Annotated in this window: 51 protein-coding genes and 1 pseudogene (1 of these 52 running past the window's edge); 43 read left to right on the top strand and 9 right to left on the bottom strand. The window is 53.5% G+C overall.

Features of this window, described 5'->3' with window-relative positions; translation table 11 throughout:
* The 9 genes from DXT77_RS14820 to DXT77_RS14775 all read left to right on the top strand — a co-directional run.
* Positions 1-342, top strand: the 3' portion of a protein-coding gene (locus DXT77_RS14820; RefSeq protein WP_119428155.1) for a GntR family transcriptional regulator. Its footprint begins 327 nt before the window's first position; 342 of the gene's 669 nt are visible here — the last part of the coding sequence; the start codon falls outside the window, past its left edge; it ends in the stop codon at positions 340-342.
* A gap of 79 nt (positions 343-421) precedes the next feature.
* Entirely contained in the window at positions 422-1,228 is an 807-nt protein-coding gene (locus DXT77_RS14815; RefSeq protein WP_119428154.1) for an ABC transporter substrate-binding protein, read from the top strand.
* Positions 1,229-1,239: 11 nt separating this feature from the next.
* A complete protein-coding gene (locus tag DXT77_RS14810; RefSeq protein WP_119428153.1) occupies positions 1,240-2,016 on the top strand; it encodes an amino acid ABC transporter permease in 777 nt (258 codons plus the stop codon).
* A gap of 2 nt (positions 2,017-2,018) precedes the next feature.
* Positions 2,019-2,798: an amino acid ABC transporter ATP-binding protein gene (locus tag DXT77_RS14805; protein WP_119428152.1), complete on the top strand. Its 780-nt coding sequence runs from the start codon at positions 2,019-2,021 to the stop codon at positions 2,796-2,798.
* 148 nt (positions 2,799-2,946) lie between these two features.
* Positions 2,947-4,557, top strand: coding sequence for a gamma-glutamyltransferase family protein (locus tag DXT77_RS14800; protein WP_119428151.1), 1,611 nt, complete (start codon positions 2,947-2,949; stop codon positions 4,555-4,557).
* A gap of 118 nt (positions 4,558-4,675) precedes the next feature.
* A complete protein-coding gene (locus DXT77_RS14795; RefSeq protein ID WP_119428150.1) occupies positions 4,676-5,191 on the top strand; it encodes a cupin domain-containing protein in 516 nt (171 codons plus the stop codon).
* Positions 5,192-6,869: 1,678 nt separating this feature from the next.
* The gene (locus tag DXT77_RS14785) at positions 6,870-8,237 is read left to right on the top strand and encodes an AAA family ATPase (protein WP_158593094.1); all 1,368 of its coding nucleotides are present in this window, start codon (positions 6,870-6,872) and stop codon (positions 8,235-8,237) included.
* Positions 8,238-8,403: 166 nt separating this feature from the next.
* Positions 8,404-10,509 carry an AAA family ATPase gene (locus tag DXT77_RS14780; RefSeq protein WP_158593093.1) on the top strand — a complete coding sequence of 702 codons (2,106 nt, stop codon included), beginning with the start codon at positions 8,404-8,406 and terminating at the stop codon, positions 10,507-10,509.
* Positions 10,510-10,589: 80 nt separating this feature from the next.
* Positions 10,590-11,411, top strand: a complete 822-nt coding sequence (locus DXT77_RS14775) for a hypothetical protein (protein ID WP_147407003.1) — start codon at positions 10,590-10,592, stop codon at positions 11,409-11,411.
* 985 nt (positions 11,412-12,396) lie between these two features.
* Here DXT77_RS14775 and DXT77_RS14765 read toward each other — a convergent pair.
* The 5 genes from DXT77_RS14765 to DXT77_RS14745 form a co-directional block, all read right to left on the bottom strand.
* Entirely contained in the window at positions 12,397-13,092 is a 696-nt protein-coding gene (locus tag DXT77_RS14765) for a hypothetical protein (RefSeq protein WP_119428145.1), read from the bottom strand.
* A gap of 7 nt (positions 13,093-13,099) precedes the next feature.
* Entirely contained in the window at positions 13,100-19,474 is a 6,375-nt protein-coding gene (locus DXT77_RS14760) for a hypothetical protein (RefSeq protein ID WP_147407002.1), read from the bottom strand.
* Between the two features lie 314 nt (positions 19,475-19,788).
* Complete coding sequence (locus DXT77_RS14755) at positions 19,789-20,757, bottom strand: DUF4365 domain-containing protein (protein WP_119428143.1); 969 nt, start codon at positions 20,755-20,757, stop codon at positions 19,789-19,791.
* Positions 20,758-20,817: 60 nt separating this feature from the next.
* Positions 20,818-22,071, bottom strand: a complete 1,254-nt coding sequence (locus tag DXT77_RS14750; RefSeq protein WP_119428142.1) for a DNA-processing protein DprA — start codon at positions 22,069-22,071, stop codon at positions 20,818-20,820.
* The gene (locus DXT77_RS14745) at positions 22,068-23,324 is read right to left on the bottom strand and encodes an HAD hydrolase-like protein (protein ID WP_119428141.1); all 1,257 of its coding nucleotides are present in this window, start codon (positions 23,322-23,324) and stop codon (positions 22,068-22,070) included. Before DXT77_RS14745 ends, DXT77_RS14750 begins: the two co-directional genes overlap by 4 nt.
* A gap of 189 nt (positions 23,325-23,513) precedes the next feature.
* On the opposite strand from DXT77_RS14745, the pseudogene DXT77_RS14740 reads away from it, so the two are divergent.
* Positions 23,514-23,740, top strand: a pseudogene (locus tag DXT77_RS14740) (transposase); the annotation flags it as partial.
* 208 nt (positions 23,741-23,948) lie between these two features.
* On the opposite strand, the gene DXT77_RS14735 reads toward DXT77_RS14740, so the two are convergent.
* Together DXT77_RS14735 and DXT77_RS14730 are read right to left on the bottom strand one after the other, a co-directional pair.
* Entirely contained in the window at positions 23,949-25,349 is a 1,401-nt protein-coding gene (locus tag DXT77_RS14735) for a hypothetical protein (RefSeq protein WP_119428140.1), read from the bottom strand.
* 288 nt (positions 25,350-25,637) lie between these two features.
* Positions 25,638-26,447: an XRE family transcriptional regulator gene (locus DXT77_RS14730; protein ID WP_119428139.1), complete on the bottom strand. Its 810-nt coding sequence runs from the start codon at positions 26,445-26,447 to the stop codon at positions 25,638-25,640.
* A gap of 291 nt (positions 26,448-26,738) precedes the next feature.
* Between DXT77_RS14730 and DXT77_RS14725 the strand changes: the two genes are divergently transcribed.
* From DXT77_RS14725 to DXT77_RS14625, 21 genes are all read left to right on the top strand, one after another.
* Positions 26,739-26,993 carry a hypothetical protein gene (locus tag DXT77_RS14725; RefSeq protein ID WP_119428138.1) on the top strand — a complete coding sequence of 85 codons (255 nt, stop codon included), beginning with the start codon at positions 26,739-26,741 and terminating at the stop codon, positions 26,991-26,993.
* 87 nt (positions 26,994-27,080) lie between these two features.
* Positions 27,081-27,992: a LysR family transcriptional regulator gene (locus DXT77_RS14720; protein ID WP_119428137.1), complete on the top strand. Its 912-nt coding sequence runs from the start codon at positions 27,081-27,083 to the stop codon at positions 27,990-27,992.
* 229 nt (positions 27,993-28,221) lie between these two features.
* Positions 28,222-28,917, top strand: coding sequence for a hypothetical protein (locus DXT77_RS14715; RefSeq protein ID WP_119428136.1), 696 nt, complete (start codon positions 28,222-28,224; stop codon positions 28,915-28,917).
* A 106-nt stretch (positions 28,918-29,023) separates the two neighbouring features.
* The gene (locus tag DXT77_RS14710; RefSeq protein WP_119428135.1) at positions 29,024-29,242 is read left to right on the top strand and encodes an AlpA family transcriptional regulator; all 219 of its coding nucleotides are present in this window, start codon (positions 29,024-29,026) and stop codon (positions 29,240-29,242) included.
* A gap of 8 nt (positions 29,243-29,250) precedes the next feature.
* A complete protein-coding gene (locus tag DXT77_RS14705) occupies positions 29,251-30,816 on the top strand; it encodes a ParB family protein (RefSeq protein WP_119428134.1) in 1,566 nt (521 codons plus the stop codon).
* On the top strand, positions 30,813-31,373 hold the full coding sequence (locus DXT77_RS14700; RefSeq protein WP_119428133.1) for a DUF2857 domain-containing protein: 561 nt from the start codon (positions 30,813-30,815) through the stop codon (positions 31,371-31,373). The genes DXT77_RS14705 and DXT77_RS14700 overlap by 4 nt, the downstream gene beginning before the upstream one ends.
* 135 nt (positions 31,374-31,508) lie before the next feature.
* Entirely contained in the window at positions 31,509-32,303 is a 795-nt protein-coding gene (locus DXT77_RS14695) for a PFL_4669 family integrating conjugative element protein (protein WP_119428132.1), read from the top strand.
* Positions 32,303-32,815 carry a DUF3158 family protein gene (locus DXT77_RS14690; RefSeq protein WP_119428131.1) on the top strand — a complete coding sequence of 171 codons (513 nt, stop codon included), beginning with the start codon at positions 32,303-32,305 and terminating at the stop codon, positions 32,813-32,815. Before DXT77_RS14695 ends, DXT77_RS14690 begins: the two co-directional genes overlap by 1 nt.
* On the top strand, positions 32,815-33,213 hold the full coding sequence (locus tag DXT77_RS14685; protein WP_119428130.1) for a single-stranded DNA-binding protein: 399 nt from the start codon (positions 32,815-32,817) through the stop codon (positions 33,211-33,213). The genes DXT77_RS14690 and DXT77_RS14685 overlap by 1 nt, the downstream gene beginning before the upstream one ends.
* Before the next feature lie 282 nt (positions 33,214-33,495).
* Positions 33,496-35,508, top strand: a complete 2,013-nt coding sequence (locus DXT77_RS14680; RefSeq protein WP_119428129.1) for a DNA topoisomerase III — start codon at positions 33,496-33,498, stop codon at positions 35,506-35,508.
* Positions 35,509-35,971: 463 nt separating this feature from the next.
* Positions 35,972-37,165 (top strand): DNA cytosine methyltransferase, encoded by a 1,194-nt coding sequence (locus DXT77_RS29990; protein ID WP_119428128.1) that lies wholly within the window; start codon positions 35,972-35,974, stop codon positions 37,163-37,165.
* Positions 37,166-37,415: 250 nt separating this feature from the next.
* Positions 37,416-37,814: a hypothetical protein gene (locus tag DXT77_RS14670; protein WP_119428127.1), complete on the top strand. Its 399-nt coding sequence runs from the start codon at positions 37,416-37,418 to the stop codon at positions 37,812-37,814.
* Positions 37,815-37,918: 104 nt separating this feature from the next.
* Positions 37,919-38,404, top strand: coding sequence for an STY4534 family ICE replication protein (locus DXT77_RS14665; RefSeq protein ID WP_119428126.1), 486 nt, complete (start codon positions 37,919-37,921; stop codon positions 38,402-38,404).
* Positions 38,405-38,533: 129 nt separating this feature from the next.
* On the top strand, positions 38,534-38,836 hold the full coding sequence (locus DXT77_RS14660) for a hypothetical protein (protein ID WP_119428388.1): 303 nt from the start codon (positions 38,534-38,536) through the stop codon (positions 38,834-38,836).
* 140 nt (positions 38,837-38,976) lie between these two features.
* Positions 38,977-39,519 (top strand): PilL N-terminal domain-containing protein, encoded by a 543-nt coding sequence (locus tag DXT77_RS14655; RefSeq protein WP_256662947.1) that lies wholly within the window; start codon positions 38,977-38,979, stop codon positions 39,517-39,519.
* Positions 39,520-39,770: 251 nt separating this feature from the next.
* A complete protein-coding gene (locus DXT77_RS29730; protein WP_147407001.1) occupies positions 39,771-40,160 on the top strand; it encodes a hypothetical protein in 390 nt (129 codons plus the stop codon).
* Positions 40,161-40,168: 8 nt separating this feature from the next.
* Positions 40,169-40,888: a TIGR03759 family integrating conjugative element protein gene (locus DXT77_RS14645; RefSeq protein ID WP_119428123.1), complete on the top strand. Its 720-nt coding sequence runs from the start codon at positions 40,169-40,171 to the stop codon at positions 40,886-40,888.
* A complete protein-coding gene (locus DXT77_RS14640) occupies positions 40,873-41,448 on the top strand; it encodes a transglycosylase SLT domain-containing protein (protein ID WP_119428122.1) in 576 nt (191 codons plus the stop codon). Before DXT77_RS14645 ends, DXT77_RS14640 begins: the two co-directional genes overlap by 16 nt.
* 2 nt (positions 41,449-41,450) lie before the next feature.
* On the top strand, positions 41,451-41,873 hold the full coding sequence (locus tag DXT77_RS14635; RefSeq protein WP_119428121.1) for an integrating conjugative element protein: 423 nt from the start codon (positions 41,451-41,453) through the stop codon (positions 41,871-41,873).
* 2 nt (positions 41,874-41,875) lie between these two features.
* On the top strand, positions 41,876-44,005 hold the full coding sequence (gene traD, locus DXT77_RS14630; protein WP_119428120.1) for a type IV conjugative transfer system coupling protein TraD: 2,130 nt from the start codon (positions 41,876-41,878) through the stop codon (positions 44,003-44,005).
* Positions 44,002-44,751, top strand: coding sequence for a TIGR03747 family integrating conjugative element membrane protein (locus DXT77_RS14625; protein ID WP_119428119.1), 750 nt, complete (start codon positions 44,002-44,004; stop codon positions 44,749-44,751). The genes traD and DXT77_RS14625 overlap by 4 nt, the downstream gene beginning before the upstream one ends.
* A 29-nt stretch (positions 44,752-44,780) precedes the next feature.
* Here the strand turns inward: DXT77_RS14625 and DXT77_RS14620 are convergent, their stop codons facing one another.
* Positions 44,781-45,542 carry a hypothetical protein gene (locus DXT77_RS14620; RefSeq protein ID WP_119428118.1) on the bottom strand — a complete coding sequence of 254 codons (762 nt, stop codon included), beginning with the start codon at positions 45,540-45,542 and terminating at the stop codon, positions 44,781-44,783.
* Positions 45,543-45,709: 167 nt separating this feature from the next.
* Between DXT77_RS14620 and DXT77_RS14615 the strand changes: the two genes are divergently transcribed.
* From DXT77_RS14615 to DXT77_RS14575, 9 genes are read left to right on the top strand one after another with little or no spacing between them, the layout of a single operon-like run.
* The gene (locus DXT77_RS14615; protein WP_119428117.1) at positions 45,710-46,048 is read left to right on the top strand and encodes an RAQPRD family integrative conjugative element protein; all 339 of its coding nucleotides are present in this window, start codon (positions 45,710-45,712) and stop codon (positions 46,046-46,048) included.
* Entirely contained in the window at positions 46,045-46,278 is a 234-nt protein-coding gene (locus tag DXT77_RS14610) for a TIGR03758 family integrating conjugative element protein (protein WP_119428116.1), read from the top strand. Before DXT77_RS14615 ends, DXT77_RS14610 begins: the two co-directional genes overlap by 4 nt.
* A 17-nt stretch (positions 46,279-46,295) precedes the next feature.
* Positions 46,296-46,655: a TIGR03745 family integrating conjugative element membrane protein gene (locus DXT77_RS14605; protein WP_119428115.1), complete on the top strand. Its 360-nt coding sequence runs from the start codon at positions 46,296-46,298 to the stop codon at positions 46,653-46,655.
* 12 nt (positions 46,656-46,667) lie between these two features.
* The gene (locus tag DXT77_RS14600; protein ID WP_119428114.1) at positions 46,668-47,066 is read left to right on the top strand and encodes a TIGR03750 family conjugal transfer protein; all 399 of its coding nucleotides are present in this window, start codon (positions 46,668-46,670) and stop codon (positions 47,064-47,066) included.
* Positions 47,063-47,746 (top strand): PFL_4703 family integrating conjugative element protein, encoded by a 684-nt coding sequence (locus tag DXT77_RS14595; protein ID WP_119428113.1) that lies wholly within the window; start codon positions 47,063-47,065, stop codon positions 47,744-47,746. The genes DXT77_RS14600 and DXT77_RS14595 overlap by 4 nt, the downstream gene beginning before the upstream one ends.
* Positions 47,743-48,630 (top strand): TIGR03749 family integrating conjugative element protein, encoded by an 888-nt coding sequence (locus tag DXT77_RS14590; RefSeq protein WP_119428112.1) that lies wholly within the window; start codon positions 47,743-47,745, stop codon positions 48,628-48,630. Before DXT77_RS14595 ends, DXT77_RS14590 begins: the two co-directional genes overlap by 4 nt.
* The gene (locus DXT77_RS14585) at positions 48,620-50,050 is read left to right on the top strand and encodes a TIGR03752 family integrating conjugative element protein (RefSeq protein WP_119428111.1); all 1,431 of its coding nucleotides are present in this window, start codon (positions 48,620-48,622) and stop codon (positions 50,048-50,050) included. The genes DXT77_RS14590 and DXT77_RS14585 overlap by 11 nt, the downstream gene beginning before the upstream one ends.
* Positions 50,028-50,453, top strand: a complete 426-nt coding sequence (locus tag DXT77_RS14580; protein WP_119428110.1) for a TIGR03751 family conjugal transfer lipoprotein — start codon at positions 50,028-50,030, stop codon at positions 50,451-50,453. Before DXT77_RS14585 ends, DXT77_RS14580 begins: the two co-directional genes overlap by 23 nt.
* Entirely contained in the window at positions 50,453-53,326 is a 2,874-nt protein-coding gene (locus tag DXT77_RS14575) for a conjugative transfer ATPase (protein WP_119428109.1), read from the top strand. Before DXT77_RS14580 ends, DXT77_RS14575 begins: the two co-directional genes overlap by 1 nt.
* 150 nt (positions 53,327-53,476) lie before the next feature.
* On the opposite strand, the gene DXT77_RS29725 is transcribed toward DXT77_RS14575, so the two are convergent.
* On the bottom strand, positions 53,477-54,544 hold the full coding sequence (locus DXT77_RS29725) for a hypothetical protein (RefSeq protein WP_147407000.1): 1,068 nt from the start codon (positions 54,542-54,544) through the stop codon (positions 53,477-53,479).
* A 171-nt stretch (positions 54,545-54,715) separates the two neighbouring features.
* On the opposite strand from DXT77_RS29725, the gene DXT77_RS14565 reads away from it, so the two are divergent.
* From DXT77_RS14565 to DXT77_RS14555, 3 genes are all read left to right on the top strand, one after another.
* Positions 54,716-56,143 carry a tyrosinase family protein gene (locus tag DXT77_RS14565; protein ID WP_119428107.1) on the top strand — a complete coding sequence of 476 codons (1,428 nt, stop codon included), beginning with the start codon at positions 54,716-54,718 and terminating at the stop codon, positions 56,141-56,143.
* Position 56,144: 1 nt separating this feature from the next.
* Positions 56,145-56,609, top strand: coding sequence for a hypothetical protein (locus DXT77_RS14560; RefSeq protein WP_119428106.1), 465 nt, complete (start codon positions 56,145-56,147; stop codon positions 56,607-56,609).
* A gap of 404 nt (positions 56,610-57,013) precedes the next feature.
* The gene (locus DXT77_RS14555) at positions 57,014-57,508 is read left to right on the top strand and encodes a JAB domain-containing protein (protein ID WP_119428105.1); all 495 of its coding nucleotides are present in this window, start codon (positions 57,014-57,016) and stop codon (positions 57,506-57,508) included.
* Positions 57,509-57,671: the final 163 nt, after the last annotated feature.

Raw genomic sequence — 57,671 nt, 5'->3', positions numbered from 1 at the left:
CGTCAGTTGACGGCTCTGGAACGGCTGCTCGATGAAATGGATGACTACCGCGACGAGAGCGCGGCCTGGGTCAGTCGTCATCGCAAGTTCCATGAGTACCTGTGCAGCCTCAGCGGACGACCGCGTCTGGTGAAACAGATCAGTGCGCTGTACGCGCTGATCGAGGCCCCGATGCGTCTTTGGCTGCAGCACGTGGAAAAGCCGTTGAGTGCTCGCCAGGAACACGTGGTGATCCTCGATGCGATTCGTGCCGGTGATTCCGCCATGGCCGAAGCAGTGGTGCGCGAACACATCGAAGGCACGGTCCCCGAGCTGATCAAGTTTCTGCAATCGGAACGATAACCACAGAGCGGGCAACGAACCCGCCGATGTTGTGACTTTGAGAACTGCCCCGTTAGTAACCGAACTGGAGTGTCTGGTCATGCATACGTCTCGCCTGTTGTTGGCTGCAATTTCCCTGGGGCTCTGTACGCAGTGGGCGGTTGCCGCACCCACCGTGCCGGAGCGTTTGCTCAAGGTCGACAAACTCACCTATTGCTCGGGCATGGATTCGCCGCCTCTGGTTTCCTTCGATGAAGCGCAAAAGCCAAAGGGCCTGACCGTGGATCTGGGCCTGGAAGTCGCCAAACGTCTCGGGGACAAGGAGGTCGAGTGGCGGGTGATTCCGTTTTCCGGATTGCTGCCGGCCTTGCTGGCCAAGCAGTGCGACATGATCGTCGACCAGTTGTTCGACAAGCCCGAGCGCCGCGAGGTGATCGACATCGTCAACTACATGTATTCCAGCCAGGCGGTGGTAGTGCCGAAGGGCAATCCGAAAGGGCTCAAGACGCTGCCCGATCTCAGCGGGCACAAGATTGCGGTGCTCAACGGTTCGACCATCAAGACCTTGCTCGACACCGAGAATGAAAGCCTGACCAAGGCCGGCAAGCCACCGATGAAACTGGTGGTCTACAACACCGACACCGATGCATTCCAGGCCCTGCGCATCAGTCAGGTCGACGCTTACGGCACTACAGTGGAAACCGCCGGATATTACGCCGCCATGGCGCCGGATCTGTTTGAGGAAGGCGTTCCGGCCTTCAGCCGGATTCTCACCGGACTGGGCATTCGCAAGGACGATCCGCAATTGAGTGCAGCCGTGCAGCAAGTGGTCTCCGACATGCGCAGCGATGGCAGCTACAACCAGCTCCTGAATAAATGGCACGTCTCCAGCGACACCCTTGATTGAGGTAGGCGTTGATGAATTTCAATTGGGATGTGTTCTGGCAGTACCTGTTGCAGCCCAGCGGGGTCTACCTCACCGGGCTCTGGCTGACGTGCCTGATCAGTGTGCTGGCCATGTTATTGGGTTGCGTTTTGGGATTGGCGGCGGCGTTGCTGCGTTTATCGAAGAACCCGTTGCTGCATCTGCCGGTGCGCTTTTATGTGTGGCTGATGCGCGGGACGCCGTTGCTGGTGCAGATCGTCTTTCTCTACACGGCGCTGGCGGCGGGCGGGATTTTCCGCTTCGAAGACATCGAGCTGTTCGGGTTGGTGGTCCCCGGCAATATCCAGGCTGCGATCATCGCCCTGGGGCTCAACGAAGGCGCGTACATGGCCGAGATCATTCGCGCCGGTATCGGCGCCGTCGACAAGGGGCAATACGAGGCCGGGCGTTCCCTGGGCATGACCTTCGCCAAGCTGATGCGCCGGATTGTCTTGCCACAGGCATTTCGGGTCATCGTTCCGCCGCTGGGCAACGAGTTCAACGTGATGCTTAAAAACACCACCCTGGTCAGTGTGATCGGTGTGCAGGAGCTGCTGCTCAGCACGCAAATGGTCACATCGGCGACCTTCCGCGTGTTCGAGTTGTACCTCGTGGTGGCGATCTATTTCCTGTTGCTCACGACGCTGTGGGGCTTCTTCCAGCGCTGGCTGGAAACACGTTTCGGCCAGTCGGAGCGACCTTCGTCGCCGCCGCCGGCATCCAGCCGGATGTTCGGTCGGAGCACGCTGAAACTGCTGAGGGGACGTTAATCATGGCGCACCAGAGTGACGAACTGATCATCGAAGCGCTGAACATTCACAAGTCGTTTGGCAACCTCGAGATTCTCAAAGGGATTTCCCTGCAAGTGCGACGCGGTGAAGTGGTGGTGCTGATCGGCGCCTCAGGCTCCGGTAAAACCACGTTTATCCGCTGCATCAATTTGCTGGAAGACATTCAGTCCGGGCAGATCCGGGTTAACGGCCAGTCCATGGGCTATCGCACGAAGGCCGATGGCAGCCTGGTGCGGGATTCGGAGCGCAACATCGCCCGTCAGCGGCGGGACATCGGCATGGTGTTCCAGCGCTTCAATCTGTTCCCGCACATGACCGCGCTGGAAAACATCATCGAAGCACCGATTCAGGTGTTGGGTGTGCCGCGCAAAGCGGCGGAGGAACAGGCGCGGGCACTGCTCAAGCGAGTCGGATTGGCGGAGAAGGCCAACCATTACCCGTCGATGCTTTCCGGTGGCCAACAGCAGCGGGTGGCGATTGCCCGGGCTTTGGCCATGAAGCCCCAGGCGATGCTGTTCGACGAACCCACCAGTGCGCTGGACCCGGAAACCGTCGGTGAGGTCCTGCAGGTGATGAAGGAACTGGCGGAGGAGGGCATGACGATGGTGGTGGTCACCCATGAAATGGGTTTTGCCCGAGAGGTCGCCGACCGTGTGGTGGTACTCGATCAAGGTGAACTGATCGAACAGGGCCCACCGGAACAGATTTTCAGCCATCCCTCTCATCCCCGTACCCAAGCTTTTCTCAGCCGCGTGCTGTGAGACCCACAAGGATATTGACGATGCGTTTATCGAGCGTGTTTGCGGCCCTGTGCTGCGATGCCGTACTGCTTTCCGGGCATTCGGGATATGACGTGGCGGTGCCTTCCAGCCAATTTCTGTCGAAACCTTGTTTTGAAGAGTCTTTGCCATGCTGAAATTTTCTGCTCACGAGTATCCGTATCCGTCGCAACGCCAAAGCGTGTTTGCCCGTCGAGGCATGGTGGCGGCGTCCCAGCCGCTGGCCGCTCAGGCCGGTATCGAAATTATGCAAAAGGGTGGCAATGCGATCGACGCCGCCATCGCCACAGCTGCGGCGCTGACCGTGGTCGAGCCTACGGGATGTGGTCTTGGCGGTGATGCTTTTGCTCTGGTCTGGTTCAAGGATCAGTTGCATGGACTCAATGCCAACGGCCATGCGCCTGCAGCTTTGAGCATCGAAGCGGTCAAGGCGGCCGGTCATGAACAAATGCCATTGTATGGCTGGACGCCGGTGACGGTGCCCGGTTGCCCATCGGCGTGGGCCGAGCTTTCTGAACGTTTCGGGGTGCTGCCGTTTGCTGATTTGCTGCAACCGGCGATCAGCCTCGCGCGGGATGGTTTTCCGCTGTCGCCCGTGGTTGCCCATCAATGGCAGATTGCTTTGGACGAGTTCAGTCCCCATCGCGATGAAGTGCTGGATGCCTGGTTCGATACGTTCCTGATTGAGGGGCGGGCGCCGAGGGCAGGGGAGTTGTATCGCAATCCGGCACAAGCGCGGACACTTGAAGAACTGGCGCAGAGCCACTGCGAGAGTTTGTATCGCGGCGCGTTGGCCCAACGGCTGGATGCTCATTCACGGGCGACTGGCGGGTATCTGCGAGCTACGGATCTGGAACATTACCGTGCGCAGTGGGTGGAGCCCATCCACGTCAACTATCGTGGTGTGGATGTCTGGGAAATCCCGCCAAGCGGCCAGGGTCTGGTTGCGTTGATGGCGCTGAAGATTCTCGAGGGTTTCGACTTTGATCATCGTGACAGCCAACAGACCTGGCATCGTCAGCTGGAGGCCATGAAGCTGGCCTACAGCGATGGTTTGCACTACATCACCGATCCACTGCACATGCGCGTCGCGGTGGCCGATCTATTGAGTGATGACTACAGCACACGGCGTCGGGTGCAGATCGGCGATAAAGCTCAGCCACCCAAGCCTGGCGATCCTCATGCCAGCGGTACCGTGTATCTGGCGACCGCCGATGGCCAAGGCAACATGGTGTCGTTCATCCAGAGCAATTATCACGGCTTTGGCTCGGGTGTGGTGCTGCCTGACAGCGGTATTGCACTGCAGAATCGAGGGCAGGAATTCAGTCTTGATCCGGAACATGCCAACTGCCTGGCGCCGGGCAAGAAGACGTTTCATACGATTATTCCTGGCTTCCTGACCAAGAATGGCCAGGCGCTAGGGCCGTTTGGTGTGATGGGCGGGTACATGCAGCCTCAGGGGCATGTGCAGATGGTCATGAATCTGGTGGATTTCGGATTGAATCCGCAGTCAGCGCTGGACGCTCCGCGCTGGCAATGGCTGGGTGGAATGAAGGTGGGGATTGAGCAAGGGGCTTCGAGGGACCTGGCCAATGCGTTGGTGCGTCGGGGGCATGAGGTGCAGATTGCCTGTGATTTGACGGATTATGGCCGGGGGCAGATCATTCTTCGCGATCCGGTCAGTGGCGTGTTGTGTGGCGGGACTGAGCCGAGGGCGGATTCGCATATTGCGGCTTGGTGAGATCAAGAGTAGAAGTGCAGCGAACATCTTCGAACGTGAGGTCATTATAGGTTAACTACACTAAATGACCGTTTAGTCGAGTTATTACAGGCTGTATTGAAAATCGTTGGAGCAGGTCATGAATCCACACTCGATTACCGCGCCAAAGCTGATCGCATCACTGGACCTTGAACCTCACGTCGAAGGCGGATTCTTTCGCAGAACCTATCAGGCCGACCACCGGGACATGCTCGAAACAACGGACGGACCGCGTTATCTGATGACGTCGATTTACTATCTGTTGACCGAAGAATCACCGGTTGGCCAGTTTCATTTCAACCAGTCAGACATCCTGCATTATTTCCATCTGGGCGACGCCATCGAGTACAGCCTGATTCAGGCTGACGGTTCGTTGCAGACGTTGGTGATGGGCAGCGACATTCTGGCAGGACAACATCTGCAATTCCACGTACCGGGCGGAATCTGGAAAGCCTCCAGACTGCTCAATGGCGAGAACGGATTCGGCTTGATCAGCGAAGCGGTTTCGCCAGGGTTTGATTTTGCGGATATGGAAATGGGAAATCGGCGCAAACTCACGGCGCAGTATCCACAGCACAGAGCGCTTATTGAAAAACTGACGCGTGACGAGGGTTGAAAGCAGCGCATTTCAAATAGAGAGATCACCGCGCATCAAAGGCAAGGTGCTTTGGAGAGCCATGGTGGAGATTGAAATCGTGTGCGCAATGGGGCTGTTTCTGTAATATTTTGTTACGTGTAATGTATATTATGTTAAACGATGTGCTATGTTGAAAATGTTCATAAGTCCCGTAAGGCACTAATTCGACATATCTCCTTCTGGCATCCATTCTCTCAACGGGCCATGTCCTTCGTGTTCATGGCGAGTCATTGGATGAGGTGGCCGCCGATGAAACTGATTCAGTGCCGTTTCTCTTCAGGTCAGCGTGTTCCGCTGCTCGTGCACACAGGCCACGCGGAGCCGTTGCCCGTACTCGTTCCGTTCATCTACGTCCAACTCAGATTCAGGCACCGGGCTTACAATACGGCGGCGGCACATCTGCGCGCGATCCGGGCTTTCTATAGCTATGCCAAAAGCCGTGACCTCAATTTGGCTCCAAAGCGGCCGTCAAGCCGACAACCTGGTCGCACGAATCGGCAAAGCTGAAACAGCACCTTTTCCGCAGATCGATCCGCGTACTCGTGACCAGTACCTGCGGTTGCTGAAGCAGTACCTGTCTTGGTGTGTCACCCGATACATCCCGCGCGTAAGCCCATCCCAGACCGCGAAAGACGCCGCACTGTGCACGTGGACAAGGAAAAGCTGGTTGAGACTGAATCTCATTCATCAGCCAACTACGGAGAGATGACAACAGCTCGTTGAGCGTTGTTCGAGCGAGGCTCAAGCCTTACCGAGTCAGCCCTGGCAATACTGAAGGCCAAGACGATGTGTTTGTACAGCTCCAACTCAGAAACTATGGGAAGGACCCTGTGTATCTGACGTCGGCGAAAATCGAAATCGTCAAAAGCGACACCGCTACGCTTGGTCGTCCCGGTGTGTTTGGTCAGTGCGTATTTACGGACGACCCCAACTCGAATACACCCCTCAAAATCGCCCCTGGCGACACGGTTTGGCTGAGCGTTTCAGATAGCGTTCATCTACCTGGCTTGGCTGCGTGGCTCGAAGGCGGGCAGAAGGAAAAGACATTTTTGCCAAAGACGGTAGCCTTCAGCAGGACTGGTTTATCGCCAACTGGATGTACCCACGGTGGGTGCCTGGCAAGATGGACGCGTCCTGCAAGGATGAACCCAGCTAAAGTGGATCTCCCCTAACCTGCCTCGCCTGCAGGCTTATCCCAAACCGTTAAAGGCCCAGGTCGTTAAGGAATGCCTGCAACCTGGAGCGACCATTTCAGTGTCGCCATTAAGCGAAGGCAATCGCTCGGACTGCACACTCATTAGGAATTTCGATCCTAGCGGAGACCACACGAAGGGCGTCGAACGCAATGTGCGCAGGATAGACAACAGGGCTCCTGGCGCTTGGCAGCCAACGTCAGTGAGCAGGGCGATCGCTTCTTTCTCGTTCAACGCTTGCAATTGAGCGATCACGGGCGGCACTTCGCGGGCGTCGAATCCTTCACCCAATGCCCGGTTCAGGTTGCCACCCTAGCTCCAGTCCTACGCGTGAGAACCCTGCTTCTCGACTTTCAAACGAGCACTACCTCCTTGCGCGCTACGTGTGCGGAAATTCGATATGATGTCGAAACAATAGCTTGGGGCGCATAGGCCCGGCTGTGATGACCGTGACGAGGAATGTGATGATTGAAGGTTACTCAGAGGAAGAGTTTGGCGCCACTGTTCATGCGCACGTACGCCCGGCAGAGCCCATCAGTTCTATTGAGCTGCTGAAGGGGCGTCACAAGGAGCTTGGCGAAATCCGTCGCGCCTTGTTTGCCAAAGGACGTCACATGTTCATCTATGGTGATCGCGGAATCGGAAGATCGTCCCTTGCCCAGACCGCCGCATTTCAATATCAATCTTCAGACTCAGGCATTATCCAGATCGGATGCACGCGCGCCAGCACCTTCTACGAGATCATGCATAGCATTGCCGCCCGACTGGTAGAGGACCTAGATGCCAAGGAAATTCAGGCTAAAGGCGGCATCAACCTGAAATTCATTAACTTCGAGTTGCTCGTCAAGTCCGTATCCAAGCCAGAGCTCCAACAGGTGTGCAATATGGAGCAGGCTTTGAACGTCATCTCGGACATCCGTGAAATTCATTCGGACAACCCCATCATTGTCATCGATGAATTTGACTCGATCCAAGATCCAGAGGAGCGCTACAAATTCGCTGAGTTTCTGAAAAAAATGGGTGATTCCGGCGTCTATGTCCCGATCATCTTCAGCGGTATTGCGGGATCGTTGGATGATGTGTTGGGTGGGCATCAATCGAGCATTCGTCAATTGTTCCCCATCCAGCTATCGCCAATCTCGTGGGACTCGCGCTGGGACATTCTTGTGGAGGCTCTAGAAGCATTCGAGATCGAATTTGACGAAGAAATAAAGTATCGAGTCGCTGGCATAAGCGATGGCTTTCCCTACTACGTCCATCTCATCACTGAGCATTTGCTTTGGGCGATCTACGATGACGAAACGACGTGCCGGGTTGCTAATTTTAATCACTACAACGAAGCGCTGAAAAAGGCCGTCGAATCTGTGCAGGAGCACATTCGCAAGCCTTACGATTTGGCAACCTTGCGCCATAGTCAAGATTTTCACCACGCGATTTGGGCCGCGGCCGACACCTCGATCTTACACCGCAACATCAACGATATTTATGCATCCTATGAACGGGTCATCCGCGATCTGAATCATCAGGGTGGGCAGGCTCATCTCGTACCGATTGACCGAAAAAAATTTAGTCAACGGCTTAATACGCTGACCAAACCTAGCCACGGCTCAGTATTGAAGAAAATGAATGACAACCGTACAGGTTGGTACCAGTTCACTGAAAATATGCTTCGTGGCTACGTGCGCCTACTTGCGGAAACCTATGGTGTGCGTCTCTGGATGGACGAGGCAAAGGTACCGAAACAATTGATCACCCCCCGGCCGAAGGCCTTGGGTAATGGGCGGAGATTTCAGTCGAGCGTCCCCTTGGGTGTAGGCCTTAAGGATGACTAGTGCGACCTGAGGCACACTTTTGCGGCACTTGCGGGGGGCACTGCCCTGCCCCCTCCAGTCTGGAACCAATCGCACCGAGTCCGACCATATGCTACGAATCAAGCGCCCAGGAATGACCCCGCACTTTCTCCGCTCACCCCAAGTGCTTGAGGAGCGCCGAAGGATCTTGGAATACCTGCGTAGAGATGAAAGCGAACGTAGGCAGCGTCGGGACAGCCTCAACGAGGATCTGTTCTTTGACGGACGATTTCTGCATGTGCTTTCTGATACGTTCAAGGGCAAATGTGCATTCTGTGAATCATCACTAGATGGCTCCGGGCGCACCGTGCATATGCGGCCATTACGCTACGTCGACAACTTCGCTAAGGATCATCGCGAGTATTACCTGTGGCTGGCTTTTGAATGGCGGAACCTGTTCTATTCCTGTGATGTTTGCGCAGCGAGGAAAAGTAATAAATTTCCCCTCGAAGGTAGCCCCACCAATTTTTTGGCAAGCTACGAAGACACCATTAGAAATGAACGTTCTCTGCTGGTTGATCCCACGTCTGAAGATCCTGACAAACATCTATTCTTCACCTGCGATGGAGATGTCCGCCCCTTGACCCGCAAGGGTCATGAAACCATCCTTACTTTTGATCTGAATCGGGATGAGCTTGTCGCAGCACGTGCAGGATGCATTCAAGGGGTGTTGATGGCATTGAGGATGAAGGCTACATCCGAGCTAGAGAGCAAGCTTCACTCATACGCTCCGCACGTTGGCGCCGTGCGGAGCGTACTTCGCAGGGTAACTGGAGCTTGGAGGCCTAGGGGGCGCCCGTCGCTCGGAAACGGGGAAGCTTTTGTACAGCGGTTTATGGATGCCTATTTTGCGGCTACGGATGACGAGTTTAAGAAGCTAAACGCCTCGATAGAGGAGATTGAGCGTGGGGGCGCTGACAGTGAGCCCTACCAAGACATTGCCACCTCGGTTGTCGAGTACATTCAGGAACGGGAATGGCACCACCAAGCCGGCGAAATCGCAACTGTGCGAATTTCTAACTTCAAGGCGATTGAAGATTTGTCGTTCACTTTGCCGGGACGCCGATCTGACAAGGCCGGTACACCAGCGCTTATGATCTTGGGGGAAAATTCGACCGGAAAATCTAGTGTTCTTGCAGCAATTGCATTGGCCGCAATCGGTTCCGGTGAGACTCGTAAGCTCAAGAAGTATCTGCCTGCGTTGATGCATAGCTCGGCACTTACAAGGTTTGACCAGTTGGACGATACCGACGTGTCGGTTGGTATCAGTTTCCATCTAAGTGAACGTTCAGCGGCCTTTGCCTACAATAGCCAGTTAGAGGCTCCAGAAGGATCTCCAAAGCCCGCGCTGAAGGTCCTCGCCTACGGGCCTCGACGTTTTTTCGACCCTAAGAAACGCAATCGGAGCTTTGGCGCCGCTGCACGTGTTATCACCCTCTTCAACCCGTTAGCAACCATTCCATATCCCGGCGACTGGTTGCGAGCTCAGACGGGTGACCGCTTCGATACTATTGCATCGGCTCTCAGAATTGTCCTCGCGTTGGGCGATGACGACGAGCTTATTGTCGAGCCAGATTACCTCGCAGTAAGAGCTAATGGTCGCGTCACCCCAATTGATGCGCTGAGTGAAGGATATCGATCTGTGTTTGTGATGACAGTAGATATCATTCGTGAGCTTATCGACGACTTTGAGAACTTGGAGCAAGCGCAGGCGTTGATCCTGATCGACGAGCTCGAAACGCACTTGCATCCCAGATGGAAAATGCAGGTCATGACTTCGCTTCGTAAAGTATTTCCCAAGGTGCAGTTCATAGTCACCACTCATGATCCGTTATGTCTGCGAGGGATGGATGACGGGGAAGTCATGGTGCTGCAGAGAGATCAAGCAGGCCGTATCCACCCCCTAGCGGACTTGCCCAGTGTGAAAGGGATGACTGCCGAACAACTGCTGACGTCGGACTATTTCGGTCTGGCCAGCACCACAGATCCCTCAACAGAAATTCGCCTAGCCAGTCTCGCGGGAGATGTAGCTAGAACATCGCTACGGGGGGATTCAACCTTTGTTCCTGCTGCGGCTACGTCGGATCTTGTGGGCCGCCTGGCTATCGGCGAGTCCTCAACGGAACAGATTATTCAGGAAGCTCTAATCCAATACCTTGAACGTCGTGAGTCTCGGAGAGGGAATCTCAGGCCACAACTCCGGGCTGAAGCGGTTGAGGCTGTACTACAAGCCCTGAGCAAGGACGAAGTCTGATAATGAGGTATGTGGATCGTAGTGTGGTCGCCCCTCCCCCTTCATTAACGGTACCCAGCGCCTCCGTCGAAAACGAGAAGATGGCTGCAGCCGCGTTTTATCGAACCTTCGATGCAACAGCGATACCGCGGCCCACCTCGTATGTGTTTGTTCAGTACAAGGCTTTCGACGTTACCTCAGCGCTCCGCATCCTCTTTCATGACAAGTGTGCATACTGCGAAGACGAGGTGGGAGATGATATGGACGTTGAGCATTTCAGACCCAAGGGCGGCGTAACGGAGGATCCTAGTCACCCTGGCTATTGGTGGTTGGCGCACAGCTGGGAAAATCTGCTCCCTTCCTGTACGCCGTGCAATCAAAACAGGCGCCAACATCTGGCTACTGAGCACATGACTGAAGAGCAATTTCTAGCTCTGCGATATAAGCCAGCCATGGTCGCGTATGGTAAAGCGAACCAGTTTCCTATCGACGGGGTAAGAGCAACATATGGTTCGTCTCTCTCCACGGAAAGGCCTCATTTGATAGACCCTACGGTTGACGACCCTGAGCCTTTCTTCAGGTGGTCTCATGAGGGACCATACAGCGTTGTGCTCGCAAACACCGACGATCTGTGGTCAGGCACCCGGGCTCTCGCGAGCATTAGCACGTTTGCATTGAACCGGCTGAAGCTCGTTCAAAGCCGCACAAAGATCCTTCGAGAACTACGATATCAGGCCAGCAGAACGGTCGAGGAGCTGGAGGAAGACATGGCAGCAGGCGGGTCGCCGAAATCCGTTGAGCGAGCGCTCAAGCGAATTGGCGAGATGCGCAGGATGCAAGCCCCTGAGATGCCGTACTCGAGCATGGTCAAGGCCTTCATCGACTCATTTGAAATTGAGCTTAGATCTCTGGTCGCCCCATAGCCATACCTTATAAATGTGGTCCTGGCAGGACGTGCTGAAAACTGGAACTTTGCTCGTCCCTCCAGTCCGGGCTTTAAAGCGGGAAAATGATGTGCTGCAGTCTGTGGCCAATATCAACCAGCTAATGCGCGTCCAGGCGATTTGGCACCGGTACTGCACACGTCAGCGACTATGATGCGCCGACAGGGCAAGGTGCCCCGTTGGGTACCACCATGTTGCATTCCGATCCCGCCCAATGAGCCGCGCCCAGGCTTACTCAACGCGGCCCGTCAAGGCTGTTAAAATCGAAATCGCTTTCTGTTTCTCACTTGGGGATCAAGGTCGGTGATGTCCGCGTCCTTGTCATCCAGCTCCGCACTTACCGCGCTTGACCACTCCCTCTGCTCAACTACAGCTGGCAGTTTCTCCAGGGCATTGGTCGGTTCGATCCCCAGCTCAGCCGGGCGCTGAAGTAGTTCGTCAAAGATTTCATCCTTATGCATGCTCCAGGATGACGCAAAGCACCGCCAGAACGTCCAGATCACTTATACGCTGGGCGCCTGCGTACTCGTCAGGGCCTGATGATATAGAGATGAGCCGATCAAGCGGGGCGATAGACATTGCGAAGCGGCACCGAGCGACAAGGGGTGGCCATCATACGGGATGGCCAAATGACTCCACTACTTTTGACTACCGGGGTTTGGCTGCAATCCTCAATGTACAAGCCACGAAGTACAAGCCTTACAACGTTTCGCCCTATGGCAGTAAATGGTAGACGTATAGCTGATGTCCGCTTCTGGCCGTTCTCTACCGGTCACGACAGGCGGAAGGCGGCAAGAACTGAGCGCGTGCGCTCATGCTCTTCCGACATCAAGAGCGCGGCAGCTTTTTTTAAAATTGGAGCCCTCTTGTAGTTGTTCGCGACATCTCTTTTCGTACAGAGCCTAGAGCCTATGAATCGAGATGAGCTGAGTTGTGGAGAACGCCTTGCTCAGGTCATCTATCCTTACCGTAATTCAGATTCGTCCACATCATCCGCTTCAACTGTATCATCGGAATCCAGGGAATTACGCCACTGATCAACGAGTGCTGCAAGCTTTGACTGAAAGGTCTCGAGGTTGGATAGGATCACGCGCAGCTCGTCCTTAGGAGCTGGCCCGTCTTTCTCTTCCTCAGCTAACGGTCCTGTTGGCTCTTCCAGTTCAGTGTCTACGTCATCGTCGATAAATTTTGAATAGAAGGCCTCTAAGTCGAGGTCTTCTAAAGCTGGGATGACTAACAGTTTCTTCCACCGTCCCAACTGGTCAGTCAGGAATCGTTCATCTTCCGTTAGCGCATCCCATTCAGCATCTTCGATGGATCGAACCTCCACGGGACGGGTCAACAGGAGTCCGCTCATGACGATCTGTGTGAGCACACCAAACATTTCATGAAGCAGATCATCTTTCGAATGAGTGCGTCGAAACCGTGCCCAAGGATTCGCCGTAGGCTGCATTGCAGTCAGCAATTCTATCGCCGCCATCTGACCACCCATTGGGTCAACCGATTCTGGTAGAGAGCGGCGGTTTGCCCAAAGCTTAATTATCAGTTCCGCAGCTTGCATTTTTGCTGTCTGTCGAACCTCCCCTTCCCCGTTCTCAGCGACATCCATAAGTTCTGCAAGGTGATGGGCCATCCAGCGAGACGCCAACTCACCACGCATGTCGTTTTCAAGCTGATGGACAATCGCTCTCCCAAGATCCAATACACCCTTCGGCGGTATAGAGCTGCCATTCTTCGTTAAGTCTGTAGACCCGAGCGTACGTGGCCTCGGGTTTCTGCTCTTCCGAGTCATAGTCTCGTCGACTGCTGCGTCCTTCACGTCTGACCTCCATCACGATGACAAGCTCAAGCCCCTCATTCTGTAGGAGCGCTCTTAACTGATTGCGCTCGGTCAGCAATCTGCATCCCGAGCTCGAAGGGTACGATTGATAGTGATCTTCGTCCGATTCACGGTCACCCCAAACTTCGTAGCGAAACATTGCTGCCTGACCGGGTAACGACCAGGCATTCCCGACATCCGGATCGCATTGCAGTCCGTATTCACCGATTATCCAGCTCGCTGGCATCCAGTCCACGAGTTTTGCGTTGCCTCGCAAAGGATCTTGACTATCAATTCCACCATCTGAATACGGTCGGCTTAACCAAGGAATCATTTGATAATCGCCGTCATCGCTGTCGTAAGCGTCATCACTCTCGGTCGGGATTGTATAATCCCACGTGCTTTCCATCGTTTGTAAGGCGCGTACCAAAGATCCGGCAAGTTCCCTCTCTACCAGAGCGCTTGAAATAGAAAGCGTCTCAACGCGATCGGCATTAACAAGCCGCCATTCACCGCCGACAAGGATGTGGCCAGGGCAATCGGTCGGTATCAACTCTTTCCGCATCCTGAGCTCTGAGACCTGCTCCACCCAAACAGCTAGCGGTTCATTGGATTTCCGCCAGAAGTCAGACCGCAGTGGAACAGGCCCCAAGAGGTCTGCCGACCAGCACGGCGGTTGGGTTAGCATTTGATGTGCGACGCGACGAGGTAGCGAACTCCAGTCCGAGTGCTCTTTCTTAGCGAGCGGCTCGGTTCTTAGCAGTTCGCCGACGGAACACCATAGCGCATGCCATTCGAGATGGGTGTGCAGGCGCTCGAGTGTCGGACTGGTACCATGATTATTGCGCGTGAGAGCCCAGTCATGAGATGAGATACGTCCCTGCTGACGTTCTGCATCGTACGATCGAATTTCGCCAGGGTAACCCCAGCGATCAATAATCCAAGTCTCTGCCGTTGTCAGCAGCAGATCTTGGGAAACATTGGCAAAGCTATCAAGCATTGGATCGTACCAATAAGGCACCGTATCCATAGGGTCGAACTGAAAGCGACGTTCGGGTTCCCCGGAGCGGTTACGGACCCGAGGCGGCCTGCGGCTCGACCCTGTTAGAGGTCTCAACGCTGATCGCCCGGTGGCATTCAATTGTTCTATTTGGGACGGATCAAACACAAGGGCGCCCGCGTCTACCAGTTTGAGGCAAGCATCGCGCGCAAATGAGACAAGAAGCAGATGTGGAAATGTCTGGTCCAAGGCGATGTCGAGCAGTAGTGCTCCCACCTGAGCACCTATTTCTGGCCGCTCAGCTGCAATGCGATCCCAGGCAATCACAAACCACAGCCGTGCAGCGATCCAAAAGAAGTCGAGACGAGATGACCGAAAGGTTGATTCATCCCGACGGCCGTATTCGTTGATTAGCGCTTTCAACTCTTCGACAGCACCAAGTCTGGCCAAGCGGCGTATCCCATGAGCTGCGCGCCATCGCACTCGCACGTCATAGTCACCCAAGCATGCATAGAGGAAACGCGCCACCGATGCTGGAGTGTTTACAGGCACATCCTGTGGTTGCCAGGTTTGGTCTCGATCTTCGGGCGAGACGCGTTCGGCAAGACGGTTTGCGTACCATACGCCAATGACTGACGATGAATACGGATCCAGATGTTCTGCAATTAGCCCCGCCAGAGCAAAGACTTGCTCTCCGTCGAACATTTGCCCATGCTGCTCCACACCACGCAAAAGCAAAGCTGCTGCTCCATCGGGGGGCAAACCAGTCCATTTCAATGCTTTAGGAAGCGACGTTTCACTGTGTCCGATGTATCTGGCAAAATCAGGAAGGCGCTCAACGATAACTTCAGGCAATTCCGATGCAGCCCATTTTCGAATGGCTGGTGTATTCCATCGATCGAGCATCAGCAGCATCGATTCGACCACGCTCGCACCATCTCGAACCTTTAGGTCTCGTAAGACCTTGAGAAAAGCCAAGCGGTCACGTATCTCAACGCGTTCCGCAGCAGTTGCAATCAGATCCGATAGCGAAACATATCTATCTGCAGTACGTGCAGTCTGAAGCGCAGTTTTCAAAGCATTGGCAAAGTCCTCGCCGTGGAGCAGGTTCTCCCGGGTCCAAGTCGTTGTGGAGCGAACTTCAGGCTCTGTTGTCGCTACTTTCGTGATAACGGGTAGAGAAGAGCCTGTCTCCTCCAGACTTTCAAGAAATGCCTGTCGCTCACGGAGTGCCCTGCTCCATTGCCCCGACCACTTCGCCATCCCACGACTATTGAGCAGCTTGCTGTTATCACGTTCGTTGTGGCGGACTAATGCGTTCCACGCCGCTTCCTCAAGATAAAATCCTGAGTTAACGCAGTTGGCGACGTGATCCAATGCTGCATCAGCGATTGCATGATTGCCGTGCAGCATCAACTCCAATGCCATTGCCGCAGCTGGGTCTAGTGTCCCTTGGGTGAGTCCAGAGTGGAGGACCGGCGCCAGTGTTTGTGAGAAGTCGACGAGATTGGCATCTTGCCACTTCGCCGTGTTTGCGAGCGCGAGAGGAGGGTCTAAAGCCGCAACAGTTTCCATGACCTCTTTCCAGGGCAGGTTCTCATCGCCGTCGAGACGGACGGCAGCATCAACCAGTACCTCACAAAGATTACGGGCAACTACTCTCCTGTCTTCGACGCCACCAGCGCCTCGCTTGAAAAGCTGGCCAAGTACGCGTAATTGCGCCACGATTTCCCGATCGAGTTGGCCGGCCGCCTCAATTGCATCATGAAAAACAGCATTAGCATCGTCGGGACTGAACGGAAGGAGCAGGCGTGAGTAGGTTAGAAGTGCTTGGGATTTGTCTCGGGCGCCAATGCGTTTGGTGCGCATAGCAGTAGCCGCTGCGTCAATATCATCGACAAGTGCAGTCTGCAGCTCTGGGCGCAACATCATACGCTCGGCAAACTCTAGATCCGGCTGCAAATCGGAGGTTCCCCACCTACCGTGAATTCGCTTAGCGATACGTAGAACGAACTCTGCGTCTAATTTACGACCTACGAGCAATAGCACGCCACGAGCGGCTGCCATGGCAAGCGCGCTGGCGCTGTGATCGCGTGCGAGACGCCATGTGTCGCTCTCTTTGCGCCTTGTCGCTTGTTCCAGAACATCGGCGACTGTGTCGTCTTTCTTCCCGGACATCGCTATTGCAACCGCTGCATAGATGGGATACAGCGAATTGGTCAGCTCGTTTAGCTTACGATCCGCCTCTTCTTGTTGATAGGTGTCGCGGCTGCGTTCCTTTTTCTCCGCGGGTTCGGGTCTGGATACGTAGAGGTCGTCAGGTTTTAACTTCCCACCGGTCCGGGCGGCTCGGAGTGCGTGCGCTCGAAAGAGCAGATCCATATGATGTGTGTTGCTGGTATGAACCTTGTTGATTCTCCGGTTTTCAGGCAAAAGCACAACATCCAAGAAACCATCCACGGCAGTCGCAGATAGCAGGTCTGCGGCAAGAAGCTCACAAGATGTCATGGCAACATCCATCATCCATGACCACAAACCTTCTAGCAGGCTGCGTGCACTCTGACGTTTGGGAGATGACATCCATCGCTTGCAAAAAGCTCTCAAGCTGCCCGCGAGCCTTGTGGTATCAAGGGGAGCACCGGACACCGCCAAGGGCACGAGTACAAAAAGCTCTTCCCAGGGGGTGAGATGGCGTGTGTCAAGTATTCCCTGAAGCAGCCCCGAGCCATCTTGCGCAATCAGCCGCGGAATCAGGCAGCGCGCCACCAGTAGCCGAACCCGCTTCGGCTTCCACTTCCAAAGCGACTGCAAAGCAGATTCTGGCCCATTAATGCGAAGCGCAGTTTCGACGCTAGCCGCAACGTCCACATCTTTAAGCCGCCAATCGCAATGCTGGCCATTTTGAATGAGGGCTTTACGTGCAGCCATCCACGCTTCGATTAAGCGCTGCCCCTCATGCAACGAAATTCGATCACCGTTGAGCGAGTCAGCCACTTGTTTGTGAAGCAGGAAAGCGCCGTGGTATCCGATTTGTTTTGGATCGGTAAGGACGAGCCTCCCTGCAGTGTCAGCAGCGAACCGCACCGCAAGATCTGGATTATCAGACAGAAGTTCCCGTAGCGCGCGCTCAGTCTTGAGCCCTTCGCCTCCGATGAGCACGAAACGAAGCGCGCGCTCACTATCTCCCGCCTTCCGACAGAAGGAAATAGCTAACCGTAAGCGCGTAAGTTCCGCTTCTCGCCGCTTCACCGGATCATCAATTGCTGTCGGCGAAGGCTCGCGTTCAACGAGATCAAGCAGCTTATTGCCCAAGTCAGACGCAGCGAGTAGGGCTGCGACGTGCTGCGCAGCGTAGGAGTCGCTTTCGCAGCGGCTCATCAGCCAATCAGCAGCGCTCCGGGTTACTTCGTTCAGCATTGACTCCCCCGCTTCGCGGACGAAGTGCTCGAAGTCTTCGTCCGCAAAGGTGACAGTGTTTTCAGTGAGCCGAATCGCTGGTGCCATGTCCGTGCAGATGTCAATAAGCGCTGGCACCTGTATACCAATGATCGCACTGAGATCTTCTATTGGTACCGGCCGCGCGAGAGCAATGAGCCCCGCACAAAACCTTGGAAGGTCTGTTCCGATTCCGCTTTTCCCAAAGGCTCGCTCAAACTGTTCACGAAACACTTGGTCGAGAGACCGGCCTGCGGGCAAAAGGCGGTCAATCGCTTTATCGGGAGGCTCATCTCCAAGGTCCATAGCATAAGCTTGGACTCGGGGTACCCCCATGGTCAGCCTATGAAACGCATCGATCCAATCATCTGTTGCAGCCCACTTCCGCCGTACATTGACTTCAGTTTCTTCACGGGTAAATGGCTCGATCTCTGCAAGTCTATAACTAGAAGGTAGGGCGAGTTCAGCGAGACGACCTGTTCTTGCTGTAACGACAAACCGGACATTGGGCGGCAAGTCGCCCAGCTGCAAGAAGTCGTGTACAAAGCAAGCCTCAGGCGGTTTGCGTGTTGTCGCAGCCGTAACGGCATTGTCGGCTGCGTCAACGGCAATGACGATCAGCGCATCCGGATATTCAGACGCGTGTGCTTGGGCTGCGTGGCCCAGGCGATTCGAGAACAGACGCGGAGGGTCTGATAGCTGATGACGACTAAGCAAAATTGGCAGCCGTAGCCTCGTAGCAAGATCATTGGACAGCTGTAAAAACGCGTCCACATTTCGATGACGCAAAGTAGCGCTATCTAGATAGGTGCCAGCTCCATAACAATCGTAGGTCACCATGATCGAATGAGGCGGGAGCAACGCCTCAATTTGCTGGAGCGCAGTCGTCTTGCCGACCCCTCCGGCACCATGTAGACAGACTCTCTGTTTGCCGGCAGCGATCTCGCTCGCAATTTCAGCGACGCTGCTCCGCGGCACCGGTGCATCAATCCGTTCAAGGACAGGTGGGCAAGGGAACAATGCGCCCATCGTAGAGACGCCGAGTTCGAGTAAAACTGACTCCTTCGTTATCAACTCGCCCGCGAATTCTGGACGCATTCGCTGACGAATGAACTGGCGAAGTTTAGAGACCGGCGCCTGTAACTCGAGATCGGTCCATCCGGACATATCAGCGAGCAACCTTTTCTCAATCGCGAAGCGCGATCCTGCCCCACCGTTGTATCGAAGAGCTTTTGCAAATTCGGGTAGCACAGATTTAGACAGTCCGGCGGCGAACGCCATTTTTCGCTCGTCCGGCTCATCCTTTCCAGGTCGTTTTCGTGGAGCGGATACGCTACCTGTTGTGAGCTTTGCGGTAACATTTTTTAACTCAACCGCGATCGGCTGGTTGGTTACCAGTGATACTTCAACTGTTCCTTTTGGCTTCAGAGCTTGTATCCCAGCCCAGGCTTTTGCCAAGCGATTCAGGACGCTGTCCTCCCGCTTATCGCCGCTCACCATACGTGCGACGGTCCACGAGCTGCGGGGATTCGCAGCGGAATACTTCAGTTGCTCCAGCAATATACGATCAGCTTCCTTTGCGTCGCCGCCACCCTCGTACAAAGCGCAATCCACGCCGTCCCACGTAGAAGGGGATGACCCAGGTTCGTCACTTGGAGCGATCCCTTCTACAGTCAATGCATGAAGTGGGTCACGATCGTCTAGAAGGCGAATAGCATGCCTGGCGGCCCATAACTCGTGGAAGTCGTCGCCTGTGTTGGAACCTCGAGCTCCTCTGAAATCACTCACTTGCGTTCCTTGCATCTATCAGTTGATCGCCCAACACCCACAACCGGTGTGGTCGCAGATGGGTATTTGTTGATAAGCATTTTCTTCACACGATTGAGCAAGCGTCAATGACCCACAGCAATGTGGCCCTCTTGCAGCCCCCCAGCACAGCAAAATACTCTAACGCATTTGTTCGAAAGCTGATGCCGTAGTCTCTCAGCTGCGCGCGTGCGTATCATTTACTGGCGCGGAAGCTTGAAAAGGGAACACAGCCGCCTTCCTCTAGTTCGTAATTTTTTATAGTTGGCTAAAACTCATTGGGGATGATTGGTATATTAAAGCAGGTCTTTAAAGACTGCCTTTCTCTCCTGCCAAGTTAGCTCCGTGAGCGCAGGCAACGCGGAGTCAGCAAAAGAGACTAATTCAGGGGCAAGATGCATCCAGTGTTCTCGGTAGCAGGCTATGAGCTCTCGAAGCTTGACATAGACTTGCTGGAGCTTGGCGTCGAGGTGCCTCATTGCAACACTGAATTGTGCCTCATACATTTCGCTGCCCCATTTGCTGTACCAAGCACTATTATTGACTATCTCGTCGATAGTGGGCACATCCCATTCTGCAGCAAGCAGGTTCGATAATCTATGGATACGGTCGTAGAGGCTACGAATTTGGCGTTCGTATTTATGCTCTCCATGGGTTCGACTCGGATCATATGGGCCATCTCCGTCTACCGGCATATGCCCATCACGCCCATATCGTTCGTCAAATAGACGATGAAAATCTTTGTGAAGGGATGGAAGCGAGGGCAGTTCACGATCTAACAGGCGTAGCCGTTTTGCGTATGCATACTGGCGGGGAAGATCACTAGGCTCCAACTGATCGTAGCTTGAATAGGTGAAGGCCACTTTCTCGATATCGGTGCGCTTATATATAAAAGGAGTTTTTCGCGTTTCGTGCTCAATGGATTTTACGTAAGCCAGTCTAGCGCTAACATCCACCAATATTAAGAAAACGGGAACCTCATAACCAATCCACATCTGCAACGTCTTCGTACGGACAGCTATATTGTGTCTTCCGTCGTCACCATTGAGCTTGGAACTTGCGGTGCCTTTAAGCTGAATGGCCGCAATCTGTCCAATAATTTTATTTTCAGAGCTTACGAACTCTAGTTGAAAGTCAATGCCGTAGTCATTCTCCGATAGCTCCCTCAGTAACCATTCCTGAGGAAGAGTAATTCTTAAGATGTTTTTTGCTTGTGTGTCGACGATGTGGGACGAGTGCCGATCAGGTAACCAGGAATCGCTCATATTTTCCCCTTGGAGTTTGTTTAGTGGGCAGATCAGGCCAACTCTGATATTGAACCACTGCTACAGTAACTTGTGCTGGACGGTCAGGTCTGCTTTATAATCAGGGCTAACATCGATCTTGCGAAGGTCGCGGGAGGCCTCGGGCGTTTCATCTCTCTGTTCGGCATTCAAAGGCTCAGAATTTTTCCGACTGCCTTTACTTTGAGAGTCGGACTGATCGCGAAGAATGTCTTCCGCCGACGCAATATGGGCATGAAGTGCATCAGGGCTACTTTCGGGTAGGTCTTCTGCCTGAGTCAGCAAAGATGTTTGCCTTCTGCTCTCCTCTCCTTCAAGTTTCGTTCTCAATTCCGAGGTATCAAGGACAGCTACTGGCGAGCAGACGAGTTGGGGATAGTCTTCCTTTGCCCGCACCACTATTACCTTTGAAAGTCTGCTGATGTGACATTTGAGCAAATTGGCACGGTCCATATCTGCGCCTGAATTCGCAATCATCAGATTCGCCTGGATCTTCGGTTCGTTAGCCTGCTCGTCTGCTATGGTAGGGTACGGCACAGCCAACCACCGCTCGTAGTCCAGTGCAGCTCTGGAGGCGTGAAGGCTGCCACCTTTGAGGTCGGATTGGATCATCACAACCCCTTGGCATAAGCCGGCTTGTGTACGATCACGCTTTACGAACTGAGTAGGTAATGCTCCCTGCCCAAAACGGTACTCTGAGATTAAAGCGCCTCCACTGTTCAGTATGTCCTCAGCCAATTTTCTATGTTGCGTCGGAGCAATGGTTTGCAACCCGTGAGCTAGCACTGCGACTGTGTGTCCGCCAGACTCAATTGCCGCTCGATGAGCAATACCGTCACATCCTAGAGCCAGCCCACTCACTACACTCCAACGTTGGCCGCAAAAAAAATCAGTCATTCGACGAGTGATCATTTCGCCATGCTTCGTAGGTTGTCGAGTGCCTATGATTGCCACGGATTTTTCAGGGGTTTGAGATAGGGTGCCCTTAACGAAGAGGATAAATGGATCGTCTTTGGTTGCGGAGAGTAAAGCCGGATAACCTTCATCCAGAGCACTGATTATGTAGGCACCTGCCTTCTCAGCAGAATCGCATTGCGTCTCCGCAAGCTCTTGAGCCAGCTCCCATGCGCTAGGGGCAGCAATAGCCTTGGCTATTGCAGGTACTCTCTGCGATAGCTCAAAGACTGGGGCAGACTCCAAGCTTTCCGATACAATCCGTCGAAGAGTCGCAGGGCCTACTCCTTGCAGCATGGATAAGGCGAGAATTTTCTTGGTTAAGGGCGAGATCGTGATCATTGGGTATTGATGGCCTTTGTCAGCGAAAGGCAGGTAACCTGCCTGGCCCCTGCTGCCATTAAATATTTTCTAGCATAAACGAGTGAAGCCCCCGTGGTGGCCACGTCATCGATGACTACCACGTGCTTATTTTCGTAGCCAGATCCTGCGATGACCTCTAAGTGATTCATAACGTTCTCAATTCTCTGCAGCTTGGTGAGTCCCTCTCCATGGTGGGAGAGTACTCCATCTCGATATCGCATGAGGTCGGGGGTGAACGACACCTTGGCGTTAACCAGTGCTCTCTGAGCATGAACAGTTGAGAGCTGGGCCAGCATTGCTTCCAAACGCCTGGTTCTGCCCGGTTTTGCTGGAACAACGGTGACTACCAGAGAGTTTCCAATAATGAGATGCGGGTTTCGCCGCACCAAATTTTGGAGAAAAGCGCCTATGGCCACCACCCAATAATCGGGAACAATTAACGCATTTTTCATGGCGTGTATATCGTTAGTGACCTGATGCCAACTCGCACGATGCTGCGCCTGCGTGGAAAAATGTCGTCCTAAATAATGGATCTCGTGCTTGGTTCCCTCGTGATCGAAAGCTCCGAACTTCTCTAGGCGCGCAAAAGGATATCGGTTCGGAATTGGGGCGCACGCTGTCTGCTGCAGCCTCTCTGCCACAGGTAGATACGACACGTGGGAGCTTAGAGTGGTAACTAAATCTTCAGGAGCATCAATAATTGCATCAGGCATTCTCTCTAAGGCCTTCCAGTCATCTCGGCGACGAGGGGCTGGAATTCTTGGCCACGTAGTTGTGTCAAGAATGACCTGGCAGCCTGCATCGTAGGCAGCTCGAATATCCACGGGAGAGTCCCCCACCATCCAAACCCCTTGAGGATCAGGAATGGCAAATCTCTCCATCAGTCTCCGAATCCCCTCCCCGCTGGGTTTGGGTTGGGGAGTGTCCTCGAACGCGATGAGAAAGTCCCAAGCCAAGCCAGGATAGGCGAGGTTAAGGAGGGTTTCGGCGTAGTGCTTGGGCGATCTCGTAAAAACACCAATTCGGGCTTCGGAAAATCTGGCTCGCAAGGATGCGATGGTGAAGGCAGAGTAAACAATTCGACCAGGATCCTGATTGAAGGAGGTGCGAAGGCTATCCACATATTGCTGTGACTGCCTGCCCAAAAATTGCTGACCACGGAACCTTTGCTCTAGGTCGCCAGTACGGATGAGAGTGTCATCCAAATCGAAAATTAAAAGCTGAACCGCCATACAGTCATCCTTGATACGTTGCGATTTTTAGACAACTATCACGGATAAAAAGCATCAGCAACGTCAATCTGTAATGGTCTAATGAAACCGGACACCATTTGGGCGAGAATGCTCGCCAGAAATAGGTGTCTGATGAGCAGGTAACATCGTTCATTTTCTGCTGTATTCAAACGCAAGGCTGCAGCTCTCGTGCGCGATTAAGGCTACAGCCATATCGAGACCTGCCGATCACTCGGAGCGGTCGAGTCTGTGTCGCTGGATGAACCAACTTCAGCAGGAGCACAGCGGTGTTACTCCGTAGAGTAAAGCGCTGACGCCTGAGCAGCAGAAGATCCAGGAGTTGGTAGCCTGGATTGCTCGTCTTGAGTGGGAGAAATCTATTTAAAAAAAGCTACTGCGCTCTTGATGCCGGAAGAACATGAGCAGGTCAGTCGATGCTTTCTCAATTTAAGCTTCGTTCCTGGCCAAGATAGCTTATGTATACTTTCAAATGAAACTTATCTCAATATATAGTGCTATCAATTTAATAAAAAACCAGTATATAAGGCTTGCCGATGATCGGTAGAGATTATCGATGATTTTGATTATATCGTTAAGTATAAAATCGATTCTAAATTCTCAAATTCACTCTTTCGATTTTTGCTGATCAGGAGAGCAGTTCGTTGCGCCAGAAAACTCATTTTCAAAGGTGACTCCATGGCTTTTCAATGAGGATGCATCGAACTGAATTTTGTTTCCTTCCGAATATACTGCACTGTTACTATAATGAAAATCTCCATGAGTATCATTTTGCTGTAAGGTTGGCAGTTCCATACCCTCGCTTTCCTCAATTAAAGGGGGCTCCATGTCGTCTGGGTCAGTCTCGTCAGGAAGTACTGTAGACTCCAGAGTGTTAACCTTGAATCCAATAAGTTTTCCATCTAGCTTTCTCATCGCCAAGTAATATATATTTGATTCTTTGTTGCTGCTTACTCCGAACCACAGATAATCTTTGCCATTTATAATTCCGCCAGCTTCTCTATAGTTTCGAGAGTCTTGCATGTACGCAACATTGTATGTGTGGTTTTTAGGTGAGTATTTCATGATTGGACCCTTAAACAACACAAGCCACTCGTCATCGCCAACACTAATACTACACGCTATGCTATTGGTGTCTTCGGCCCTATAATACTTGGCAGGGACAGATATCATTTGCACATCCCCATCAAATTTATCAACGCCATTTGCTTCATACCATTTCTTTATGTATGTACCGGGGAACCATTCGATCTCCGATTCGCCACTAAATAGTCCATCCTTAAATTTACTAAGGGGAATTGTGTCCCAGTTATCGCCATGCATTATCACTTCAAAAGACTTCAGCGCCAGCCAGTTTTTCACGCTATCATAAGGTATATTTTTGGAGAATAACGGTTGCATTCCCGGCATCCCATTACTTGGATCGTCACGCACTGTATACTTAATGTTCGAGTCAAGTGGAGCAAGAGAAACCTCGGTGCTCCACCCCTCACTAAAAAATTGCTGCTTGACTCCGTAGAGCATTAGCTTGTTTTTATGATTGTTGTCAATCAAATCTACGAAGCCAAAAAAGTGGAGGTTTTTCTCTTGATCTTTAATAAGATTAACCGTCTGGCCTTTGTCGATACTCCAACTAGCATCAATAGGCATCCCGATTGGGTATGGTACATGAGCAATAATTTCAAATGCCTTTACCGTTACATTCATGGGGCTCAAGTCAAATGCGGCAGCAATGTATTGCTTTCGCGACTCCACATCGTAGTATCCAATAGCCGACAGAGCTCTAGAGCCGTTGGGTGTTAGTCTTGCGTACTTCATGGAGGTTTCGATATCTGTAAAGCCATAAATGTGAATATACATCCAGCTTTTTGCAGTCGTTAATAGCTCATTTCCAAAGGCTATGCCAGCTCCTGCAATTAAGGTGATAAATGCCTTTCTCCAATCACTGAGTATGTCTCGCGCCACCGAGCTAAGGCTCCCAACTACCAGGTCGAATATCTTTCTCATCTCGTTCTCCCTGAGTTAAGAATAAGATAAAGCCATCCGTTGCTTTGTAAATATAGCAAAAGCATTTGAGATGAAGCAGTTGAAGTGTAGCTTAAAATCAGAAAGGAAACGTTAATAGCCAACCAAAACCCAAGTCTTTTGCCAATTTATGGTGTGGATAATCAATGCAAGGTAACGCGATGATTGCTCGCTCACAAAGCGTGCTATTGTTAATGATTTTTAAATAGCTATTTTAATGCATGTTATTTGTGCTTGCTGTTTATGGGGCATTTGTTGAGTTTTGTGAATTTAAATTATACGAAATAGTCCATCAATGATCTGCGCCTTCGCCAGTCGTGCTTTCAAATCAGAATCGAGCTCTTGGTCATCATCGCGGTACTCTCGAACCTTTCGAAATGCCTCCGGACCACATGCCTTGGTGCCCAGTGAGCTCCACACCACCCGGGAGCAGACCGGCACTCGATGGTCGCAAGCTGTGACACCCATTTTTAGTCCATTGAGCCTCGCATTTCTGGTTTTGAAGCTGGGAATCAAAATGGTCTGGTTGATTTCACTCGTGGCCAGCGATTCGTAGTCGATCAGAAACAGCCGATCCCCGAGGTAGTAGGCAACGCCTTCATAGCGGTAGCAACTGGTTCTATCGGACCCATTGCTGCGGCTTGCTGACGGTTCTACCCGCTCATAGACAATATGCCCATCGAGCTCTTTGACGCTCACCAACGAACACAAGATGCGTCCTTGATGTGAAATCGAGTAGGCGTATTCATGGTAGTGACCGACCAAGTCCTGAAGCCGGGATGATGAGCATTGGCGCAAATGCTCAACGGCCCTCTGGGGTGCCGTGATCATGGCCAAGGTTGGCCTAGGGGTTCGACTGCTGATTAATTGAAGGAACTGATCTGTAGGTAACGCGATTTCGTGCGCTTCCACACCAAAAAAATCGCAGATACGTTTCTGGTTAAAGGACGTTGGGAAACTGGTCCCGGCCAAGTATCTGTTGAACTGTCCACGATGAATTTTCAGCCTGTTGCACACGTCTGAAATCGACCGGTAGTGACTGCAAAGGTGTTTCAAATTTGAAGGGAAATACTGACGCATTGGTTCATTACTAAATCGCGATACCGCTGAGTGGCGCAAAAGTAGCAGCAAATAGCGTCCGTTTCGAACAACTTGCGCAATTGCACCCCATCGGACAATGACCAAATATTACTTACGAATCAGCGGGTTTATCGGCCGCTCATCGCCAAGCGAATTCTCCCACTACTTGAATTGAAAAATCCTACAGAGCTCAAGGCCGAATCACCCTCACCCCCTCATCTCACACCCGTCTCTCACTTGAGCGGCCAGGCCGTGAGAGCGCATAGTCCTACACCCAGGAGTTGTTAAAACATGGATCGTTATCGCCCACTCAAAGCCAACGCCACTCTCGCGTCTGTTCTCTGGATAGACAGTGCTGCAGATGCCTCACAGCTTCTCGAAAATGCGCTTCTCAGGATTCGCGCCGGCACCGGCCTGCTCGAGACCTTGACGTCGTTGCCGTTGCAGCATGCGCACGGTGATGACTTTTATCGTTTGATTCTCTCAGCCTACCTTCCTCTGCAGGACGGACTGGATCTGCTCGAGCAGCTTCGATCGCGATCGTGAACTCCCGCACAACCTCGTAGCGACACATGTCATCAAACACGCCCGCTCAATTTGCTTCTGCAGTTGAGCGATGGCTAAGGAGCCATTTTGGAACTTCGACATCTACGCGGCTTTCTGGCTGTTGCAGAGGAGCTTCATTTCGCACGTGCAGCTGAACGGTTGCATATCGAGCAATCGCCGCTTTCAAGAACCATCAAGGAGCTGGAATCCGAGTTCGGCACTCAGCTGTTTGATCGCGGACCACGTGGTACTAGACTCACATGGCCAGGTGAAGTGCTCGCCACCGATGTTCGGCGGATTTTCCTCGCCGTGGAACAGGCACGCAGGAACGTACAAGCCGCGGTGGCCGGCTATCGCAGAACGTTGCGCATTGCGATCTCTGACGGAGTATTGCCCCAGCGATTGTCCGCCCTCCTCGCTCGCTGCCGAGAGGAAGAGCCAGAGATGGAAATTCGTCTTTATGAGGTATCACTCTCTCAGCAACTCAGAGGCCTTCGAGAGGACTCATTCGACGTGGGGTTTGCACGTTCGAAAGAGGTCGGCGAAGGCTTGGCCGCAACGGCTGTATGGCAGACGCCTCTGACTGTCGCTATGCCTGCGCGTCATCCATTACTGGCGCGCAAACAGATCCCACTGAAAGAAGCCATGCGCTATCCCCTTGTGCTGTTTGACCCCAAGACACACACGGGATTGTCAGAGCAAATCGAACATTTGCTTCAACAAGTGCATGCACCTGTCACCGTGGCTGAACGGGTGTCCAGCCACGAAGTCATGCTCTCGTTGATAGCTGCCGGTTACGGTCTGGGGCTGGCGTGCAAGGCACAAATGGCTCTCTGCCAGAGCTCCGAAATCGTCACCCGCCCCTTGGCAGGAGAGCCTCCTTTGCTCACGAGTTATTTGCTCTACGCCAACCATAGCCCCAACGAGCACCTGCGCCGTTTTATCGCCAGGGTGACCGAATCTGATTTCGAGTTGGGTATCGAGCCGTCGAGCCGCTAGGTTCAACGTGACTGATTAGGTCTCAGGCAAGACTGAAAAAGGGTCAAGCTGACGACTACCCAAAGCTACCAGGCACTCGTGCTCCCCAATGTGCTGGCGCATGCCCTCTGACCCAGCAGGTCTTGATCTGTCCACCATCAAAGTGAGCAAGACTGAAGACCTATTAAGTCTTTCACCAAATCCCGGCCGAGAGTTCCATGGACAGGTATCGCAAGCCATGGAACGACTCATGAACCAATTTACCCACCTCAATGCAACCAAGGTCTTCTACAACCCGATAGAAGTGGCGATTCGCTGGAGCGATTTGCTTGAGCACGAGCCTGAGATTCTCGGGCAAGTGTCGCAAGGCACTGTCCTCATGGCCGGCGTCTCTGGCGATTGGTCGCTACTGAACTTGAATCTTGAACGGCTTCTCGATGCCATGCGGCATGGGGAGTTGCCTTACGGCAAAGCCGGCATCACTCAAAACGATCCTGCCTTACTGACGTCTCCTGAACTGACCGTTCGACATGTGGACGTGAAGCGCTGGATAGCAGTGGCTTACCCGGCTCATAAACCGGCGTTCCTGTTCGACGAGTCAGAACGTCTGCCGATGCAGGCCATCGATCAGGCAGCCGCTCAAGCACTCCTGCAGCAAATTCACTCACTCACGGCGCGATCTATGACTCGTCAGAGGTCCAGCCAGGAAGAATCCCAGCTTCGATTGAACAGCAGAGCTGAAACCACCTACCTGAACATCATCGGAGCCTTGTTGACGCTGTTGCTGGGGCATTCGCCCGGCGGTGTTCGATATTCGGCCTTCAATACGCTCGAGTCAGTCATCAGCGCGTTGATCGCGCACCACAGTGGCCGGCCAGGTATCACGGAGCGCACGTTGTGGGCCAAATTCGCAGAGGCCAGGCGTCAATTGAGCGCTCATTCATGAAGAAAGCATTTGCAGATAGCGCGACTGCATCTGCAGTGACTTGCCTGCTTTCTGTGCGTTGAATGCGCACACCTTCAATTGCTTTAGAACGTAAGGGTATTCAGTGATGGAATCACAAGTCGAACAGCTTTGCGCCCTCCCAGAACGCCGCATTCTGCGGCGCCGGGAAGTTGAACAAAAAACAGGCCTGAAACGTGCCTTTATCTATGTCCTCATGAACCAGGGGAGATTTCCGAGGTCCTTGCGGCTGGGTGCTCGAGCGGTCGGTTGGGATGCGATGGAGGTCGATCAATGGATTGCCGATCGCCTTAAAGAGCGCGGCTGAGGAACGTCATGAGCGTCTCACCGCATTCGCCTTTGTCCCATGAGCCACCAGCAAGCGTGTCAGAGGTTGTTGATACCAGACAACCTCACATCACGGTCGACCCTGAGGTCGACACCCCCATGATCGTAACGCTCGATCAATTGAAACCCTATGACCTCAATCCCAGGGTCACACGCAATCCCAAATACGATGAGATCAAAGCCTCCATACGGGAGCGAGGGCTCGATGCCCCTCCTCCCATTACCAGACGCCCAGGTGAGCCGTGCTTTCGCATTCGAAACGGCGGCAATACCCGACTATCGATCCTGGGCGAGCTCTGGTCCGAAACCAGAAACGAGCGATATTTTTACTTGTCGTGCCTGTTTCGACCCTGGTCAAAACGCGGTGAGATTTTGGCGTTAACCGGGCACCTGGCTGAAAACGAACTGCGTGGCGGGCTGACCTTCATTGAACGTGCGCTGGGTGTGGAGCGGGCAAAAGAGCTTTACGAACTGGAGAGCAGCACGCGTCTCTCTCAGTCTGAGCTGTCAAGGCGACTTACAGCGGACGGCTTTCCAGTGCAGCAGTCTCACATCAGCCGCATGCGTGATGCTGTTGAATTTCTGCTACCTGCGATACCCAACGTGCTGTATGGCGGGCTTGGTCGTCATCAGGTTGAGCGCCTGGCTGTTATGCGTCGCTCTTACTCCAGAATTTGGGAGGAGCACGTCAAAGGGAAAAATCTTGAGGTCGATTTCTCGTCACTTTTTCATGATGCCTTGCTGATGTGTGACGCAAGACCCTGCGAATTCAACATCGCCCGTGTAGAAGATGAGGTCGTCGGCCAGATGGCTGAGCTTCTCGGCATGGACTACGACACGTTGGTGCTCGACTCAGAGTCCAGCGCAAGACGTGAACAGGCGTTGATGGCTGCGCCCACGGTTCAACCAACACCACAACACCCGGCGACCAGCTCGCATGATTCCGGCCAGGTTCATGCGGCGCTTTCCGCTCCCGAAGTGAGTACTGGCAAGACCATGCCCGTCGATTTGCCTGATCCCAACGCTCCATGCAGTGGTAAGCACGCTGACGTAGACCGGGAGCCTGTCGAACAAAGTGTCGCGGGAGAGTCCTCACCGGTTACCGGCGCCCTTCCCTTTAGCCAAGGCAGTTTGTTCCCGATCCTGGACATTTGGGACATCGAACCAGACCTGGATGAGCCAAATCGACTGAGGGCTCATATCAGTCAATTTGCTCGCGAGATTTGCCAGGATGTGGCGAAAGTCGACCTCATCACTGAAGTCGACGAGGGCATCGGATTTCGCTGTTGCCTTGATGCTGCACCCGATCACGTACCGTCCTCAGGCATGGTCGATTTGCTGGAAACATTGACGACAGGAACGGCTTCGTCATCGGCGCCTGTGAACATCGGTCCACTGTTGGTGGGCACCTCACAACCCACCTCTCATTCAGAGCGATTGAGTGATGCGAGCCTGGTTAAGCTGTTTCGTCTGATTCGACTGGCTCGCCGCCTTATTGATCATAAGTCTGAGGACGGCTCTATGGCCACGATGAATTCAAAGGAGGACGTGTGACCTCACCTCACCCCATCAATCAGGCTGTCATCGCTCAAGCCCTTCACGATCTGCGTAACGGCCAGCTACGTCGTTGCAAAACGATGGGATTCGCTGATGAAGACTTGGCTGCGCTCAAGGAGCCGGCGTTGCTCAGTGTTCTTCTGAACGCGCGAGTGCCGTGGTGCACGGTTCAAATCAATCGAAAAGTACTGCAGCGGATTCTGACTCAGGTAGAGGGTGTAGAACAGGAGATCGCCATCGTCGATCGCATGCTGCGTCTGGGCGCCAGCACAGAGATGGTGAGCAGGTTCTATGGACTGACCCATCAGGAGGTGGCTCTTCGACGAGACGTTCTTGGGCTGCCTAAACGCAAGGGCCGGCACCCGGTGCTCAGCGAGGAACAGGACACACTGCTTTGGCAGCAATGGCACCCCCAGTTAAAAGCGCGTCATATTGATCTGCAAGACGATGCCGCCATGCTGGATCTTGCGCTTGATTTGGCCCAGGAGCTGTCGTTGCCAGCCTCGGTGATCTGGTCAACGGTGCAGGATTGGATCGCTCAGGGGCTGGTCTGACGCCGGCTTATCTCTGATACCTATCCCCTGGGGATAGGAGAATCAGGCTTGAGCGGCCTGCACATTGTTCACAGACAGTGCCGCCCGGCACCCTAAAGCTGGGCACCCCTCCATCATTCCGTGGGTGCTCTTTCTATGGCCAACGATCTGCAATTGAACCTGGGTGCGTTGCGCAGCAGCATGCAATTGACCCTGCATACCCATCACGCATCTCGAATCTGGCATGGCCGCGACGCCTCGCAAGGTCGGGCAACAATCATCGGTCTCAATGGCTTCATTGCGATCATGAACAAAATGAAGCGCGCTGCCGAACTGGATGATCCCTATGCGGATATGTGGATGCTTCGAATCGAAGACAAGCTGAATGCCACCAAGGCGTGTATCAAGGCTCTGCGCGAACAGATCGATCTTGAACTCTCCGAAGTTCCTGAAGCCTTGAGCATGGGAGAAAACCTCAATGTGCAGCCTGTTCGACTTCCGTTGTTCGTCAACGCACAGCTTGGTTTCATGGCAGTGTACTTGCTGGCTGACTTTGATGATTTGGCGCGACGCCTGATTCTGGCCCATCACACTGCACTGATTGATCGTCGCACTCTTGAACACCTGCTTAACGAAGGCGCCCATGCACTACGCAGCTTGTTCAGTCTGGCCCAGCCATTCAAAGCCTCGGGCGTGAAGCGTTGCGATTACGTATCCAATAACTCAGCAGCACTCAAGGCCAGGGAACGGTTTGGTGATGTTCCTCAAGAGGTGCTCGACGGTTCGGCTCGTTCACGGTTCGCTCCGCTTCTTATGCAGCCCCCTGCTTCTGATGTGGAGCATCGAGTAACGCGTGAGATCGGTGTTGATGAGTCAGGCAGCCGTCTTGATCAAACCTGCGTCATAGAAGACGACGGCCAGGTTGTGGCTCTGCCAAAGGAGCCGCGTTGATGGGACTTCACTACTTCCACCCATTGCAACAAAGTGATTTTGAGCATTTGGAACACGCAGCTTACCTAAAAGGCCTTTTCGAGCCGTTTAAAGGTAAGGGGGATCTGGAGCAATGGGCCATGCGATGTGTAGGTCTTCGCGACGGGTTGATCAGGCTTGCGATGGAGAAAGTGCTGGTACAAGCGCGCCACTATCCGTTCAACCTGCTGCAGGCCCAGCTCACGCCTCACATGACCGGCGCAGGCATGACTTACCTGCGATGGCGCAACCCTGAACGGACGACCATGGGCGTTGAACTGTGGAGACGGTGCATCGAGAACAAGGAAACACCGAACCTGTTGATCGACGACCTGCATGCGATGGAGCAGCAACGGATCCTGCTCAACATGCAAATCAGTCTGACTCATACGCTGGCACGCCAGGCGCAGGACTGCGCTGACAAGATGGCAGAGGCTCAAGTGATCTATCAACGCTGCGTCAGAGATCGCGCAATCACGTCGGAGAATAGCTGATGAGTACCCATTTTTTTGGTGAAGGCAACATTGGGTCTGCTCCGGAGTTCCGGGAGTTCAACAACCGCAACGACGAACCACGGCGCCTGCTTCGTCTGAACGTCTACTTCGATAATCCCGTACCGAACAAGGACAAGTTTGAAGACCGTGGCGGTTTCTGGGCGCCGGTCGAAATCTGGCATCGCGATGCGGAGCGTTGGAGCAGTCTTTATCAGAAAGGGATGCGTGTGCTGGTCGAAGGCCGCACGGTCAAAGAAGAATGGGAAGATTCCGACGAGAATACCCGGGTGACGTTCAAGATCGAGGCCCGGCGGGTGGGGATACTGCCCTATCGACTGGAGACCGTGACGCTGGGAATCAAAACGTCAGCCGCTGAAGGTGGCGAACCTTCGCATTGATCCAATGCTTGCTCTTGTGAGCGGCTGGCCCGACGAGCCGTCGCTCCATTTCCTCCTCGCCCTCCTCCCGCACAGCCTCAGTCCACTGACGTCCATGTTCGTCCAGCGCGCGGCACATGACGAAGCTTCTGATGCAAGATCTCTTGAATGAATTTCCTGCCTCAGGGATGACCGTAACTACCTGGCATGAATGAGGCGCGGTGAAGTTCATTTTTACCCTCGCTGCCAATCACAGCAAGGAGTGAACTTCGTACGTCATTTAGCGAACTCTCAGGTCATGACATGCGACTTTTTCTGTGTGAGAAACCCTCTCAGGGCAAAGACATTGCTCGGGTTGTGGGCGCCATTCAACGCGGCAACGGATGCTACAAAGGTAAAGACGTCGCAGTGACCTGGTGCATCGGCCACCTGGTCGAAGCGGTGCCGCCTGAAGCGTATGACGAGCGCTTTAAGCGCTGGTCGCTAGATGACTTGCCGATTATTCCTGATACCTGGCGTGTCGAAGTGAAGAAAGACACGGCAGCCCAGTACAAGATTGTCAGACGGATGCTGTCTCAGTCACGTGAGCTTGTCATTGCAACAGACGCCGATCGCGAAGGGGAAATGATTGCCCGGGAGCTGCTTGAACTGTGCCGATACAAGGGCACGGTTTTTCGTTTGTGGCTGTCGGCGCTCAATGAGGCTTCCATACACAAGGCGCTCGCTTGTTTGCGGCCCGCCGGCGACACCCTGCCGCTCTACCACTCTGCATTAGCCCGTGCGCGCGCCGATTGGCTGGTCGGTATGAATATGACCCGTTTGTTCACGCTACTAGGTCGACGCAGTGGCCTTGAGAGTGTGCTCTCTGTAGGCCGTGTACAGACTCCGACACTACGACTGGTGGTTGATCGCGATCGGGAAATTGAACGCTTTGTACCCAGGCCTTTTTGGAGCATTGAGATTCAGTTGTGCTCCGCGGGGAAAGTCTTCTTGACACAGTGGATGGCCCCTGACAGTGCGGTCGACCGCTCAGGTCGCTGTATTCGGCAAGCTGTTGCACAGGCTGCCTTTCAGGAGCTGAAGCAGGCTCAACATGCCACCGTTATGGCCGTGGAGACGCAACGGGTTCGAGCGGACCCTCCACTGCCATTCGATCTCAGCACCTTGCAGCAAGTTTGTTCGCGCCGGTTTGGCTTTGGAGTGCAGGAAACCCTTGATATCGCTCAATCGCTTTACGAGACCCACAAAGCGATCACTTACCCGAGAACTGACTCAGGCTATCTGCCTGAAAGCATGTTGGCTGATGCGGAGGGTGTGTTGAGGGCGATGGCCATCAGCGACCCGGGCCTTCAGGCACTGGTGCAGTCTGCGGACATCCAACTGCGTTCGCGCGCGTGGGATGACGGAAAAACAGGTTCGCACCACGGAATCATTCCAACACTTGAACCTGTTCGTTTTGAGCATCTGAACGAGCAAGAGCGTTTGGTTTACCGTCTGGTCAGTGCTCACTTCCTCGTCCAGTTCCTGCCTCACTACGAGTATGACCGAACCTGCGTACAACTGATTTGCGAAGGCTATCACTTGCAAGCCTACGACAAGCGTGTCGTGGACAAAGGGTGGCGCGATGCAGCGCAGGGGCCGATTGACGATGACAACGACGCGGCAGAATGTGGACAGGTGTTGCCGGCGCTGAGTGTCGATGATCGATGCTCGTTCCAGTGCATCCAGCTTCATGCACTCAAGACACAGGCCCCGAGTGCCTATACCCAGGGTGAGCTGATCAAGGCCATGAAAAATGTAGCCAAGCTCGTAATGGAACCTCGGTTGAAGCAAACACTGAAGGACACAGCAGGAATAGGCACAGAGGCAACACGGGCTAACGTCATCAGCAGTCTTCTTAACCGTGGTTATCTCTACACCAAGGGGCGTTCGATACACGCATCAGATGCCGCGTACACCGTCATCGATGCCATACCGGCGGCGATTGCGGATCCGGCCACCACCGCCATATGGGAACAGGCGTTTGACAAAATTGAAGCCGGAGAAATGACGTTGGAGTGTTTCGTTGCCAAGCAAACCGTTTGGGTGACGCAACTGGTTGAGCATTATCGAACAGCGACCCTGTCGCTCCACACGCCGGGCGGCCCGAATTGTCCACTGTGTGGGGCAAGTATGCGGCAGCGAAACGGCAAGCACGGCACCTTCTGGTCCTGCAGTCGTTACCCGGATTGCCACGGTGTTCTACCGATTGCCAAGAGAACACTGACCACCACTCACCGCAGAACGCGTCGTCGCTCACCACCTAAAGGTGACTGAGCGATCTTGCCCGAGCACGCGCTCCCTTTCTGAAATGGCGTGCACGCAACTCCGACTGATGGAGTGAAAGCGCGAAAGGCAGAACTGTCCCAGCTGTATCAGCAGACTATCGAATCAGGTTGAAGCTGAACTGAAGGGTCTCCTCATGCCCCTGTTCAGAGGGCCACGAGGAAACCCTTCAGGGTAGACGTACTCAGTGCCGGCGCCCACCGGTCAAATAACGGGTTCCTTTTGTACACGGATGTGTGCCTCACGCTACCGACTCAAGCCACTAGAAGAGTCGGGCATGACACCTGTTGCAGCGCATGGAAATTACGACGGCTATGCGCCGATGCAGTTCATGGGTGGCTTCTTCGTTCCGAGCCGAAGGTCATTTCGGCCCCCTTTTCCCCTCTCTCCCACTGCGTCGTAACGGCTCTGTGAAAGCCGAAATCATGCGGCGCGCAACAGCGAAGGACTAACCATGGAACACCACCCGAACCACCCCCAGTACGCCAGTGTGTGCAGCGGCATTGAAGCGGTAAGCGTCGCCTGGCAGCCGCTCGGATTGAAGCCTGCATGGTTCTCCGAAATCGATGCGTTCCCCAGCGCTGTCTTGGCACACCATTACCCGGACGTCCCTAATCTGGGTGACATGACGTTACTCAGCGACAAGGTGCTCGAGGAAACCATACCGGCCCCACCCATACTCATCGGCGGTACTCCCTGTCAGGACTTTAGCGTGGCAGGGTTTCGTGCAGGTCTTTCAGCGCCCAGAGGCGCATTGAGTCTGAAGTTCGTGGAGCTTGCCAATGCCATCGATGAAGTCCGAAGCCGCCGCCGAGAACCTAAGTCAATCGTTGTCTGGGAAAACGTCCCTGGTGTGCTCAGTGACAAACGAAATGCCTTCGGCTGCCTTCTTGGAGCATTGGCTGGTGAGGAATGTGAACTTCATCCGCCAAGGGCGACATGGTCGCACGCAGGTATTGTGTTTGGTCCCCAAAGAACAGTCGCGTGGCGCATCCTGGATGCCCAATATTTCGGCGTGGCCCAACGACGCCGTCGTGTGTTTCTTGTCGCAAGTGCTCGAGAGGACTTCGATCCCGCCGCGGTACTTTTTGAGTCCGAAAGCCCGCGCCGGGATATTGCGCCGCACCGCACGCCGCAAACGGATTCTCCCGCCCCTTCTGGAGCAGGCACTGACGCAAACGGAGACGGACTAGACATCCGTGCGTTCACCAACTCATACGGGATGTCGAGCGGCCAAGGTGGTGCTGAAGCCAACCTGGAGTGCTGCCCTACTCTGACCTGCAATCACGATGTCGCCATCGTCGTCTGCTCGAGTGACGAGACTTCCGATATTCCACTTGCCGAGGACTCCGGCAGCGCGCCGATCCTCAAAAGAATCCGTCACCGAGCAAGACGTTTGTTGCCACAAGAGTGCGAGCGCCTTCAGGGGCTGCCCAGTGGGTACACCCGTATACCTCGACGCCATTACACCCAGAGGCGGATAAGCCGAAGCCGCCCAGAGGATCTCTGGGAGCCGAAAGACTCGGGCTGGATGTTGATGGCAGCAGACGGTCCTCGTTACACCGCCATTGGCAACACCATGGCCGTGCCTTGTCTCGTGTGGATTGGAAAACGGCTCTTGGCGGAGCTCTCAAAATCCGGTGGGTGACCTGAAGGTATTGATCGCTGACGCAGGGATGCACGGACGCCATGCTTGGGGCTCGCATCACTGGTCGCTGATCAGTGCCTGCCCAGGCAGCCAGGGTCTTCAAGGCTGCGACGTGAAAGCTTCACGCTGACCATACCCAGTCCGCTCAGCATCATTTCTGCGGATGTACGCCTTGATTGGCGTTGATGCCCGCTTCTTGTCGCGCAAGTCCATTCGGGCCGCGCTTCATTTGATCTTCAGGAGTTAACCCATGAAAACATCTCTGTCACAACTCTCCTCGCAAACGCTGCAAAAGCCCTTGAGCAAACCTGCAGTCTGCAGCCCCTCGGTCGCTTTCTTCTTTGCCTGGAAAAAGGGCGTTCAAATTGCTGGCCTTCGTTACTTCGGCGATGGCAGTCAAGAAGGATTCAAAAGATCCGATTGCAGGTGGCATTTGCGCCCCAACTTGCGAGCGATCAAAAAGAACTTCGAGGTTTTAACCAACCAAGAGCGGGTTTTTCTCGCTGCATTGGTCAGTTTCTTCAACGCTGACGAAGGAGGCGACCTGCTCAAACAGTCAGGGGTCAGAGGGTTATCCGATCTTGGGATTTTGACCTTTGAACAATGCGATGTCATCGCCGGACTGATCATGAACAACCACGCCTGGTAGTTCGAAACATCCTTTTGCCGGGTCATTTGACCCACTTACCCACTGGGGGCTGTCGTCCCCCATCGGGATCGAAGCCTTCATCATTTTGAATCTGGAGGCATCACTTGAGTAATGCATTTTCCGAGGAGACCTACTTTGATCTCCATATCACGGGTATTGGTTATCTCAATCGCATACGCGAAGTGAGAGTTAAAAAAGGGCAAACGTTTCTCGCGTGCGACATTGCTGCGTTGAACGGCCCCACCAGCAGTCCCGAGTACCGCCGTTTCGATCTTCGCGTCCTTGGTGAAGAGGCAAAACAACTGGTGCTTGGGTGTATCAAACCTTTGCAGAAACAGAAGAAGGTCCTGGTCGGCTTTCGCCTCGGCGATCCTTGGGTGGATACGTTCACCTACTCAAAGGGCAAAAACGCCGGGCAATTGGGGGTGATCTTCAAAGCCCGACTGCTTCTCTTGTACTGGATCAAAGTCGACGGTGTTCTGGTTTACAAGCGTGAACCGGTTGATCCAGTGAGCGGCAATGTCATTGATACAACTCAAGCGCGCAGACCCGTTTCCGAGTCAATCGGCCCTGGTGCCCCCTATGTGTGATCTCAGATCCTGAAATGGATCTTGGTTATTCCTCAACGTCGTCTCTGACTGACGATTAACTTTCTTCCCTCATGGGCCATAACGCCCAAGGGGGATGTCATGGCCCAAGTTTTGAAAAGGCAGCAGTCCATGATTGTGATCAAATTTGATGAATCAGCAAAACCTATGTCGGAGCTTGGCGCGCTTGTTATTACCTGCGGCGCTGATGCACTGATGCGAGCGGAACAATTAGATCCCTTCCATTACTTTGGTCGGCACATGCAAGGCGATTGGGGTGATCTCTGTCTGGAAGATTGCAAGCTGAATGAGGATGCTTTGATAAACGGTGATCGACTAATGTCCGTTTACAACATCAACGCCGAGCAGAAAATCTGGATCATCACGGAAGCCGATCGTAGCGTGACCACCATTCTTCTTCCTGAAGAATACTGAGGCCTGTGGTCAGGTTGCAGTAGAACTTCAAACACTCGTCATGACGGCCTCCTTGGAGGCCGTTTTTCTTTCACCCAACCAATCGGGTCATACCCAATAACCCATTGATAACTGTTGGTGCGTTGCCTGCCTGAGATCTTGTGAACATCACATTCAGGGATTCGGCTATGCCATCGATACACAGGTGTTCAATTCCTCTCCTCTTGCTGACGGTGTCCCTTGGCGGGTGTCAAATCAACGAGAGTCCTCCCGCGATCCCCCCAACACCCCTTTCATCTGAACAGAGCTCGGAGCGCTACATTCCAGTTCAGCGATTCGGCCGGTACACCCTGGTCGAGCTTAAACCGGAGCCCGCCAAGCAGGATCTTCTCCTGCAAATCATCGACATCAATCTTCCCGCCGCTTGGGCTATTACGGTCGGAGATGCGTTGCGGTACGTGTTGATGCGCTCAGGTTTCCGCCTCTGTGAGCGCACGTCAGAAAACGCCGCCTTGTTCGCACTTCCCCTGCCTGCCGCTCATTTGAAACTTGGCCCAATTGTCCTGCGTGAAGCATTGCAGTTGCTCGCTGGCCAAGCCTGGTTACTACAGACAGATGCTCAATTGAGGCAGGTCTGCTTCATCCCCGCTACACGTACCAACATCCCCACACACAACACCATCCCCTTGGAGGCAATCAAATGATTTATGCCCTTCCATCCCGACAAAACCTGCGTAGCCGCCTGACACGCTGGGCGCCTCCGACGCTCTTCTGCTTAACGCTTTGCTCGCTTGTGACCCATCAAGTCCATATCTCCGCACTGGACCAACGATTGGAGCAGCTAGCCGACTCGACTGATCGGCATCACCTGGAAGAGCGAATTGTAAGGTTGGAGCAATCCCTAACGCAGGTATCACCCTCACAGGATGGTGTTAGCTACAGAGATCTCAATTTGGTGAACGAAAGCCTCAATCAGCGCATCACTGAGCTCGCGAATGTGATGACTGCAGTGGCAAGCCAAACAGACCTGAGCGCCTTGCTACACCGAGTTCAGCAGATCGAGTTGAATCAGATCCCATCACCGGTGGTAACCATTTCGTCAAAACCCAAGAGCAGGTCTGCAAAACCCCAAAAGCTGGCGGCTCCCCCGCTGCAAATTCTAGGACTGGAGTTGCGTGGTGATGAACGTTTCCTGTCCGTCGGGCCACTGGGGACAGAGTCACTCGAACAATGCCAGTTGATTCGAATTGGTGAGACTTACGCTGGATGGCGGCTGGAGCACATCGACGACCAGACCGCTGTGTTTACGGGCAATGGCCAAACACACCGACTGAGCATTCGATAGGGGCCTGCATGTCTTATCTGAAAATTCTGCCTTCCGTACTGCTGCCGGTGTGCTTGGTAACCCTGGCACAGGGGCCTGTTGCCCGACTGTCCGTTGAGACCCAAGCACAACAACTGCCTGAAACAGAACAACATCGAAATAGCGCTGCCTTGGCCCAGCAATGGGGGCTGAAAGAAGAAGAACTACGTCGCTTCCACACACTAATGCGAGGCCCTCTGGGTGCGTACTCTCCGAACCTGGACCCTCTGAGTGCATTGGGGATCGAGGCTCGCACAGACGCGGAGCGACAACGCTATGCGCTGCTTCAGGTTGAAGCTGAGGCTGCCCGTGTTGAAAAGCTACTGGCCTATCAGCGTGCTTATGACCAAGCCTGGAAAGTGCGATTTCCCGGCATGACTCTGATCAACGTACCTCCAATCAGCAGCCCTCTGATGAGCAATCCTATTGCCAGACAAGCTGTTTTCGTCCGGCTCGACTGTCCCGACTGCGAAACGACAGTCAGACGACTACAAACCGCTGGCGCAGCATTCGACCTCTACGTCGTGAACAGTCAGCAGGACGACAGTCGGATCCGTCAGTGGGCTCAAAAGGTCGAGATCCAACCCAGTAAGGTCCGCGATGGGACGATCACAATCAATCATGACAATGGACGCTGGGCGTCAACGGGTGCGTCCGGTGAACTACCAGCAGTCATGCGCAAGGTGAACGGCAAATGGCTACGGCAGTAATGATGCGCAGCACAGCGCTGCACCTGACCACATGTCTCTCACTTTTACACTTTGCGCCATTGTGTCTGGCGCAATACGTGACGCTTACACCTCCGGCCTACAGCATTGTCGCCAAACGAACGGGGGTTCCCGTGAACGTTCTTTATGCGGTGGCGTTACAGGAGAGTGCAGTGGCGCTGCGAGGGCGGAGACTTCCATGGCCTTGGACCCTGAATATCGCGGGCCGGGCTCGATACTTCGCCAATCAGACTCAAGCGTGTTACGCACTGCAGGTAGCGCTAATGCAGGTGTCCGATTATCGAATTGATGTCGGACTGACTCAAATCAATCTCGGTCATCAACGACGCCTCTATCGCCATCCTTGTGATTTGTTGCGACCTCATAAAAATCTCGAAATTGCGGCGGCCATACTCCGCGAGCAGCACCGCGCGGGGGAGAACTGGCTGCCCGCAGCAGGTCGGTACCATCGCCCGGCGGGCGGACCAATTGCAGCTCGATATCGACACCGTATCGCTCAGCACCTGGAGCAATTGGCTGTGGTCAGCGGGAGTCAACCGTGAGAATGAGCCTTGTATGGGGCTTCATGACCTGGGTTGTCTACTGTGGCATGAGCACCGCTGACACCATTGCCCCCCGCTATGCAGATGCACGCTACAGCGAAGAGGATTTTTTGCCAGTCCGATCAGAGGCGTTAACACCTGGTCCGGTTAAACGTCAGGCGTTGCAGGCAGCAGGTTTGCCATCGTTTTTCCTGGTCGGTGATGATCCGATGTCCAAGTCGTGGTTGAAACAACGACACTCACGATTGGTAGCACTCAAAGCTGTCGGTCTGGTCGTCAATGTCCAATCCAAGACGGCGCTCGAGCAACTGCGCCAGGTCGCACCAGGATTGAAGCTGTCGCCCGTATCAGCGGACGACTTGGCACAACGGCTTAAGCTTCAGCACTACCCGGTCTTGATCACCGCTGACCGGCTTGAGCAATAACGGTGGTGCAGCATCACGCCATTGAAACACTGCTGCGGCCTGCGGTTGAACTGTACAGCGTGGTCACCTGCAGCTCGGCAGCCGTGCTCTGTTTGATGGCGCCCTGGTCATTGGCTTTGACGCCCTCCATCGGAGTCGGGGGCGCTTGCTGTTGTGCGACCCTGGCTGCAATCCGACTCAAGCAGGCAAGCGTCGTGCTGCGGTATCGACGGCAAATGAGACGACTACCCCGCTACGTGATGACCAGCCGAGATATGCCGGTCAGTCATCAACGTCTGTTTGTTGGCAAAGGCTTTCGGTGGGATCAGCGTCATACCCACAGGTTGATGCAGACTTACAGACCCGAATTTCGGCGATATGTCGAACCGTCGGTAATGTATCAATTTGCGCGTCGGTTTGAGGCACGACTGGAGTTTGCACCCTATCCACTGAGCCAACTGCCCAGGCTCACCGGCTGGGACCATCCGTTGAACCCAGTCAGACCCCTGCCTCCCGTTGGCGGCCTGCCCAGGCTGCATGCTGTTGAGCCTATTGAGGTCGATGTCACCCTCCCCTTGGCCGAAAGGGTTGGTCATACGCTCGTGCTGGGTACGACTCGGGTCGGCAAGACTAGACTAGCGGAGCTGTTCATCACTCAGGACATTCGTCGTGGTGAGGTTTGCATCGTATTTGATCCCAAGGGCGATGCAGATCTCCTGAAGCGAATGTACGTTGAAGCCAAGCGTGCAGGACGTGACGGCGAGTTCTATGTGTTCCATCTGGGACAGCCTTCGATCTCGTCCCGCTACAACGCAATCGGCCGATTCGGACGAATCACTGAGGTTGCCTCCCGTATCGCCGGCCAACTGTCTGGAGAGGGAAATTCTGCGGCATTCCGAGAGTTTGCGTGGCGCTTCGTCAACATTATCGCCCGGGCGCTCGTGGAGCTGGGGCAGCGTCCAGACTATTTGCTGATCCAGCGTCATGTGATCAACATCGATGCGTTATTCATTGAGTACGCGGCTTACTTTTTTGCCCAACACGATCGCAAGGCGTGGGATGTCATCGTTCAGCTTGAAGCCAAGATCAACGAGAAGAACACACCTCGACACATGATGGGGCGAGAAAAGCGTGTGGTGGCGATCGAGCAGTATCTGCAGCACGCCCGATTGTATGACCCTGTGCTGGACGGGTTGCGTTCAGCAGTGCGCTACGATCGAACCTATTTCGACAAAATCGTCGCGTCCCTCCTCCCCTTGCTGGAAAAACTCACCACCGGCGACATTGCGCAGCTACTGGCTCCCGATTACATGGACTTGGAGGATCCCCGGCCGATCTTTGACTGGATGCAGGTGGTCCGAAAACGGGGCATCGTTTATGTGGGGCTGGATGCACTGTCGGACTCAGAGGTGGCATCGGCAGTCGGTAACTCGATGTTCGCGGACCTGGTATCTGTCGCAGGGCACATCTACAAGTTTGGAATCGACGATGGCCTGCCTGATGCTGCACCAGGCAAAAAGATCCCCATCAACGTTCATGCTGATGAATTCAACGAACTGATGGGAGACGAGTTCATTCCCATGATTAACAAAGGTGGCGGCGCCGGCATCCAAGTCACGGCCTACACCCAGACGCTCAGCGACATCGAAGCGCGGATTGGTAATCGAGCGAAAGCGGGACAGGTCATCGGGAACTTCAACAATCTGTTCATGCTGCGAGTACGCGAGACGGCGACAGCCGAGCTTCTGACAAAGCAATTGCCCAATGTCGACGTTTACTCGACGTCCGTGATGAGTGCAGCCACCGACAGCTCAGACCCGCATGGCAACACGGCATTCACGTCGAATACACAGGACAGAGTTACCACGACCAGTGTTCCCATGATCGAGCCCGCCCATGTCGTGGCACTGCCCAAAGGCCAAGCCTTTGGACTGATCGAAGGTGGCCAGCTCTGGAAGATTCGCATGCCTCTACCCGCTCCCGACCCCGATGAAGTAATGCCAACGGATTTGCAGGCTATGGCTGGGTACATGCGCAAACGGTATGTGCCGGCGAACGACTGGTGGAGCCCGGTATCAACTCAGGATCAAAATGCGCCATTACCTTTAGATCTGCTTGACGACGCCAACCCGCAAAGGGTTGAAAGCCTATGAGCGATGCGACTTCAACAGCCCAACGTCAGCAGGAGCGGCAGCAAGGCATTTTCACGTCGTTGCTGAGCTTCCCTATTCGATTCGTAGCAGTTTTGTTTGGATCTCTGCTGCTGAGCATTGTTATCGAATGCGTCGGCATGTACGCGCTCTGGCCAGAGGAAGGCTGGCGGCACTCACAACAGATGTTTGAGTTCGAGCTCAATCAGTTTTCCAACGATTTCAAACGCAGTGCTTTGGTGCAGGAGCCTGGGCGCACGACACAAGAGCTCATTCAAATTGCCTATAGCGCAGTGTTTGAAAGTACCGGGATGGTTAACTCGCTGCAGGAGACGTCGCAACGCGCGCAGGCTGCGAACAAGCTGAGCCGACGCGATGGCCGCTACTATGTCGGTTCACTCTACATCAGCTTGGAAAATGGGCTGATCGCAGCCGCCTATACCTTCTTGGTGTTCGTCGTTCGGCTGCTGGTGCTGTTCTTGTCTCTACCACTGTTCGCCATGGCTGTATTCATAGGGATAGTGGATGGATTGGTGTGCAGGGACATACGACGTTTCGGAGCTGGTCGGGAGTCAGGTTACGTCTACCATCGCGCCAAGGCCTGTGTAATGCCCCTGGCGACCCTTCCGTGGGTGATCTACCTCTCCATCCCTGTCAGTGTGGAGGCCGCTCTAATCATCGTGCCTGGAGCGTTTTTCCTAGGATGTGCATCCGCAATCACAGCCCGCAATTTCAAGAAGTACCTTTAACCTGACATCTGAGGCGCATAGAAAATGAATCATCTTGAACCGTTTCGAGCCCACCAGAAATAGGCCGCCATTTCGACGTCTGCTGGCGTCCAGTCCTTTTTGTGGTTCGTTACAGGACAGTGAAAGGCATGCTTGGTGTGATTCAGGAAATTGGCAAGACGCTCAAGCAGAGGAAGGTAGACCTCAAAGTATTCAGCCAGGTTACGCCGATGCCTCGAAGCGGTATACGCAGCCAAACGACTCCCGGATCTGTCCTTGTTGGACCACTCGCGTACAAAGGCGGTACCAAAGCCAGTTAGGGACAGTGAGTTGAAGAAGTAGGAGGCATGCCGGTCCACCGCGGCCCCTTCCAGTGGTTTGAGAAATCTGTAGATCTTGGAAGCGATCACCAAGCGTAAACCGGGCAATCGAGATAGAGAATCAATGCCCTCTCGAGCACGTCCGGGCGCAAGGCACAGCTGGATGGCATGCAACATCGCTCCCTTTTCAGTAGGCGACGCTCCCCAGATCCTGATCTTTGATCTCAGATTGTTACCAGCCCAGCAAGATACCCTGCACACAATTTGGTGAGCTGAATTCGCGCTAAGACTGGTGAGCCAGTTCGCAACGTCTTGCTCAACAGCGACGACCTCACTTTGACTGATCAACGCTCCTGTGCCGAATGGCCAGTCATAGCCTTCCCGAGCCTGAGTCAGAAGTGTCACTAAATCAGTGCTTGGCAGTAGCAATCCAGCAGCTTGATTCAGGCTTACTCCCGACGGGAAGCAGTTCGAGTCATTGGGAATCGCCATTGTGCACTCCTTGTCTCAGACGTCCAATCAGATGAAGGCATATTGCCATGCTTGTTGTCGACTCTCACTCTTTCAATCCGGATTTCTTCCACAATCGTTTGATTGAAGCGCTACCGCTTTCTCAATCGCACCATTGAGCCGTCTGACAAGATCAAACGAGCTCTCCCATGATTAAACGGATACGTACACAACATCTGCTTATCGTCACATTGCACCTGATGCTTGCGAGCCAGCAAGCCGCAGCAATCAGTGAAATCACCGCAGAAAAAATTCGATTGGCAACGCTGCTCAGAGAGTTGAACGCCATCGATCGACTCGCCTCGGCTGGCGATGTACTGACGGAATCGAAATCTCACCGATATCACTTCAATTACGCCCGACTGCGCGCAGACATCTCTCGCGTGAGTACAGGTATTCAAGAGTATCTGTCTCCTCAGCGGGCAACACCACGCGATCCGCTCACGTTGCACGGTCATTACCGCGATGAAACGGCATTTGATCAATGAACGCGGCGCAGGTTACGGCGTTTCAGGCAAACGGCGGCATCACCCCTTCGGTAACTGCTTCGGTACTGACGTCCCTCGTCTTCGCAGCGCTATTGCTATGGGGCGCTTGGGCTATTCGAACCGCCTATTCCGGCTGGGCTGAGCAGCGCCTCAATCAACGGCAGTTCATGGGCGTGGTGATTCGTTTCATCGCGATGTACCTGGCCATGACGTTCGTTCTCCTTTCTTGAGACCAAGGAATCACCACATGCACTGGCACTCACTGCGCACGAACAGAATCATCCCGCTGCTTTCATTTTCAGCGCCTACATTGCCCACCCTGGCGCAGGCCAAGGGAAAGCTACCGACCATGGAAGACCCATCCCGTGGCGCGGGAAAAGGCATCATGGAAACCATGCAGAATTACGGTTATGACATCGTCATGCTCGTAGCACTGCTGGTCGTCTCTTCCATGTTTATCGGTGTCTGCTACCACGCATACACCCGCTATTCCGAGATCCATACAGGGAAAGCTACTTGGGGCCAGTTTGGTCTGAGTGTCGCCGTTGGAGCACTCATGCTTGTGGTTGGAATCTGGTTGCTCACCAAAGCAACCGGCATCCTGTGAGGGCAGTACGCAATGGATACCCTTCAACAAACCACCTCTGACGGCACCATCACTTTCCTCCCTCATCGCTTGAACCGACAACCTGTCGTCGTTCGTGGACTGACTGCTGACGAACTCTGGATCTGCACGGGTATATCTGCATCTGCGGGCTTGGCGCTAGGGCTGCCGATTGCCTGGTTAGCCAGCAGCGTTGCCGTCCTGCCGACGGCAATTGTTGCTTCAATCGCGGCGGGACTGTTCATCGTTGGCGGTTTGCTGCGCCGACAAAAACGAGGCCGTCCAGAAACCTGGCTCTATCGACAAATTCAGTGGTGGTTCGCCAACCATCTCCCGCTGTTGTCTCGCCAAGTTGGCGCAGGAGAACTGATCACTCGAACTGGTTATTGGGCTGTACGGCGAGGTGGAGCATGAGCCGATTCAAGAATGAGGTTCTCCACTTGCAATCTCATGTGAGGTCTTTGCGAACCGGCATCGTAGGCCTATTCGTTATTGCGCTGTCGCTCGGTGCTGGTTGGTGGAGCGCGCCGCGTGATCTGACTATCCATGTCCCACCTGATTTGCGATCCGGCAGTACCCGCAAGTGGTGGGAGGTGCCGCCCGAGTCTGTTTACGCTTTCACGTTCTACATTTTCCAGCAACTGAATCGTTGGCCCACCGACGGTGAGGAGGACTACAACAGGAACCTGCAATCGCTGACGGCTTACCTCACACCAGAATGCCGAGCATTCTTTCAGCAAGACTACGACCAGCGGAGAAGCTCCGGCGAGCTTCGAAAACGTGTGCGTGGCGTCTACGAAATACCTGGAAGAGGTTACGGAGATGATCCGGAAGCCCGGGTCAACGTTGTGTCCGACCGAGACTGGCTTGTCACCCTTGATCTCAACGCAGATGAATACTACGGAGCCGAACAGATCAAGCGTGCGCTTGTGCGCTATCCCATAAAGGTCGTGCGCCTGGACATCGATCCAGAACTGAATCCATTTGGCCTGGCGCTTGACTGCTATGACGGGACACCGCAACGGATCGTCATGCCCGCCGTCTCCAAACCTGCATCCGTTAAATCGAATCGCACGCTGGGAGATGCACCATGAGAGTTTCGCCAATTGCAGTATTGCTAGGTCTTACCCTCACTCTTTCTACCCGCACCAGTACCGCTGTCGAGGTCATGCGCTGGGAGCGCCTGCCATTAGCTGTTCCGTTAATCGTAGGGCAAGAGCGAGTGATCTTCGTCGAGCGCAACGTACGCGTGGGTATACCTGCCGAAGTAGAAAACCGACTGCGGGTTCAAAGTGCTGCTGGAACAGTTTACCTACGAGCCAACGAACCAATAGAACCCACGCGTTTGCAATTGCAGGATGCGGTTACGGGAGAGTTGATTCTACTCGATATCGCGGCGCAAGCAGCCTTGTCTGGACAGACACAACTGGAAGATGTCCGAATTGTCGAAGAACCAATCCACAAGCATCGTGCAAGGATCACGGCACCAGAGCACACACCCCTCACAAGTGACAAAGCACAGCAGTCCCCCGGACCAGTTGTGCTGACTCGCTACGCCGCTCAAAACCTCTACGCGCCGTTGAGAACTGTAGAACCCCTGCCGGGCGTGCGACGAGTCAACGTAGCAACCGACCTTTCCCTCGATCTGCTTGTTCCAAGCCTGCCAGTCAATGCAAAGGCTCTGGCTGCTTGGCGTCTCGGGGAGCTATGGGTGACAGCCATACATTTGACGAATCAGACAGCTACCACACTCGACTTGGACCCTCGGCAGTTGCTGGGGGATTTCGTGACTGCAACCTTCCAGCATCACTTTCTTGGGCCCAAAGGCACGCCGTTAGACACATCGGTGGTCTACATCACCACACAAGGACACGGCCTGGCGCAATCACTCCTACCCACGATCAGTGCTGTCGATGCCGCGCTGAATTTGCCTACCAGTGAGCTGGGCTCTAGTCAGGAGGCAGCCCATGAAAAGTAATGGCTTGCTCAAGTGGTTAATGGTGCCATTGGCCCTGGCGTTGCTGCTGATTCTCGGGAAACTCTTACCAAACAATAAATCTGCCTCCTCAGAGCCGGTTGAAATCGTGAGCCAACTTACCCCTGAAGAAATGAAGGCTCTGGGACTCGAAGGTGACACTCCCAGCGATACGGTTGCCACATTGGTGGCACAAGTCAGACTACTGCGCGCGGAAGTACGAAAATCACAAATCGAGGGGCAGCGCTCCGAGGATCCGCTAACGCTGAAAACGCTTGAAGAAACACTGGAGCAGCGCATCCAACTCGCCTTGGAGCAAGAGCGCCAACGGGCACATGAAGAGCGTGATCAGTCAGATACTTCCGGCGAAACCCAAGGCTTGCTGCAGGATCTGCAACGTCGATTGGACAACCTGAGCCAGAGAAACACCGATGTAGATCTGCCTGTGGGCTTCGGCCTTGAGGACGGTGATGGCGCGAGGTTCGGCAACGGCATGCGGTGGGTCGAGCCTGAAGATGCCAAGCCCAAAGATTTATCAGGCCGCAACGAAACCGAAATCACCTTTCCGACGCGCTTCGGACCCGCACAAAAAACGTTAGGTGATATGGCAGATTCCTTCGGGTCTGCTGCCACGAAAGATCTGGAACACGCTACTGCCAAGCCGACCTACACCGTCCCGCCCAATGCAACTCTGATGGGTTCGGTGGCAATGACCGCTCTCATCGGTCGCATACCCATTGATGGCACCGTGAATGACCCGTATCCATTCAAGGTTCTGATCGGAGCTGACAACCTGATAGCCAACGGCATTGATCTGCCTGAAATCGCTGGAGCAGTAGTCAGCGGAACGGCCTCGGGTGACTGGACGCTGTCATGCGTCAGAGGTCAGATCCGGTCAATCACATTTGTCTTCCAAGACGGCACCATCCGTACCCTTCCCGGCGATAGCAACAACGACTCTCGAGAAAACAAACAAAACCAGTCCAATACCGGTGCAACACAGGAAGGCTTGGGGTGGATCAGCGACAGACACGGCATTCCTTGTGTTGCCGGTAAGCGTCGCAGCAACGCTCAACAGTATCTGGGCTCTCAGGCTCTCATTACCGCCGCCGGTGTGGGCGTCGCGTCAATGATCAAATCTGATGGCAACAACACGGTCTATGCCGGCAACCAAAGTGGATCGCTGGGCTCGGTCGGCATTTCCGGCAGTGAGGCCATGAATCGCTTGTTAGCCAGTGGTGTGCAAGATATCTCGCAATGGGTCAACAAACTCTACGGCCAAGCCTTTACCGCGATCTATGTCGACCCTGGTGCTCAAGTGTCTGTGCACATCGAACTGCCCCTCACGCTCGACTACGACGCTGAGGGACGCAAAGTTGATCACACGCTTGGAGGTCGTCATGTCGTTACAGAACTGGATTGAAACACTCACTTTAGGTCTGGTCGCAGCAGCCATCTCTGGCTGTGCGACGAACACAGAAGACCTGCTGACTCATGACGGCCGCACGATGATGGATGTCTGGAACCAACAAACCAGTGGTTCTCAAGATGGCCAGGCAGGAAAACAGTTGATGGACGCCCGACAGGTTCTAAGGCGGCCTCTGACTGATCCGCTGATTCCTTCCACGGCGGAGCCATATACACGCACTGCTAAAAACGAAATCCAGCGTCAATTTCATCGCCTACCCAATCCAGACTTGGTCATGTACGTCTTCCCACACCGGGCTGGAACACAAGCTGTACCGGTACCTGGTTACAGCACCGTTTTTCCACTGCATCAGAAAGTGCAGTACGCGATGCCGGGTGAACGTCTGGAGGACTACTGATGAATGAGTTCCACAGCGACAAAAGCCATGACTCAACCTCAGGCCAAGAAGAACCCAATGCGTGGGGTCTACACATCGCAAAACTTGCGAAGAACTGCATAGCCGAACCTGGGACGAGACTCAAAAAGCCTGCAACAGAAGCAGACGACAGTGCGTTCTACAAAACAATTCCCTCATTTGTTGATCGACTGCCCTGGGTTGAGTATCTGCCGGAAAACCGGTGCATGCTGCTGGCGGATGGACTATCGGTTGCTGCCTTTTTCGAAATCACCCCCTTGGGCACGGAAGGCCGTGAGATTGCCTGGCTCGCTCAAGCTCGAGACGCGCTTGAAAACGTGTTGCAAGACAGCTTTGACGAATTGGACAGCAATCCTTGGGTTGTACAGCTTTATGCTCAGGACGAGACCAACTGGGATCACTACCTTCAAACACTCCGTCAGTACCTTCAGCCACGAGCGAGAAACACTGAGTTCAGTGAGTTCTACCTTAAGTTCTTCGCTCATCACCTGGCGTCCATCGCCAAACCCGGTGGGCTGTTTGAAGACACCACCCTCACCCGCCTGCCATGGCGGGGGCAAAACCGGCGCGTGCGTATGGTCGTCTATCGTCGAGTCACTGACACGACTTCACTCAAACGCGGACATTCTGCAGAACAAGCACTGGATCTTGTGTGCGACAGACTCACGGCGGGATTGACCAGTGTGGGCATCAAAAGTCATCGCCTTGATGCCGCGGGCGTCCACAACTGGTTATTGCGCTGGTTCAACCCAAATCCGACATTGCTGGGCGACACCCCACCGGATCGTGAACGGTTCTACCAACTGACCGCTTACCCGGAAGAGTTTGAGGTTGGTGAAGTCGAGCTGGCCAGTGGCACTGACTTCGCTCAACGATTGTTCTTTAGCGAACCACGTTCAGATACAGAGCATGGGGTTTGGTACTTCGATGTCATGCCCCATCGAGTCATGTTGATGGATCGACTGCGCAGCGTACCTCTCACCGGGCATCTAACAGGCGAGACGCGTAAAGGCGATGCCATCAACACCTACTTCGATCAGATGCCTGAAGACACGGTGATGTGCCTGACACTGGTTGCTACACCTCAGGATGTCCTGGAAGCTCACCTAAACCATCTGAGTAAAAAGGCCGTGGGGGAAACCCTAGACTCTGAACAAACGCGCCAGGATGTTCATCAAGCGCGATCAATCATCGGCAGTTCTCACAAACTCTACCGGGGCACACTGGCATTTTTCCTACGCGGCAAAGACCTCAAGGAGCTGGATGCTCGGGGCATGCAGTTGGCCAACGTGATGCTTACGGCCGGTCTACAGCCTGTACGCGAGGATGATGAAGTTGCCCCATTGAACAGCTACCTGCGCTGGTTACCTTGTGTCTTTGACCCGGCCAAAGACATACGCCAGTGGTACAGCCAATTGATGTTTGCTCAACACGCGGCCAATCTTGCACCAGTCTGGGGGAGAAGCCAGGGCACGGGGCATCCCGGTATCACGTTCTTCAATCGTGGTGGCGGTCCCCTCTCCTTTGATCCACTTAACCGACTGGATCGCCAGATGAACGCACACCTGTTCCTGTTTGGTCCGACAGGTTCCGGGAAATCAGCAACGCTCAACAACATCCTCAACCAGATTACTGCTATCTACCGACCGCGACTGTTCATCGTCGAGGCTGGCAACTCCTTCGGTCTGTTTGCGCAATTCGCCAAGCGTCTGGGGCTGACGGTACACCATGTGAAGTTGTCACCCGGGGCGGGAGTGAGCTTGGCACCGTTCGCAGATGCCCAACGCTTGGTTGAAACACCTGAGCAAACCGAAACGCTTGATGCCGATCAGTTGGACGAAACGCCCCAGAACTGCGAAGGAGATGAACAGCGCGACGTCTTGGGCGAGTTGGAGATTACCGCTCGCCTGATGATCACTGGTGGTGAGGACAAGGAAGAAGCACGGCTGACCCGGGCTGATCGCAGTCTGATCCGTCAGAGCATTCTGGATGCAGCGCAGCAGTGTGCAAGACGGGACCGAAAAGTGCTGACCCAGGACGTTAGGGATGCATTACGAGCGCGTGGTTCTGACGCAGCACTGCCAGAAGGTCGGCGTACCCGCGTGCTTGAGATGGCTGAGGCAATGGATCTGTTTTGCCAAGGCCTGGATGGTGAACTCTTCAACCGGCCAGGCACACCATGGCCCGAAGCCGATATCACTATTGTCGACCTGGCCACGTTTGCTCGCGAAGGCTACAACGCACAGCTTTCGATCGCTTACCTGTCATTGCTCAATACAGTGAACAACATCGCTGAGCGCGACCAATTCCTCGGTCGCCCGATCATCAACGTTACCGATGAAGGTCACATCATTACCAAAAATCCCCTGCTCTCTCCCTATGTGGTCAAGATCACCAAGATGTGGCGAAAGCTCGGAGCGTGGTTCTGGCTGGCGACACAAAATCTGGACGACCTGCCAAAAGCAGCTGAACCCATGTTGAACATGATCGAATGGTGGATCTGTTTGAGCATGCCGCCGGATGAGGTGGAGAAGATCGCGAGGTTCCGCGAACTGAATCCTGCACAGAAGGCATTGATGATCTCCGCCCGCAAAGAGTCGGGCAAATTCTGCGAAGGCGTAGTGCTCTCGAAGTCTATGGAGGCTCTGTTTCGTGCAGTTCCTCCAAGTCTCTACCTCGCCATGGCTATGACTGAACCCGAGGAGAAAGCCGCTCGATTCAAGCTCATGCAGGAGCATGGAATCAGTGAGCTGGATGCTGCGATCAAAATGGCTCAGAGTATGGACCATGGAAGAGGTATTGAAGCGTGCGCTTCGACAATCCAATTTTGTGACCATAACTCTCGACTGGGATAGTCGTCGGACTAGAGTTGAGTACACGCTCGTTTAGTCACATCATGAAAATTGAGAAATCTAAAGTCTTGCTGAAAAACCAATTTCTCAAGTGTAGTTAGCGATCTAAAAAATGCCGGGGGCAACCCCGGCATTGTAATTAATCATTACAATCTATATTTCCGGACCGAATGTCAGGATCAAGACGTTTCCTCGCGTATTAGTAATCCCTCCGCCTGCATCCGCCGTTCCGACCGTATGGGTAAAGTCCCAATGCAGACCGGCCTCTGCGGTATACACCACTTTATAATTGATATTCACTGTGAAGCTTTTTGGCCGCAGCGGTGTAATAAGCTCGTCGCCGGTTGTTTCGTATTTAGCGAGTGTGGCGTCAAGAACGCTCTCTACATACCTTACAATTTCGTCCGCCGAGCGCTGGATTAAGGCATCGTCCTTTTTGACCTTATCTAACACTTCATAGGTAGATCCCTGCAGAGGAACAATAGTGGCAGGAATGCTTTTTACCTTGGCATCAATTGCCAGCTGATTGAGCTGCGCTTCTTTTCGCGGGCTCCAGGTGCTCAAGGTTTCAGGTGCGACATAGGTAGTGCGCGAAGGGCGCTGCACAAGCTCAATGTTAAGCGTTTGACCTTGTTGAGAATTACGGCTCCCGCCAACATTTAAAACCACCAACTTCACCGCGCCATTACCCGTATACTCCTTGGCGTAATCAACCTGTAAGTTAGCCTTCGTCAAAGCTATTCCCGATATGTTATCAGCTGCCGCGCAGGTAACTGCTTCGGCCTTGACTTTCTGACTACACGTAGAGCTAGCATCGAGCTCGCCACACCAAGCCGCCAATGCTTTTTGGTCAAGTATGTTCCGTTTTTTTGAATCTACAAGATTGAGTCCACACAATGTTCTGTCTGATGCCAAGATCCTCTTGCAGACATCATCTCTTACTGCGCTGTTGGCATTAGAAACCGACTGACATAAGAGATATGAATCCTCACTACGTGTCTTGCAAGCATTCAGCGTGGATTTTTTGGCGCTCGCACAGCTATTCTTGAAGTGATCGTTTTCTTCAGCAAATCTGTCCCATTGTTTCAATGCCAATATTTTGTTAACTGCAGCATTGGTGGTGCTTACCACGGTGCTCAATGGTACGTCGCTCTTAATCGCTTCATTGGAGCAGCATCCGCTGAGCGCCAATATGCAAAATACATAAATTAGCCTTTTCATTTCACCCTCCCCTGACTGGCATTGAAAGATGCCTAGCGTATTTTGATATAGCAGCGCCGTGACGGGCTTGCAAATCCATTTTTATTTACTAGCGTTAGCTTGGATATCAGAGCCCACCCGGCTGAAGTCGATAGGAGTCTCCCCTACTTCGCCTTTAGTGATGGGTAAATCATGAATACCAATCGCAGACAGTTCATCCAAGCATCCTCCGCTCTTCTTGCAGTAGGCGTTGTAGATGCCACCATGCTTCTAGGCGGTCCGTCTTCAGCTGTAGCTGCTGTCACTAACTCTTCTATAACCAGGCGCGATATCAATGCAAACCTTCCTGGCTCAAATGATTTAGTCCTGTATACCACTGCTGTTCAACGTATGAAGGCTCTGGATCAGAGCAATCCGAAGAGCCCGCTGAGTTGGAAAAACCAAGCTCTGATACACAAAAATTACTGCCCTCATAGCAATTGGTGGTTCCTGCCTTGGCACCGTGCATATCTTTTTTATTTCGAATCAATCTGTCAGGCGGTTTTAGGGGATTCTGACTTTCGTTTGCCGTACTGGAACTGGACACGAGACCGCTCAATTCCTGCTGCATTTTGGAATAAAAAAAGTCCGCTTTATCATAGCCTCAGGGACTTGAATCCGAATGATGAAGTAGATGGAGATGTTACAGGGAGCACAGTTATTGACAGAATATTGAAGAACAATGTCGACGCTCTGCACTTCAGTGGTCCAACTGATAGTGATGATCAGAGACAGAGTTCGTTCGCGGGTACCCTTGAGTCCACACCTCATAACGGAATACATCAGTTCATCGGGGGGGATATGGGAACGTACTTGTCCCCCGAAGACCCAATTTTCTGGCTGCACCATGCGAACGTTGACAGACTATGGCGCAGTTGGAGCGAGCTTCATGAAAATCGGGCACTTACAGATAAATTATGGAACAATCACAAGCTGAGCCAGTTCTATGACGCTAAAGGTAATGTCGTGAGACCACTCACCGAAAGCACATTGGACGCAGCTGCATACAACGCTGATTACGATCAGCTCGAAACCCTGTCGTCCAATCGTGCACGTCAACCGATGCGTGCATTTGCTTTCACCCAAGAAGTGAGCGTTGCCTTCAGTGCACGCGTCAGTGCTATCGACGACACCTTGAAAATTGGCTCTATCGATCTGAAACCCGATGGGCAGTTAAGAAACTCAATCTCCAAAGCGACCGCACCTTTGTTGGCATTAGAAGAAAAGCCCGTCGACTCGGTCATCCTCATGAAAGTAGAAGGAATTCAGGTCAAAAACAAAACGACCAGGCTGCGGATTTTCATCAATTGTGACAATCCCTCTGCCGACACACCAATCGGTAGCCCCTCTTATGTGGCCACCATAAATTTTTTTGGAGGAGACCATGGGCACCATGAAAAGCGAGGGTTTAGCTTCATGTATGACTGTACGGCAACATTCGCCAACCTCAAAAAAACTGGCTTATATAACGGGGTTGATGGGATAAAAGTGTCCTTTGTGCCAATTGACACAAAGAAAGGTGTTGAACCGGCGCCATTGGTTGATGTCAAACCAGAACAGATTACATTCATCGGGTTGTGACATGTTTTCGCTTTTGATGGCTCGATTCTGTTTGTTGCCATGGGTCATTTTTGTGGCTCCTGCGGCGTATTGTGTTGAGCCATCGAAGCAACCATCAACGCTTCTAGTACCCCGTGATGGGGTGGAAACCACCATTGTAGCTAGCAAGCCTGTACTCAATTGTCAGGACAGCGCTGAGTGCACTACGGTTTTGGTCATTGACGTCAATAGGTTTCCCGAATCTGTCAAAGGTTTGCTGATCGAGACAAACTCTGCCCATGACGGAGCCAACGTATCCGAAAAGCACTTCAAGGACCACGACGGCTCGGGTAGCTTCTTGGTTCCTCTGGGCAAGGTGGACCTGAAGCACGGATACGATCTGAAAATAAAGCCGATCCCTCGTTCAACGGGCAGCATGCCCGTTGAAGACATCACCATCGACAAGATCGGACTTGAGACCCTGCCTAACCATCCTCACGAAAAGTAAATTACAAATTAGGTTTGATTGGTTACCTTAACAACTGGAAGTATTTGCTTTTGAACGTCGGGCTTTTGAAGAAACGACGCAAGGCTGAATCTGATGTTGAATGCGGGTTAACGCTATTTCGTATAGTTTACTGAAACTTGATAGACACTCCTTCAAGAATGTTAATTGTAATCCCGTTGCTTAGGCAACAACATACCCAGGTGGTCAAGATCCTTGAGACTACGATGCATAACAAAATTGCATTGATCGATTTTATTTGATTCAAATTCTCTAACGCATGTTCGGGTCGAACTGGTAGGTGGCTAAGTACCTACAATCCCGTTTTCGGCGCTACATTTCTCGTCAATCCCTTTGGGCTCCGGCCCAAAGGGCTGGAGCCTCACTTTTCGTCAAAGGAGACTCCTATGGAAAAATTCCCAGAACCAGCCCCAGTCCTCCACACAGAATTCAATGTGCGTGATCAGGAAGATCTGAGCATCCAGAAAGCCATTTCAATTTTGGAAGAGCGGATGTTCAAACGTGGCCCTCATCTCACAATGCCCCTTGATGCTCAGAACTACCTGAGACTACAGCTTGCGAAGGAAATCAGAGAAGTATTCAGTTGCATATTCCTGGACTCAAGCCATCGCATACTCGCGTATGAGCCATTGTTCTTTGGAACCATAGACACAACTTCGGCACATCCAAGAATTATCCTTCTGAGAGCACTGGAACATAACAGCTCTGCAGTAATCCTGGCGCACAACCACCCTTCGGGTGTTGTCACTCCGAGTAAATGCGATATCGCTTTAACAAAGCATCTTAGGAAGGTCCTTTCACACGTGGAGGTGCGCCTTCTTGATCATTTCATCATCGGTGAGGGGGAGCCTTACTCATTTGCAGAGGCTGGATTGCTTTGATCTGCTGATGCTTAACCATCAATAAAGCGCCCTTCGGGGGGTGTCAGAAATTTTGTGTTCGGGCATAACATGAGCAAGAGGTGCATGTATGCCAACCAAAAAGAAACCCGCGTTGCGAGAGCTGCCGAAAATCCCGAAAGAGCTGCTTGAGCAATTCACCGAT

It is taken from the genome of Pseudomonas sp. 91RF, from assembly GCF_003576265.1.
Lineage (GTDB): Bacteria > Pseudomonadota > Gammaproteobacteria > Pseudomonadales > Pseudomonadaceae > Aquipseudomonas > Aquipseudomonas kribbensis.
Note: the sequence above shows the minus strand (reverse complement) of the source record. Positions and strands in the feature narration are given on the sequence as shown.

Coding starts and splice junctions, on each gene's coding strand:
- DXT77_RS14815 (WP_119428154.1), top strand. CDS start 422: ATGCATACGTCTCGCCTGTTGTTGGCTGCAATTTCCCTGGGGCTCTGT.
- DXT77_RS14810 (WP_119428153.1), top strand. CDS start 1,240: ATGAATTTCAATTGGGATGTGTTCTGGCAGTACCTGTTGCAGCCCAGC.
- DXT77_RS14805 (WP_119428152.1), top strand. CDS start 2,019: ATGGCGCACCAGAGTGACGAACTGATCATCGAAGCGCTGAACATTCAC.
- DXT77_RS14800 (WP_119428151.1), top strand. CDS start 2,947: ATGCTGAAATTTTCTGCTCACGAGTATCCGTATCCGTCGCAACGCCAA.
- DXT77_RS14795 (WP_119428150.1), top strand. CDS start 4,676: ATGAATCCACACTCGATTACCGCGCCAAAGCTGATCGCATCACTGGAC.
- DXT77_RS14785 (WP_158593094.1), top strand. CDS start 6,870: ATGATTGAAGGTTACTCAGAGGAAGAGTTTGGCGCCACTGTTCATGCG.
- DXT77_RS14775 (WP_147407003.1), top strand. CDS start 10,590: ATGGCTGCAGCCGCGTTTTATCGAACCTTCGATGCAACAGCGATACCG.
- DXT77_RS14765 (WP_119428145.1), bottom strand. CDS start 13,092: ATGCGTGGTGAGTTGGCGTCTCGCTGGATGGCCCATCACCTTGCAGAA.
- DXT77_RS14755 (WP_119428143.1), bottom strand. CDS start 20,757: ATGAGCGATTCCTGGTTACCTGATCGGCACTCGTCCCACATCGTCGAC.
- DXT77_RS14750 (WP_119428142.1), bottom strand. CDS start 22,071: ATGATCACGATCTCGCCCTTAACCAAGAAAATTCTCGCCTTATCCATG.
- DXT77_RS14745 (WP_119428141.1), bottom strand. CDS start 23,324: ATGGCGGTTCAGCTTTTAATTTTCGATTTGGATGACACTCTCATCCGT.
- DXT77_RS14735 (WP_119428140.1), bottom strand. CDS start 25,349: ATGAGAAAGATATTCGACCTGGTAGTTGGGAGCCTTAGCTCGGTGGCG.
- DXT77_RS14730 (WP_119428139.1), bottom strand. CDS start 26,447: ATGCGTCAGTATTTCCCTTCAAATTTGAAACACCTTTGCAGTCACTAC.
- DXT77_RS14725 (WP_119428138.1), top strand. CDS start 26,739: ATGGATCGTTATCGCCCACTCAAAGCCAACGCCACTCTCGCGTCTGTT.
- DXT77_RS14715 (WP_119428136.1), top strand. CDS start 28,222: ATGAACCAATTTACCCACCTCAATGCAACCAAGGTCTTCTACAACCCG.
- DXT77_RS14710 (WP_119428135.1), top strand. CDS start 29,024: ATGGAATCACAAGTCGAACAGCTTTGCGCCCTCCCAGAACGCCGCATT.
- DXT77_RS14705 (WP_119428134.1), top strand. CDS start 29,251: ATGAGCGTCTCACCGCATTCGCCTTTGTCCCATGAGCCACCAGCAAGC.
- DXT77_RS14695 (WP_119428132.1), top strand. CDS start 31,509: ATGGCCAACGATCTGCAATTGAACCTGGGTGCGTTGCGCAGCAGCATG.
- DXT77_RS14690 (WP_119428131.1), top strand. CDS start 32,303: ATGGGACTTCACTACTTCCACCCATTGCAACAAAGTGATTTTGAGCAT.
- DXT77_RS14685 (WP_119428130.1), top strand. CDS start 32,815: ATGAGTACCCATTTTTTTGGTGAAGGCAACATTGGGTCTGCTCCGGAG.
- DXT77_RS14680 (WP_119428129.1), top strand. CDS start 33,496: ATGCGACTTTTTCTGTGTGAGAAACCCTCTCAGGGCAAAGACATTGCT.
- DXT77_RS29990 (WP_119428128.1), top strand. CDS start 35,972: ATGGAACACCACCCGAACCACCCCCAGTACGCCAGTGTGTGCAGCGGC.
- DXT77_RS14670 (WP_119428127.1), top strand. CDS start 37,416: ATGAAAACATCTCTGTCACAACTCTCCTCGCAAACGCTGCAAAAGCCC.
- DXT77_RS14660 (WP_119428388.1), top strand. CDS start 38,534: ATGATTGTGATCAAATTTGATGAATCAGCAAAACCTATGTCGGAGCTT.
- DXT77_RS14645 (WP_119428123.1), top strand. CDS start 40,169: ATGTCTTATCTGAAAATTCTGCCTTCCGTACTGCTGCCGGTGTGCTTG.
- DXT77_RS14640 (WP_119428122.1), top strand. CDS start 40,873: ATGGCTACGGCAGTAATGATGCGCAGCACAGCGCTGCACCTGACCACA.
- DXT77_RS14635 (WP_119428121.1), top strand. CDS start 41,451: ATGAGCCTTGTATGGGGCTTCATGACCTGGGTTGTCTACTGTGGCATG.
- DXT77_RS14625 (WP_119428119.1), top strand. CDS start 44,002: ATGAGCGATGCGACTTCAACAGCCCAACGTCAGCAGGAGCGGCAGCAA.
- DXT77_RS14620 (WP_119428118.1), bottom strand. CDS start 45,542: ATGGCGATTCCCAATGACTCGAACTGCTTCCCGTCGGGAGTAAGCCTG.
- DXT77_RS14615 (WP_119428117.1), top strand. CDS start 45,710: ATGATTAAACGGATACGTACACAACATCTGCTTATCGTCACATTGCAC.
- DXT77_RS14610 (WP_119428116.1), top strand. CDS start 46,045: ATGAACGCGGCGCAGGTTACGGCGTTTCAGGCAAACGGCGGCATCACC.
- DXT77_RS14605 (WP_119428115.1), top strand. CDS start 46,296: ATGCACTGGCACTCACTGCGCACGAACAGAATCATCCCGCTGCTTTCA.
- DXT77_RS14600 (WP_119428114.1), top strand. CDS start 46,668: ATGGATACCCTTCAACAAACCACCTCTGACGGCACCATCACTTTCCTC.
- DXT77_RS14595 (WP_119428113.1), top strand. CDS start 47,063: ATGAGCCGATTCAAGAATGAGGTTCTCCACTTGCAATCTCATGTGAGG.
- DXT77_RS14590 (WP_119428112.1), top strand. CDS start 47,743: ATGAGAGTTTCGCCAATTGCAGTATTGCTAGGTCTTACCCTCACTCTT.
- DXT77_RS14585 (WP_119428111.1), top strand. CDS start 48,620: ATGAAAAGTAATGGCTTGCTCAAGTGGTTAATGGTGCCATTGGCCCTG.
- DXT77_RS14580 (WP_119428110.1), top strand. CDS start 50,028: ATGTCGTTACAGAACTGGATTGAAACACTCACTTTAGGTCTGGTCGCA.
- DXT77_RS14575 (WP_119428109.1), top strand. CDS start 50,453: ATGAATGAGTTCCACAGCGACAAAAGCCATGACTCAACCTCAGGCCAA.
- DXT77_RS29725 (WP_147407000.1), bottom strand. CDS start 54,544: ATGAAAAGGCTAATTTATGTATTTTGCATATTGGCGCTCAGCGGATGC.
- DXT77_RS14565 (WP_119428107.1), top strand. CDS start 54,716: ATGAATACCAATCGCAGACAGTTCATCCAAGCATCCTCCGCTCTTCTT.
- DXT77_RS14560 (WP_119428106.1), top strand. CDS start 56,145: ATGTTTTCGCTTTTGATGGCTCGATTCTGTTTGTTGCCATGGGTCATT.
- DXT77_RS14555 (WP_119428105.1), top strand. CDS start 57,014: ATGGAAAAATTCCCAGAACCAGCCCCAGTCCTCCACACAGAATTCAAT.